This is a genomic window from Azospirillum sp. TSH58 (genome assembly GCF_003119115.1).
Classification (GTDB): domain Bacteria; phylum Pseudomonadota; class Alphaproteobacteria; order Azospirillales; family Azospirillaceae; genus Azospirillum.
Genome location: NZ_CP022369.1, coordinates 57,672 through 113,346, shown reverse-complemented (window position 1 = coordinate 113,346; position 55,675 = coordinate 57,672). Strand labels below are relative to the sequence as shown.

General features: G+C 71.5%; 50 protein-coding genes (2 of these 50 only partly in view). 28 read left to right on the top strand and 22 right to left on the bottom strand.

From position 1 onward, the window contains the following. The 3 genes in view from TSH58p_RS30825 to TSH58p_RS30815 are tightly spaced (at most 12 nt apart) and all read right to left on the bottom strand, a layout consistent with a single transcriptional unit that may run on beyond the window. On the bottom strand, window positions 1–925 hold the 5' portion of the coding sequence (locus TSH58p_RS30825) for an extracellular solute-binding protein (RefSeq protein ID WP_109069301.1). The gene continues 134 nt to the left of window position 1, outside the view; 925 of the gene's 1,059 nt are visible here — the first part of the coding sequence; its start codon is at window positions 923–925; its stop codon lies beyond the left edge, outside the window. Continuing rightward, a complete protein-coding gene (locus TSH58p_RS30820; RefSeq protein ID WP_109069300.1) occupies window positions 922–2,664 on the bottom strand; it encodes a hydantoinase B/oxoprolinase family protein in 1,743 nt (580 codons plus the stop codon). The genes TSH58p_RS30825 and TSH58p_RS30820 overlap by 4 nt, the downstream gene beginning before the upstream one ends. A gap of 12 nt (window positions 2,665–2,676) precedes the next feature. Then, entirely contained in the window at window positions 2,677–4,773 is a 2,097-nt protein-coding gene (locus tag TSH58p_RS30815) for a hydantoinase/oxoprolinase family protein (RefSeq protein WP_109469629.1), read from the bottom strand. 170 nt (window positions 4,774–4,943) lie between these two features. On the opposite strand from TSH58p_RS30815, the gene TSH58p_RS30810 reads away from it, so the two are divergent. Continuing rightward, entirely contained in the window at window positions 4,944–5,786 is an 843-nt protein-coding gene (locus TSH58p_RS30810; RefSeq protein ID WP_109067960.1) for a creatininase family protein, read from the top strand. 6 nt (window positions 5,787–5,792) lie between these two features. Here the strand turns inward: TSH58p_RS30810 and TSH58p_RS30805 are convergent, their stop codons facing one another. The 3 genes from TSH58p_RS30805 to TSH58p_RS30795 are packed head-to-tail and all read right to left on the bottom strand — an operon-like array spanning window position 5,793 to window position 10,548. After that, window positions 5,793–6,551, bottom strand: a complete 759-nt coding sequence (locus TSH58p_RS30805; protein ID WP_109067959.1) for an SDR family NAD(P)-dependent oxidoreductase — start codon at window positions 6,549–6,551, stop codon at window positions 5,793–5,795. After that, window positions 6,548–8,875: a molybdopterin-dependent oxidoreductase gene (locus tag TSH58p_RS30800; protein ID WP_109067958.1), complete on the bottom strand. Its 2,328-nt coding sequence runs from the start codon at window positions 8,873–8,875 to the stop codon at window positions 6,548–6,550. Before TSH58p_RS30800 ends, TSH58p_RS30805 begins: the two co-directional genes overlap by 4 nt. A gap of 26 nt (window positions 8,876–8,901) precedes the next feature. Beyond that, entirely contained in the window at window positions 8,902–10,548 is a 1,647-nt protein-coding gene (locus TSH58p_RS30795) for an ABC transporter substrate-binding protein (protein WP_109067957.1), read from the bottom strand. A gap of 365 nt (window positions 10,549–10,913) precedes the next feature. Between TSH58p_RS30795 and TSH58p_RS33460 the strand changes: the two genes are divergently transcribed. The 10 genes from TSH58p_RS33460 to TSH58p_RS30750 all read left to right on the top strand — a co-directional run bounded on the left by TSH58p_RS33460 (window position 10,914) and on the right by TSH58p_RS30750 (window position 21,830). After that, window positions 10,914–11,102: a hypothetical protein gene (locus TSH58p_RS33460; RefSeq protein ID WP_146205809.1), complete on the top strand. Its 189-nt coding sequence runs from the start codon at window positions 10,914–10,916 to the stop codon at window positions 11,100–11,102. A 70-nt stretch (window positions 11,103–11,172) separates the two neighbouring features. Beyond that, on the top strand, window positions 11,173–12,300 hold the full coding sequence (locus TSH58p_RS30790; protein WP_109469628.1) for an isopenicillin N synthase family oxygenase: 1,128 nt from the start codon (window positions 11,173–11,175) through the stop codon (window positions 12,298–12,300). Continuing rightward, window positions 12,297–13,592, top strand: a complete 1,296-nt coding sequence (locus tag TSH58p_RS30785) for an O-acetylhomoserine aminocarboxypropyltransferase/cysteine synthase family protein (RefSeq protein ID WP_109067955.1) — start codon at window positions 12,297–12,299, stop codon at window positions 13,590–13,592. Before TSH58p_RS30790 ends, TSH58p_RS30785 begins: the two co-directional genes overlap by 4 nt. Window positions 13,593–13,821: 229 nt before the next feature. Further along, a complete protein-coding gene (locus tag TSH58p_RS30780; protein ID WP_109067954.1) occupies window positions 13,822–15,504 on the top strand; it encodes an FAD-binding protein in 1,683 nt (560 codons plus the stop codon). Beyond that, complete coding sequence (locus tag TSH58p_RS30775) at window positions 15,501–15,839, top strand: ferredoxin family protein (protein WP_109067953.1); 339 nt, start codon at window positions 15,501–15,503, stop codon at window positions 15,837–15,839. The genes TSH58p_RS30780 and TSH58p_RS30775 overlap by 4 nt, the downstream gene beginning before the upstream one ends. 34 nt (window positions 15,840–15,873) lie before the next feature. Further along, window positions 15,874–16,920, top strand: a complete 1,047-nt coding sequence (locus TSH58p_RS30770; RefSeq protein WP_199230011.1) for an ABC transporter substrate-binding protein — start codon at window positions 15,874–15,876, stop codon at window positions 16,918–16,920. 26 nt (window positions 16,921–16,946) lie between these two features. Further along, window positions 16,947–17,795, top strand: coding sequence for an ABC transporter ATP-binding protein (locus tag TSH58p_RS30765; protein WP_247873810.1), 849 nt, complete (start codon window positions 16,947–16,949; stop codon window positions 17,793–17,795). Continuing rightward, window positions 17,792–18,685 (top strand): ABC transporter permease, encoded by an 894-nt coding sequence (locus tag TSH58p_RS30760; RefSeq protein ID WP_199230010.1) that lies wholly within the window; start codon window positions 17,792–17,794, stop codon window positions 18,683–18,685. The genes TSH58p_RS30765 and TSH58p_RS30760 overlap by 4 nt, the downstream gene beginning before the upstream one ends. Before the next feature lie 8 nt (window positions 18,686–18,693). Continuing rightward, window positions 18,694–20,361 (top strand): amidohydrolase, encoded by a 1,668-nt coding sequence (locus TSH58p_RS30755; protein WP_199230009.1) that lies wholly within the window; start codon window positions 18,694–18,696, stop codon window positions 20,359–20,361. Further along, complete coding sequence (locus TSH58p_RS30750) at window positions 20,358–21,830, top strand: FAD/NAD(P)-binding protein (RefSeq protein WP_109067951.1); 1,473 nt, start codon at window positions 20,358–20,360, stop codon at window positions 21,828–21,830. Before TSH58p_RS30755 ends, TSH58p_RS30750 begins: the two co-directional genes overlap by 4 nt. A gap of 25 nt (window positions 21,831–21,855) precedes the next feature. Here the strand turns inward: TSH58p_RS30750 and TSH58p_RS30745 are convergent, their stop codons facing one another. The 4 genes from TSH58p_RS30745 to TSH58p_RS30730 are packed head-to-tail and all read right to left on the bottom strand — an operon-like array spanning window position 21,856 to window position 25,800. Next, entirely contained in the window at window positions 21,856–22,512 is a 657-nt protein-coding gene (locus TSH58p_RS30745) for a methionine ABC transporter permease (protein WP_109067950.1), read from the bottom strand. Then, complete coding sequence (locus tag TSH58p_RS30740; RefSeq protein WP_109067949.1) at window positions 22,493–23,599, bottom strand: methionine ABC transporter ATP-binding protein; 1,107 nt, start codon at window positions 23,597–23,599, stop codon at window positions 22,493–22,495. The genes TSH58p_RS30745 and TSH58p_RS30740 overlap by 20 nt, the downstream gene beginning before the upstream one ends. Before the next feature lie 52 nt (window positions 23,600–23,651). Then, window positions 23,652–24,491, bottom strand: a complete 840-nt coding sequence (locus TSH58p_RS30735; protein ID WP_109067948.1) for a MetQ/NlpA family lipoprotein — start codon at window positions 24,489–24,491, stop codon at window positions 23,652–23,654. A gap of 52 nt (window positions 24,492–24,543) precedes the next feature. Further along, window positions 24,544–25,800 (bottom strand): PLP-dependent aspartate aminotransferase family protein, encoded by a 1,257-nt coding sequence (locus TSH58p_RS30730; protein ID WP_109067947.1) that lies wholly within the window; start codon window positions 25,798–25,800, stop codon window positions 24,544–24,546. Window positions 25,801–25,922: 122 nt separating this feature from the next. Here TSH58p_RS30730 and TSH58p_RS30725 point away from each other — a divergent pair, with 122 nt between their 5' ends. The 3 genes from TSH58p_RS30725 (at window position 25,923) to groL (ending at window position 29,220) form a co-directional block, all read left to right on the top strand. Next, window positions 25,923–27,089, top strand: coding sequence for an aminotransferase (locus TSH58p_RS30725; protein ID WP_109067946.1), 1,167 nt, complete (start codon window positions 25,923–25,925; stop codon window positions 27,087–27,089). A 137-nt stretch (window positions 27,090–27,226) separates the two neighbouring features. Further along, a complete protein-coding gene (locus TSH58p_RS30720; RefSeq protein ID WP_109067945.1) occupies window positions 27,227–27,520 on the top strand; it encodes a co-chaperone GroES in 294 nt (97 codons plus the stop codon). Window positions 27,521–27,588: 68 nt separating this feature from the next. Further along, window positions 27,589–29,220: a chaperonin GroEL gene (gene groL / locus TSH58p_RS30715; protein ID WP_109067944.1), complete on the top strand. Its 1,632-nt coding sequence runs from the start codon at window positions 27,589–27,591 to the stop codon at window positions 29,218–29,220. A gap of 266 nt (window positions 29,221–29,486) precedes the next feature. On the opposite strand, the gene cysE is transcribed toward groL, so the two are convergent. From cysE to TSH58p_RS30700, 3 genes are read right to left on the bottom strand one after another with little or no spacing between them, the layout of a single operon-like run. After that, window positions 29,487–30,359: a serine O-acetyltransferase gene (gene cysE, locus TSH58p_RS30710; protein ID WP_109067943.1), complete on the bottom strand. Its 873-nt coding sequence runs from the start codon at window positions 30,357–30,359 to the stop codon at window positions 29,487–29,489. Between the two features lie 17 nt (window positions 30,360–30,376). Then, window positions 30,377–32,269, bottom strand: coding sequence for a family 2A encapsulin nanocompartment cargo protein cysteine desulfurase (locus tag TSH58p_RS30705; RefSeq protein ID WP_247873809.1), 1,893 nt, complete (start codon window positions 32,267–32,269; stop codon window positions 30,377–30,379). Further along, window positions 32,256–33,185 carry a family 2A encapsulin nanocompartment shell protein gene (locus TSH58p_RS30700; protein WP_014242416.1) on the bottom strand — a complete coding sequence of 310 codons (930 nt, stop codon included), beginning with the start codon at window positions 33,183–33,185 and terminating at the stop codon, window positions 32,256–32,258. Before TSH58p_RS30700 ends, TSH58p_RS30705 begins: the two co-directional genes overlap by 14 nt. 612 nt (window positions 33,186–33,797) lie before the next feature. Between TSH58p_RS30700 and TSH58p_RS30695 the strand changes: the two genes are divergently transcribed. From TSH58p_RS30695 to TSH58p_RS30665, 7 genes are all read left to right on the top strand, one after another. Further along, a complete protein-coding gene (locus TSH58p_RS30695) occupies window positions 33,798–34,397 on the top strand; it encodes a helix-turn-helix domain-containing protein (protein ID WP_109067941.1) in 600 nt (199 codons plus the stop codon). A gap of 159 nt (window positions 34,398–34,556) precedes the next feature. Beyond that, window positions 34,557–35,561, top strand: coding sequence for a thiamine pyrophosphate-dependent dehydrogenase E1 component subunit alpha (locus tag TSH58p_RS30690; RefSeq protein ID WP_109067940.1), 1,005 nt, complete (start codon window positions 34,557–34,559; stop codon window positions 35,559–35,561). Continuing rightward, complete coding sequence (locus TSH58p_RS30685) at window positions 35,558–36,541, top strand: alpha-ketoacid dehydrogenase subunit beta (RefSeq protein ID WP_109067939.1); 984 nt, start codon at window positions 35,558–35,560, stop codon at window positions 36,539–36,541. The genes TSH58p_RS30690 and TSH58p_RS30685 overlap by 4 nt, the downstream gene beginning before the upstream one ends. Before the next feature lie 29 nt (window positions 36,542–36,570). Next, a complete protein-coding gene (locus TSH58p_RS30680; RefSeq protein ID WP_109067938.1) occupies window positions 36,571–37,611 on the top strand; it encodes a DctP family TRAP transporter solute-binding subunit in 1,041 nt (346 codons plus the stop codon). Window positions 37,612–37,619: 8 nt separating this feature from the next. Next, window positions 37,620–38,144, top strand: a complete 525-nt coding sequence (locus TSH58p_RS30675) for a TRAP transporter small permease (RefSeq protein ID WP_109067937.1) — start codon at window positions 37,620–37,622, stop codon at window positions 38,142–38,144. Next, window positions 38,141–39,430, top strand: coding sequence for a TRAP transporter large permease (locus tag TSH58p_RS30670; protein WP_109067936.1), 1,290 nt, complete (start codon window positions 38,141–38,143; stop codon window positions 39,428–39,430). Before TSH58p_RS30675 ends, TSH58p_RS30670 begins: the two co-directional genes overlap by 4 nt. Window positions 39,431–39,440: 10 nt before the next feature. Next, window positions 39,441–40,244: an SDR family NAD(P)-dependent oxidoreductase gene (locus TSH58p_RS30665; protein WP_109067935.1), complete on the top strand. Its 804-nt coding sequence runs from the start codon at window positions 39,441–39,443 to the stop codon at window positions 40,242–40,244. A 14-nt stretch (window positions 40,245–40,258) separates the two neighbouring features. Here TSH58p_RS30665 and TSH58p_RS30660 read toward each other — a convergent pair whose 3' ends face one another. From TSH58p_RS30660 to TSH58p_RS30620, 9 genes are read right to left on the bottom strand one after another with little or no spacing between them, the layout of a single operon-like run. After that, complete coding sequence (locus tag TSH58p_RS30660) at window positions 40,259–41,038, bottom strand: MetQ/NlpA family ABC transporter substrate-binding protein (RefSeq protein WP_109067934.1); 780 nt, start codon at window positions 41,036–41,038, stop codon at window positions 40,259–40,261. A gap of 50 nt (window positions 41,039–41,088) precedes the next feature. Next, entirely contained in the window at window positions 41,089–41,940 is an 852-nt protein-coding gene (locus TSH58p_RS30655) for a CoA ester lyase (protein ID WP_109067933.1), read from the bottom strand. Further along, window positions 41,937–43,421: an FAD/NAD(P)-binding protein gene (locus TSH58p_RS30650; protein WP_109067932.1), complete on the bottom strand. Its 1,485-nt coding sequence runs from the start codon at window positions 43,419–43,421 to the stop codon at window positions 41,937–41,939. Before TSH58p_RS30650 ends, TSH58p_RS30655 begins: the two co-directional genes overlap by 4 nt. Then, entirely contained in the window at window positions 43,418–43,873 is a 456-nt protein-coding gene (locus TSH58p_RS30645; RefSeq protein ID WP_109067931.1) for a hypothetical protein, read from the bottom strand. The genes TSH58p_RS30650 and TSH58p_RS30645 overlap by 4 nt, the downstream gene beginning before the upstream one ends. A gap of 22 nt (window positions 43,874–43,895) precedes the next feature. After that, the gene (locus TSH58p_RS30640) at window positions 43,896–44,879 is read right to left on the bottom strand and encodes a dipeptidase (protein ID WP_109067930.1); all 984 of its coding nucleotides are present in this window, start codon (window positions 44,877–44,879) and stop codon (window positions 43,896–43,898) included. Beyond that, complete coding sequence (locus tag TSH58p_RS30635) at window positions 44,876–45,514, bottom strand: sarcosine oxidase subunit gamma (RefSeq protein ID WP_109067929.1); 639 nt, start codon at window positions 45,512–45,514, stop codon at window positions 44,876–44,878. The genes TSH58p_RS30640 and TSH58p_RS30635 overlap by 4 nt, the downstream gene beginning before the upstream one ends. Further along, window positions 45,507–48,497: a sarcosine oxidase subunit alpha family protein gene (locus TSH58p_RS30630; RefSeq protein ID WP_109067928.1), complete on the bottom strand. Its 2,991-nt coding sequence runs from the start codon at window positions 48,495–48,497 to the stop codon at window positions 45,507–45,509. The genes TSH58p_RS30635 and TSH58p_RS30630 overlap by 8 nt, the downstream gene beginning before the upstream one ends. After that, window positions 48,494–48,775, bottom strand: coding sequence for a sarcosine oxidase subunit delta (locus TSH58p_RS30625; RefSeq protein WP_109067927.1), 282 nt, complete (start codon window positions 48,773–48,775; stop codon window positions 48,494–48,496). The genes TSH58p_RS30630 and TSH58p_RS30625 overlap by 4 nt, the downstream gene beginning before the upstream one ends. 20 nt (window positions 48,776–48,795) lie before the next feature. After that, window positions 48,796–50,046, bottom strand: a complete 1,251-nt coding sequence (locus tag TSH58p_RS30620) for a sarcosine oxidase subunit beta family protein (RefSeq protein ID WP_109067926.1) — start codon at window positions 50,044–50,046, stop codon at window positions 48,796–48,798. A gap of 153 nt (window positions 50,047–50,199) precedes the next feature. Between TSH58p_RS30620 and TSH58p_RS30615 the strand changes: the two genes are divergently transcribed. The 7 genes in view from TSH58p_RS30615 to TSH58p_RS30585 are tightly spaced (at most 21 nt apart) and all read left to right on the top strand, a layout consistent with a single transcriptional unit that may run on beyond the window. Further along, window positions 50,200–51,099, top strand: a complete 900-nt coding sequence (locus tag TSH58p_RS30615) for a branched-chain amino acid ABC transporter permease (RefSeq protein WP_199230008.1) — start codon at window positions 50,200–50,202, stop codon at window positions 51,097–51,099. Further along, window positions 51,096–51,971, top strand: a complete 876-nt coding sequence (locus TSH58p_RS30610) for a branched-chain amino acid ABC transporter permease (RefSeq protein ID WP_109067925.1) — start codon at window positions 51,096–51,098, stop codon at window positions 51,969–51,971. The genes TSH58p_RS30615 and TSH58p_RS30610 overlap by 4 nt, the downstream gene beginning before the upstream one ends. Beyond that, the gene (locus tag TSH58p_RS30605) at window positions 51,968–52,738 is read left to right on the top strand and encodes an ABC transporter ATP-binding protein (protein ID WP_109067924.1); all 771 of its coding nucleotides are present in this window, start codon (window positions 51,968–51,970) and stop codon (window positions 52,736–52,738) included. The genes TSH58p_RS30610 and TSH58p_RS30605 overlap by 4 nt, the downstream gene beginning before the upstream one ends. A 6-nt stretch (window positions 52,739–52,744) precedes the next feature. Continuing rightward, a complete protein-coding gene (locus TSH58p_RS30600) occupies window positions 52,745–53,461 on the top strand; it encodes an ABC transporter ATP-binding protein (RefSeq protein ID WP_109067923.1) in 717 nt (238 codons plus the stop codon). Window positions 53,462–53,477: 16 nt separating this feature from the next. Then, on the top strand, window positions 53,478–54,596 hold the full coding sequence (locus TSH58p_RS30595; protein ID WP_109067922.1) for an ABC transporter substrate-binding protein: 1,119 nt from the start codon (window positions 53,478–53,480) through the stop codon (window positions 54,594–54,596). A gap of 21 nt (window positions 54,597–54,617) precedes the next feature. Next, window positions 54,618–54,983: a (2Fe-2S)-binding protein gene (locus TSH58p_RS34620; RefSeq protein WP_109067921.1), complete on the top strand. Its 366-nt coding sequence runs from the start codon at window positions 54,618–54,620 to the stop codon at window positions 54,981–54,983. Then, window positions 54,980–55,675, top strand: partial view of an NAD(P)/FAD-dependent oxidoreductase gene (locus tag TSH58p_RS30585; protein WP_109067920.1) — the 5' end (the start) only. 729 nt of this gene lie beyond the right edge of the window; 696 of the gene's 1,425 nt are visible here — the first part of the coding sequence; its start codon is at window positions 54,980–54,982; its stop codon lies off the right edge, out of view. The genes TSH58p_RS34620 and TSH58p_RS30585 overlap by 4 nt, the downstream gene beginning before the upstream one ends.

Below are 55,675 nucleotides of genomic sequence, written 5' to 3'. Positions count from 1 at the left end.
CCACTACCGCCCGGCGGTTCATCGGCGACAGGAACAGCCGGTCGGCGACCGCCCCCTGCGCCTGCGCCCCCAGCGCGTAGTCGATGAACAGCCGCGCCGCCTCGCGCTGCGGCGCGCCCTGGACGAGGTTGATGCTGTGCTTGATCGCCACCGAGCCCTCCGCCGGCACCAGCGAGGCGATGCGGCCCGGCGACTGGCGGGCGTAGAGCTGGGCGCGGCCGTTCCAGCCGAGCCCCAGCGCCGCCGTGCCGTTGACGATGAAGGCGTAGGCGTCGGGCTTCGGATCGAAGGACAGCACGTTGGGGGCGAGGTCGCCGACCAGCGCGATCCCCTTCTCAACGCCCTGCCGGTAGTCGTCCTGCCCGGCCAGCCGGTTGGCGATCAGCACCAGCGCCACGCCGGCCAGGTCCGGCACGCCGGCGAAGGCGATGCGGCGCCGGTTCTCCTCCCGCCACAGGTCGCGCCAGGAGGTCGGGGCGGGGCTCACCCGGTCCGGCGCGTGGAGCAGCACCAGATGGTCGGCGCTGGCCGCCGGCCCGGCGACCCCCGGCAGGAAGGCGCCGGGGTCGAGGTCGGCCAGCGACGGCAGGGAATCGCGGGGGATCGGTTCGAACAGCCCCTCCGCGCTCGCCGCCTTCGCCGAGATCATGTCGAGCAGCACCACGTCGGTCTGCGGCGCGTTGCGCTGGGCGCGCAGGGTGCCCAGCGTCTCCGCCGAGTTGCGCAGCCCGACATACTCCACGGCGATGCCGGGATGGGCGGCCTTGAAGGGCTCGACCACCGCGGCGCGGTAGTTCTCCTGGAACACGCCGCTGAAGGAGGCCAGCGTGACGGTCCGCTCCTGCGCGGCGGCGGAGCGGACGAAGGGGGCGGCCAGCGCCAGCCCGGCAAGACCGCGCGTCACCGCGCGGCGCGTGATGGTCATGATCGGAACCCTCCGGTGGACGTGGATTCGGCGTGGCCGTAGTCGGCCAGGGCGGCGGCGGGGGTGATCCGGCCGTCGGCGAGGTCGCGGGCGACGCGCTCCGTCCGGCGCCGTTCCGGCGGGCCGTAGCCGCCGGCGCCCGGCGTCTCGATGCGCAGGGAGCGCCCGGCGGCCAGCGGGTGGTTGACGATCTTCGGCGGGGCCGCCGTCTCCTCCAGCCGGCCATGGTCCAGAACGACCCGGCTCAGCCCGCCGGGCCGCCCTCCCTCCAGCCCCGCCGGGCCGCGGCGGGCGCCGTCCAGCCGGGCGTGGCAGACCACCCGGTCGTCCAGCGAGCGGATCTGCCGGGCGATGCCCATGCCGCCGCGGAATTCCCCGGCGCCGCCGCTGTCGGGCACCAGCGCGTACTCCTCGACCAGCAGCGGGTATTCGCGCTCCAGCGCCTCCGCCGGCAGGTTGGAGGTGTTGGTGACGTGGACGTGGGTGCCGTCGGTGCCGTCGGCGTCGGGCTGCGCCCCGGCCCCGCCGCCCACCGTCTCGATGTAGACGAAGCGGTGGCCGCCGCGCCGGGCCGGGCCGGAGAAGACGATGGTGGACATCACGTCGTTGCCCGAGGCCACCCGCCGCTCCGGCGGCAGGAAACGGCAGAAGGCGCCGACCACGGCCCCGGCGACCCGCTGCGCCGTGTTGGCCCGCGACCCGACGGCGGCGGGGAAGCGCGGGTTGGTGATGGTGCCCTCCGGCGCGGTGATGCCGATCGCCTCGACCATGCCCTGGTTGGGCATCAGCTCGGGGTCGAGCATCGCCTTGACGGCGTAGTAGACGCTGGCCTCCAGCGCGTTGCGCGGCATGTTGAAGCTGCCGCGCGCCTCGGGGCCGGAGCCGGTGAAATCCACCGTCAGCCGCTCCCCCCGGATGGTCACGGTGGCCCGCACCGGCACCGGGTCGCCGCCGTAGCCGTCGTCGTCCAGCCAGGTGGTGAAGCTGCCCTGGTTGTCGCCGGTCTCGGCGATGCGGCGGCGCAGGCGGCGCGCGGTGTAGGCCAGCAGATCGTCGATCGCCCGCTCCACCGCCGCCATTCCCATCCGCCCGGCCAGCTCGGTCATCAGCGCCGCCCCGCGGTCGTTGGTGGCGATCTGGACCTTGAGGTCGAGCACCCGCTCCTCGAAGTCGCGGGTGTTGTGGGCGATCATCTCCAGCAGGTCGGTGTCGATCTCGCCGCCGCGCCGGATGCGCAGGACCGGCAGGCGGATGCCCTCCTCGAACACGCTGCGCGCGGTGTGGGAGGTCGATCCCGGCACGCTGCCGCCGACGTCGGAATGGTGGCCGCAGTTGGCGGCAAGGAAGCGCACCCGGCCCTCGACGAAGACCGGCGTCACGATGCCGATGTCCGGCGCGTGGGTGCCGCCGGCCAGATAGGCGTCGTTGCCGATGAAGGCGTCGCCGGGCCGCATCGCCTCCAGCGGGTAGCGCGCCAGCACTGCCCGCACGCCGCCGGCCAGCGAGCCGAGATGCAGCGGGACGTGCGACGCCTGGGCGATCAGCCGCCCGGCGGCGTCGAACATCGCCACCGAGCAGTCCTTGCGCTCCTTGATGTTGGTGGAGAAGGAGGAGCGGATCAGCGTGTGTCCCATCTCCTCCACGATGGACAGCAGCCGGTTGGAGAAGACCTCCATGGCGATGGGGTCCGGGGCGATGGGGTCGGGGGCGATGTGTGTGGGGGAGGCTGAATCGGGCATGGCGGTCCGGGGTCAGACGGCGGCGGGAATGGCGATGACGAGGGTGCCCAGCGGATCGACCCGCAGGCTCTGGCCCGGCAGCACCAGGGTGGTGGCGCTCATCTCCTCCACGACGCAGGGGCCGGCCAGGGAGAAGCCGGCGGGCAGGCTGGCGCGGTCGTAGACCGGCGTGTCGACCCAGCCCGCCGCCGGGCCGGCATAGACCGGGCGGCGGGCGCGCGGGGCGGGGACGGCGGTGCCGGAGGGCGGCGGCGACAGGGCGCTCTTCTCCACCCGACCGACCGCCTGGAGGCGCAGGTTCACCGCCTCCACCGCCCGTCCGGCCACATCGTAGCCATGGGTGCGCCGGTGGACGGCGCGGAAGCGCTCCGCGAAGCCCTCCGGTCCGAGCGAGTCCAGATCGTCGGCGGGCACCGGGATCTCGAAGTTCTGCCCCTCGTAGCGGGCCTCGACGCTGCGATGGAAGGCGCGGTCGGCGGGCGCGATCCCCTCGCGGTCGAGCCAGCCGGACGCCTCCTCCCGCAGCTCCGCGAACAGCGCGTTCAGGGTGGGCCAGGAGGAAGCGTCGACCCGTTCCATGGCGCTGCGCACGAAATCCATGCCGATGTCCGACAGCAGGATGCCACGGGCGCACAGCGTGCCCGGCTCCGGCGGGACCAGCACGGTGCGGATGCCGCAGTCGGCGGCCAGCTCCGCCGCGTGCAGCGGGCCGGCGCCGCCGTAGGCGAACAGGGCGAAGCGGCGGGCGTCGTGCCCGCGCTCGGTGGAGATGGAGCGGATGGCCCGCCCCATGGCGGCGTTGGCGATGCGCAGGATGCCGTGCGCCGCCTCCTCCGGCGTCAGACCCAGCGGCTCGGCGACGCGGCGGCGGATGGCGGCGCGGGCGGCCTCGGCGTCCACCGCCAGCCGCCCGCCGAGCAGAGCGGCGGGGTCGAGCCGCCCCAGGCAGAGGTTGGCGTCGGTGATGGTCGGCTCCGTGCCGCCGCGGCCGTAGGCGGCGGGACCGGGAGCGGCCCCGGCGCTGTCCGGGCCGACCTTCAGCGCGCCGGCCGCGTCGATGCGCGCGATGCTGCCGCCGCCGGCCCCGATGACGTGGATGTCCACCATCGGCGTCTTCACCGGATAGCCGGCGACCAGCCGCTCGGAGGTGAACAGGGGCCGCCCCCCGTCGATCAGCGAGACGTCGGTGGAGGTGCCGCCCACGTCGAAGGTGACGAGGTCGGGGAAACCGGCCAGCCGCCCGATCTCCGCGCTGCCGATCACCCCGGCGGCGGGACCGGACAGGCAGGTGCGCACGGGGCGCTCGCGCACCGCGGCGGGGGACATCAGCCCGCCGTTGGAATGGACGGTCTGCGGCTCCGCCGCGATGCCCAGCCGCCGCGCCGACGCGAGGAAGCGGTCGAGATAGCCGCCCATGCGCGGCCCCACCGCCGCGTTCAGCACGGTGGTGGACAGCCGCTCGTACTCCCGGAATTCCGGAAGCACGTCGTACGACAGGCTGACATAGACGCCGGGCAGCGCCCGCTCCAGGATCGCCCGCGCCCGCCGCTCGTGGTCGGGGAAGCGGTAGCTGTGCAGGAAGCAGACGGCCACCGCCTCCACCCCCGCCGCGGCGAAACGGCGGGCGGCCTCCTCCACCCCCGCCTCGTCCAGCGGGACGATCACCGCGCCGTCGGCGCCGACCCGCTCCGCCACCTCGATGCGGTCGGCGCGCGGCACCAGCGGCGGCGGACGGGTGACCCGGTGGTCGTAGAGGTGCGGGCGGGTCTGCCGCCCGATCTCCAGCGCGTCGCGGAAGCCGCGGGTGGTCAGCAGCCCGGTGCGGGCGCCCTTGCGCTCGATGATCAGGTTGGTGGCGACCGTCGTGCCGTGGCCGAGCCGGACAACCCCCACCGCGTCGGCCCCGTGCGGGGCGAGCAGCCGTGACAGCCCCTCCTCGATGGCGAGCGAGGGATCGTGGGGGGTCGAGGGCAGCTTGAAGCTGTGGACGCGGCGCGTCGCCCGGTCCTGGAGCACGAAGTCGGTGAAGGTTCCGCCAACGTCGAAGCCGATATCGAAGCCGGGCCGGCTGTCGGTCGGGGCGGTCTCGGCGGGTCGGGAGGAGGGCATTTTTGAATTTGCACAGCGAATTTGATATCTGCTTCATAGCGTGGGCGCCGAAAAAATATCTGTCAAGTAGGGAATCGAATTTAAAATCACAAAACCCGTTGACAGGGGTGGGGTGCGGATTCGAGGATTTGAAATCCTTATTCATTGAGCGAATAGAAAGGCGGCCCGGCATGGCGCAGGAGCGCGGGACCGGTCAGGCGATCGGGGTGGAAACGGACAAGAGGCGGCTCGCCGAGCTGACGGCGGAGGAGGCGCGGACGGTCTTCGCGCGCCGGCCGGTCGTGCTGCTGCCGCTGGGCAGCCACGAGGACCAGGGACCGCACGCCCCGATGGGCGACCATCTGGCCGCCGGCGCCATCGCCGACCGCGTGGCGGCGCGGGCGACGGCGCGCGGGGTGGAGACCTACGTGGCGCCGACGCTGCCGTTCGGCGGCGGCAACTTCTTCGCCACCACGGTGGGCGGCATCGCCTTGTCCCAGACGACGATGCGGGCGGTGCTGGAGGACATCTTCGCCAGCCTCGTGGACCAGGGGATCGACCGGCTGATCGTCCTGAACGGCCATGGCGGCAACGTGGAGCCGGTCAACGACGTGACCCGGACCCTCTACCGCCGCCGCAAGGTGCTGGTGCCCAGCCTGTATCTCTGGCGCATCGGCTACGCCCTGCTGCCGGAGATCCTGGGACCGGAGACGGCGAAGCGCGCCAGCGGGCATGGGGCGGACCCGCTGACCAGCGTCTACTGGCATCTCTTCCCGGACCTTGTCCGGCCGGACCTCGTGCCCGAGCCGATCGCTCCCGGCCGGGTTCTCGATCTGCCGATGGCCGGTTTCGGCACCGTGTCCTTCGAGGGGGCGGAGGTGTCGGTTCCCGTCGCCGTGGACGAGATCTCGCCGAACGCCGTGCTGCACGGCGATGCCCGGCTGAGTTCGCCGGAGACCGGGGCCGCCCTGATGGATCGGCTGGTGGAGCGGGTGACCCGCTTCACGGAGCATTTCGCCGCGCGGGTGCCCTGACGCCCCCTATTTGTTGGTCATCAGGCCGGCGCTGCCGAAACCGCCGTCCACGTTCAGGACATGGCCGTGCACATAGCGGCTCTCGTCGGAGCACAGGAAGACGGCCGCCGCGCCGATGTCCTCCGGATGGCCGTAACGCCCCATGGGGATCAGCCGGCTGTAGGCGGCGCGGGTCTCGGCGTCGTGGGCGTGGCGGACCATCTCCGTCTCGATCGGGCCGGGGGCGATGGCGTTCACGGAGATGCCATGCTCGGCCAGTTCCACCGCCATGACCTTGGTCAGCAGCTCGAGCCCGGCCTTCGACGCCCCATAGGCCGCCCGCCCGCGCCCGCCGCGCTGTCCGGAGGGGGAGGTGACGTTGACGATCCGTCCCCCGCCGTGCCCGGCCATCACGCGGGCGGCGGCCTGGGCCACCAGGAAGGCGCCGGTCAGGTTCACCGCGATGGTGCGGTTCCAGTCCTCCAGCCGCACATCCAGAAAGGGCGTGCTGCTGCCGATGCCCGCGTTGTTGACGAGGATGTCGAGGCGGCCGTAGCGGTCCGTGACGGCGTGGATGGACGCCGCGACCGACTCCGCGTCGGCCACGTTCAGCGCCAGCGCCAGCCCGTTCCGATGGTCGAGCGTCTCCACCGCCGCGCGGGCGCCGTCCCCGTCGATGTCGGCGACCACCGGCACCGCCCCTTCCGCCGTCAGGGCGCGGGCGATGGCGAGGCCAATGCCCCGCGCCCCGCCGGTGACCAGGGCGATCCTGTCCTTCAGCCTCATGCGCGCTCTCCGGATTGATCCGTTCCGTCCCGCGCCGCGAAGCGCGGAGGATCGAAGGCGGTGACGGGCGGGACCGCGCCGTGCCAGCGCTCGACCTCCACGGCGGCGCTCTGCGCCGCGCAGCCCTGGGAGAGGCCGGAGGCACCGACGTCCGGCGTCACCAGATTGGGATTCCCGTGCTTGTCCGCGCTGCCGTCGCGGCCGGGGTCGAGCGGGTCGTACCAGGCGCCGGTGGCGATCTGAACCACCCCGGCCCGGATGCCCCAGCTGAGGACGGCGCCCGCCAGGAAGGCGCCCCGCCCGTTGAACACCCGCACCACGTCGCCGTCGGCGATGCCGCGGGCGGCGGCGTCCCGCGGGTTGATGAGGATCGGCTCCCGCCCGGCGATCTTCGAGGCCCGGCTGACCGTTCCGTGGTCGTACTGGCTGTGCAGCCGGGTCCGCGGCTGGTTCGACAGCAGATGCAGGGGATGCGCCGCCGACGGGCGCAGGTCGGCCGGCGGGTCCAGCCAGACCGGGTGGCCGGGGCAGTCGGGAATCCCGAACCCCGCGATGGTGGCGCTGGCGATCTCGATCCGTCCCGACGGGGTGGACAGCGGAGAGCGCTCCGGGTCCGCGCGGAAGGCCTTCAGGAACACCTTCTCCGGTGCGGGCGGGATTTCGAACAGCCCGTCCTCCCAGAAACGGTCGAAGGGCGGCAGTTCCACCCCGGCCCGTTCGGCGCGCCCGCGGGACTCCTCGTAGAGGTGGCGCAGCCAGTCCTCCACGCTGCGCTTGTCCGTGTAGGCGTCCTCCACACCCAGCCGTTCGGCCAGGGCGGAGAAGATGGCGTAATCGTCGCGCGCCTCGCCGACCGGCGGAACCGCGCGCTTCATGGCGATCAGGAAGCGGTCGCCCGCCGAGCCGCCGATGTCGTCCCGCTCCAGCGGTGTGGTGGCGGGAAGCACGATGTCGGCGAACTTCGCCTGGGCGGTCCAGAAAGGGTCCTGCACCACGACCGTCTCGGGGCGGCGCCACGCCCGGATCAGGCGGTTGAGGTCCTGGTGGTGGTGGAAGGCGTTGCCGCCCGCCCAATAGACCAGCCGGATGTCGGGATAGTCCACCCACCGCCCGTCGTAGGCGCAGCCGCCGCCGGGATTCAGCAGCAGGTCGGCGATGCGCGCCACCGGGATGAAGGCGGACACCGGATTCGTTCCCTGCGGCAGCCGCGGCCCGGAAAAGACGCGCCGGTCCGATCCGTGGCCGTTCAGGGTGCCGTAGCCGACGCCGAGCCCGCCGCCCGGCGTGCCGATCTGGCCGAGCAGGGCCGCCAGCGCCACCGCCGCCCAGAAAGGCTGCTCGCCATGGACGGCCCGCTGCAGCGACCAGGCGACGTTCACCGTCGTGCGGTGCCACGCCATGCGGCGCGCCAGATCCCGGATGGACCCGGCCGGAAGGCCGGTGATCGCCGCGGCCCATCCGGCGTCCTTCGGCTGGCCGTCCGCTTCCCCCAGCAGGTAGCGGCGGAAGGGCTCGAAGCCCACCGTGCAGCGGTCGAGGAAGTCCGGGTCGTGCAGCCCCTCCGTCACCAGCGTGTGGCTCAGCGCCAGCATCAGCGCCGCGTCGGTGCCCGGCCGGATGGCCAGCCATTCCGCCTCCGGCACGTCCTCCAGATCCTGGCGGACCGGGCTGACGTTGACGAAGCGCACCCCCGCGGCGCGCAGGCGGCGCAGCGCCGGCCGCAGGATGTGGTCGCTCGCCCCTCCGGAGCCGACCTGCGCGTTCTTCGCCGGCAGGCCGCCGAAGGCGACGAACAGCTCGCCGTGCCGTTCCAGGCTGCTCCAGGCCGTCTGGGCGGGCAGCAGGTCGTCGATGGTGCCCAGGATGTGCGGCAGCAGCACGCGCGCCGCCCCCAGGGAATAGCTGTCGCGGTGGGTGACGCAGCCCCCCACCGTGTTCATGAAGCGGTGGATATGGCTCTGCGCGTGGTGGAACCGGCCGGCGCTGCCCCAGCCGTAGGAGCCGCCGTAGATCGCCGTGTTGCCGTGGATGCGGCGGACCCGCTCCAACTCCCCGGCCACGAGGTCGAGCGCCTCGTCCCACGGCACCTCGACGAAGGGTTCCCGTCCGCGCCCCTCTCGTGAATCCGGGCGTGAATCCGGGCTGGCGCGCAGCCAGCCGGCGCGCACCGCCGGGCGGCGGATGCGGCTGGAGGCGGTGATTCCCTCCACCATGGAGCGGCCGATCGGCGACGGATCGGTGTCCCATGGCGCGGGGTCGAGCGCGGTGAGCCGGCCGCGCTCGACGCGCGGCCGGTAGACGCCCCAATGGGTGGCGGTGAGCATTGTTGCCTTCGCGTTCGGGGGGCGCGTCAGTTCGTCGGGCTCTTGTCGAACCAGGCGTTCTTCAGAGAGCCGTAGACCTGGTCGGCGGTGGTCACCACGTCCTTCAGGCTGGCGGCGTGGACCGTGAAGAAGCGCAGCTCGGCCAGAGGGATCGACGGCAGGTCGGTCTGCACGATCTGCTGGAACTCCTTGAAGGTGGCGATGCGGTCCTGCTGGTCGGCCTGCACCTTCGCCCGCGCGATCAGCGCGTCCAGCGCCGGGTTGCGGTAGCCGCTGCCGTTGGTCCAGGGCGTGCCCTTGCCGATCCATTCCGACGCGTAGGCGCGCGTCACGCCGACCTGGGGGTCGGAGAAGGCGGCCAGCCAGACGCCGTTGATGTCGAAATCGCGGTCGCCGTAGATGCGCTTCAGATAGGCGGCGGTGTCCTGGCTGCGGATGGTCACCTCGATGCCGACGCGCTTCAGCGCCTGCTTGATGTATTCGCCGGTGCGCTTGTAATCGTCGCCGTAGGGCAGGAAATCCTCATGCAGCGCAAAGCGCACGCCGTCGGCGCCGCGCTTGAAGCCGGCGTCGTCGAGCAGGGCCTCGGCCTTCTTCGGGTCGAAGTCGTACTGCGGGACGGTGGCGTCGTGGAAGGCGGCCAGGGTCGAGGGCACCGGACTGATGGCGGGCTTGGCGAAGCCGTACCAGACGATGGTGGCGATCGCCTTGCGGTCGATGGCGTGGGCGATGGCCCGGCGCACCCGCAGGTCCTTGAGATACGCGTTGTCCAGGTTCAGGTCGAGGAACATCCAGGGCGACAGCCATTCGTAGCCGCGCGTCTCGATCTTCAGATTGGGCAGCTTGCCGAGCCGTTCGGCGTCCCGGAGGGGAACCGGGCTGAAGACGGCGTACTGGACGTCGCCCTTCTCCAGGGCGGCGGCGCGGGCGGTGGCGTCCGGGATGACCTTGAAGACGATGCGGTCCAGATAGGGTTTCCCGGCGTCCCAGTAATTCGGGTTGCGCTCCAGGATGATGTGGTCGCCCCGGACCCATTCCTTGAAGACGAAGGCGCCGGTGCCGACGGGTTTCAGGTTGTGCGGGTTGTTGACGATGTCGGTGCCTTCGTAGAGATGCCGGGGCAGCACCTGGGCGCCGTTGGCGTTGACCGCGCTGAGGATGGCGAGCGAGGGTTCGCTGAGGCGCAGGATCACCGTGTGGTCGTCCGGCGTGTCCACCTGGGTGACGCGGCCGAAGATGGCCTGATTGCGCGGGTGGATGGTCTTCCAGACATTCTCCAGCGTCCACTTCACGTCGGCGGCGGTGAAGGGATGGCCGTCGTGCCACGTCACGCCCTTGCGCAGGAAGAAGGTGATCGACAGGCCATCCGGCGCCACCTCCCAGCGTTCGGCCAGCGACGGCTTCGGGTTCAGGTCGAGGTCGTAATCGACCAGACCGTCGAAGATGTTGCCGGCGAGCACGCTGTTGGGCAGCGCGAAGTTGATGGCGGCGGACAAGGCCACCGGTTCCGGCTGAACAACGGCGGTCAGCGTGCCGCCGCGTTGCGGGGTGGCGGTCTGAGCGTCGGCCTGTGACGCGCCGCCCAGCAGCGCCAGCAGACCGGCGGCGATCAGCGCGCGGGCGCCCCGCGCACGGGGAAGCGAGGGGGCGGAGGGGGTGTGAGAGGTCGTCATCCGGGATTCCTGCGATCCGGTGGATCCGGATCGGCGGCGCCGTCCGAATTCACATCATTTTTTGGTCTTAAAACCCTATATATCTAGTATCATAGTGGAGTATTTGGCGGGTCAAGTGTGTATCATCGTATGCAGGCTTTTTTGCAGGCAGGGCTCTTTCCGCGCCGCCCCCGCGCGGGCCAACAAGCGGCGCTTCGACAAGAAACAACACAATGCCGAAGTCAAATATGTGATTTACGGTGCCATAAACCCATAAATTATGTAGACAATGAGCGGCCGACGGGCAATGATGGCTGGGAACCACGGCTTCCGCGGGGTGTCGGCACCCCGGTGACGCCGCCCCGCCATTGCCCTGGAAAGACGTCATGGCCAACCCCCCGACGGCCCGCCCGGCCTCCGCTTCCGCAGCGTCCGACCCTGGAACGGTCTGGGTTCCGCTTCCCGAAGCCATGGGGATCTGTGCCGGGGCGGAGTGTCAGGCTTTCCACGCTCCGGCCGGCGGACTCTGGGCGCAGATGCGCGGCGCTTGGCTGAAGGCCCGCCGCACCGGCTGAGCGCACCGTTCCCGAATCCACGGCCCCCGATCCTTCCGTTCGCCGCACGCAGGCGGGCGTTCCCGAACGCATGCCCGCAAAGGAGACCCTTGTGACCACGACCTCCTCTCCGGCCGACCGGCCGCCGCTGCCGATTCTCGATCTCGCGCGCCTGGACGGCGGCGCCGCCGATCGCACCCTGTTCCTCTCGGACCTGCGCGCGGCCATTCGCCGCTTCGGCGCCTTCTACGTGACCGGACACGGCGTCGATGCGGCCTTCCTCGACGCGGTCTTCGACCTGTCGCGCGCTTTCTTCACGCTGCCGGAGCGCGACAAGCTGTCCATCGAGATGGTCAACTCGCCCCATTTCCGCGGCTACACCCGCGCCGGCTGGGAGCGGACCCGCGGCCGCGCCGACTGGCGCGAGCAGCTGGACGTCGGGTCCGAGCGGGAGGCCCTGCCCTGGGGGCCGGGGTCGCCGCCCTGGGTCCGCCTGCAGGGTCCCAACCAATGGCCGGACGCCCTGCCGGGCCTGCGCCCGGCGGTGCTGCGCCTGCAGGAGGAGCTGACGGCGCTGTCGCGGCGCCTGCTGTCGGCCGTGGCGGTCGCCCTGCGCCTGCCGGAGGACGCCTTTGCGCCGATCCTCACCGACCGGCCGACCCAGCTCATCAAGCTGATCCGCTATCCGGGTCATGACGCCATCGCGCCCGACGATGGCGCATCCGACGACGGAGAGGGGCAGGGCGTCGGGCCGCACAAGGACAGCGGCCTGCTGACCCTGGTTCTCCAGCACCGCCAGAGCGGCTTGCAGGCTGAGACGGACGGGGGCTGGGCCGATGTCCCGCCGGTTCCCGGCACCTTCGTCGTCAACGCCGGCGAACTGCTGGAACTGGCGACCAACGGCTACTTCCGCGCCGCGGTGCATCGGGTGGTGACGCCGCCGGCGGGGGTGGACCGGCTGTCGACCGCCTTCTTCCTGGGGGCCGGGCTGGACGTCCGCGTGCCGGTGCTGCCGCTGCCGGACGATCTGGCCGCCGAGGCGCGGGGGCCGGAGCAGGACCCGCTGAATCCCCTGTTCGCGTCGGTCGGCGAGAACACGTTGAAAAGCCGCCTGCGCTCCCACCCCGACGTGGCGCAGCGCCATTACGCCGATCTCGTCGGCCCCCCGCCTGACCGCCATCCAACCTCCGAATCTCCGAAGAGGGAGCACACCCGATGACCGACCGTTCGCCGCGTTTCGAAACCCTGGCCATCCATGGCGGCGCCTTCCGTGCCGATCCCGTCACCGGGTCCGTCGCGGTGCCGATCCACCAGACGACCTCCTACCAGTTCCAGGACACCGCCCACGCCCAGCGCCTGTTCGCGCTTGAGGAACTGGGCAACATCTACAGCCGCGTCACCAACCCGACGGTCGATGCGCTGGAGCAGCGGCTCGCCGTCCTGGAGGGCGGGGCGGCGGCGGTGGCGGTCGCGTCCGGCCAGGCGGCCTCCTTCTATTCGGTGCTGAATCTGGCGCAGGCCGGCGACAACATCGTCACCTCGACCGACCTCTACGGCGGCACCTGGAACCTGTTCGCCAACACGCTGAAGCAGGTCGGCATCGAGGCGCGCTTCGTCGATCCGGCCGACCCGGAGAATTTCCGCCGCGCCACCGACGACCGCACCCGCGCCTACTACGCCGAGACGCTGCCGAACCCGAAGCTGAACGTCTTCCCGATCCGCGAGGTCGCCGACATCGGCCGGGAACTCGGCGTGCCGCTGATCGTGGACAACACGGCGGCCCCGCTGACCGTGCGGCCCTTCGAGCATGGCGCGGCGGTGACGCTCTATTCGGCGACCAAATACATCGGCGGGCACGGCACCACCATCGGCGGCGTCCTGATCGACGGCGGCACCTTCCCGTGGGAGGCCCACGCCGCCCGCTTCCCGCTGCTGACCCAGCCCGACCCCAGCTATCACGGCGCCATCTGGACGGAGGCGGCCAAGCCGCTCGGCCCCATCGCCTACGCGCTGCGCGCCCGCGTCACCCTGCTGCGCGACATCGGCGCGGCGCTCAGCCCGCAGTCGGCCTTCCAGCTGATCCAGGGGCTGGAGACGCTGCCCCTGCGCATCCGCCAGCACAACGCCAACGCCATCCTCGTGGCGAATTACCTGAAGGCGCACGCGAAGGTGACGTCGGTCATCTTCCCCGGCCTTCAGGAGGGCGAGGCCCGGCGCCGGGCGGACGCCTACCTGAAGGGCGGCTATGGCGGGCTGGTCGGATTCGAGCTGGCCGGCGGTGCGGAGGCGGGACGGCGGTTCATCGACGCGCTGAAGCTGTTCTACCACGTCGCCAACATCGGCGACGCGCGGTCGCTCGCCATCCATCCGGCCACCACCACCCATTCCCAGCTGTCCGCGGACGACCAGCGCGCCAGCGGCGTGACGCCCGGCTACGTCCGCCTGTCCATCGGCATCGAGCATCCGGACGACATCATCGCCGACCTGGAGCAGGCGCTGGCGGAGGCGTGAGGATCGCCGTCCGATAAACCACAGAACGCGCGGATCACGGCCGGCACCGTCCCTTCATCGGGGCGTGCCGGCCGGAATTTTTACAGGCCCACATATTTCTGTATGCATTTTATCACTACTATGTAAGTATACTTATTAACGCATACAGCAAATAACAACAGTAAAATACCCGTTCCGGACCCGCCGCAGACTCTCAGTCCGCATGACCGATCAGCCCCGGAGGTTCCCGATGGCCAACGCGCCCGGCGCTCCCGCCAATCCATCCGCGTCTTCCCTCGAACTCGACGCCCACCTTGAGGCCCACCTTGAGGCCCACCTTGAGGCCCACCTTGAGGCTGACGTCCTCGTTCTGGGCGGCGGTCCCGCCGGCACCTGGGCGGCCATCGCCGCCGCGACCGCCGGCGCCCGCACCGTCCTGGCCGACAAGGGCTTCTGCGGCACGTCCGGCGCCACCGCGGCGTCGGGAACCACGCTGTGGTACGTCGACCCCGACCCGGCCAAGCGGGCGGCGGCCAAGGCGGCGCGCGAGGGGCTCGGCGGCCATCTGGCCGATCACGGCTGGATGGACCGCGTGCTCGACCGCACCCACGCGGCGGTCGGCCAGCTCGCCGACTGGGGCTATCCCTTTCCGCGCGACGCCGACGGGCGGGACCGCCGCGTGTCGGTGCAGGGGCCGGAATACATGCGGCTGATGCGCCGCCGGGTGAAGCAGGCCGGCGTGACCATCCTCGACCATTGCCCGGCGCTGGAGCTGCTGGTCGATGACGGCGGCGCCGTGGCCGGCGCGGCCGGTGTGCGGCGGCAGAAGGGAGGCGGCTGGACCGTCCGAGCGAAGGCGGTGGTCATCGCCACCGGCGGCTGCGCCTTCCTCAGCAAGGCGCTCGGCTGCAACGTGCTGACCGGCGACGGGCTGCTGATGGCGGCGGAGGCCGGGGCCGACCTGTCGGGCATGGAATTCTCCAACGCCTACGCCATCGCCCCGGCCTTCGGGTCGGTGACCAAGACATTGCTTTATCAGTGGGCCAGCTTCACGCGGGCGGACGGCGAGGTCATTCCGGGCGCCGCCTCCAAGGGGGGCCGTTCGGTCATCGCGCGGGTCCTGGCGACCGAGCCGGTCTACGCCCGCCTCGACCGGGCCGAGCCGGAACTGTGGGCGGCGATGCGCCAGGCCCAGCCGAACTTCTTCCTGCCCTTCGACCGTGTCGGCATCGACCCCTTCACCCAGCGCTTCCCGGTGACGCTGCGGCTGGAGGGCACCGTGCGCGGCACCGGCGGCCTGCGGCTGGTGAACGAGCGCTGCGCCACCGCCGTGCCCGGCCTGTTCGCCGCGGGGGACGCCGCGACGCGCGAACCGATCTGCGGCGGCTTCACCGGCGGCGGCAGCCACAACGCCGCCTGGGCGATGTCGAGCGGCCATTGGGCCGGGCAGGGGGCCGCCGACCACGCCCGCGCCCTGGGGAACGGGGCCCGCAACCTGCGGCGGGCCGGCGGTGCCGGGTTGCGCGAGGGGCGGGGCAGGGCGATCGACGCCGCGGCGCTGACCCGCGCCGTGCAGGCCGAGGTCTTCCCCTACCACATCAACTATTTCCGCACGGAGGAGGGGCTGACCGGCGCGCTCGACCGGCTGGACCGGCTGTGGAGCGACGCCGCCGGAGCCGCGCCCTCCCCGGCCGACGGCTCCCTGCGTGTGCGGGAGGCTGCGGCGATGCTGGCGACCGCCCGCTGGATGTACCGCTCGGCGTTGGCGCGCACGGAATCGCGCGGCATGCACCGCCGCCTCGACCACGCCGCCCTCGATCCGGCGCAGCGCCATCTGCTGACGGTCGGGGGGCTGGACGAGGTCCATGTCTCCGCCCGTCCGGCGCCGCTCCATCCAGATCCGTCCGGGGCGAAGCGGGAGTTGGCGGCATGATCGAGCTGATCAGCCCGACCCGCTGCACCGGCTGCAACATCTGCGTCTCCATCTGCCCGATGGACGTGTTCCAGGCGGCGAGCGGGCAAGCCAAGGGGGCCGCCCCCGCCATCGCCCGGCAGTCCGACTGCCAGACCTGCTTCCTGTGCGAAGCCCATTGCCCCGACGACGCCCTCTACGTCGCCCCCGACGCAGAGACGGTGACCGGGATCGCCGAAGAGGCGGTGGCCGCCGCCGGCCTGTTCGGCAGCTACCGCCGCGCCATCGGCTGGAGCACGGGCCATCGCGACAACCGTTCCGCCGACCAGACCTTCCGGCTGCTGGCGCCCCATTGAGCGCCCGGCCGCATCCGACAGGAGTCCTCAGATCATGACCGTGTTCGATCCCTCCGGTATGCGCATGACTCGCCGCCGCCTGCTGGCGGGTGCTGCCGTCTCCGCCACCGCATTCGCCGCCGCGCCGCTGTGGGCCGGCCCCGCGCGCGCCGCGGCGGCCAAGGCGACGCTCGCCTATGGCAGCACCGGCTACACCTGGGCGGTGCCCTTCGTCGCCGAGGCCGCCGGCACCTGGGCCGAGGCCGGCTTCGCGCTGAACACCATGGAGTTCGAGAGCGGGCGCGATTCGATGCAGGCGCTGCTCGCCGGCTCCGCCGATTTCTCCGCCTCGACCGACACGCCGGTGGTGTTCGCGGTGCTGCAGGGGCTGCGCCCGCTGATCCTGGTGAATTACAGCCGCTATTCGCGCGACATGAAGATCGTCGTGCGCAAGGACGCCGGCATCGATCCGGCCAGGCCGGCCAGCCTGAAGGGCCGCCGCATCGCCACCCGCGTCGGCACGTCAGGCCAGTACATGCTGGCGAAGTATCTGGAGTTCGCCGGGCTGGCGCAAAGCGACGTCGAGGTCGTCGACCTCACCCCGAACAACATGACCTCCGCCCTGGTGCGCGGCGACATCGACGGCTTCGCCTGGAGCAGCCAGTCGGCCGTGGTGGCGGAGCGCCAGTCGGGCGGCAAGACCGCGGTGATGACCCAGGACGGGCTGGAGAAATTCTTCCAGAGCCATCAGCTTCTGCTGACCACCGAAAAGGTGGTGAAGGAGAAGCCGGAGCTGGTCGCCGGCGCCATCAAGGCGCTGCAGGCGGCGGAGCGGCGGATTCACGCCGACGGCGGCTGGGCCGACCTGATCGCGCGGCGCATCCACACCCCGCCGAAGGAGATCCTGGAGGCGACGTCCGAATTCACCTTCAAGATCGCCTTCGACGACCGCTTCCTCGACGATCTGGTGGCGGAGGCGGAATGGGCCATCGCCGCCGGCCTCGCCAGGCGTCCGGCCGGCGACCTGCGCGCCCTGTTCCGCGGCCTGATCGTCGACTCGCCGCTGAAGTCGGTGGCGCCCGACCGGGTCACCCTGACATGAGGAGGGGGGACATGAGGAGGGGGGACATGAGGACGGGGGACATGAGCGGGCCGCTGATCGATTTCGATCGCGTGTCGCAGATCTACGCGGCCCGCGACGGGTCGCCGGTCTGGGCGCTGCGCGACGTGTCGCTGACGGTGGAGGCCGGGGAGTTCGTCTGCCTGATCGGCCCCTCCGGCTGCGGCAAGTCCACGCTGATCCACCTGCTCGCCGGCTTCCTGACGCCGACCTCGGGGGACGTGCGCTTCCGCGGCCGGCCGCTGGCCGGGCCGGGGCCGGAGCGCGGCGTGGTGTTCCAGGAATACGCCCTGTTCGCCTGGATGACCGCGCGGCAGAACGTCGAGTTCGGCCTGCGCATGCAGCGCGTCTCCGCCCCCATCCGGCGCCGCCGGGCGCTGGAGGCGCTGGACCGGGTCGGACTGCGCCACGCCGCCGACCGCTACCCGCACGAGCTGTCGGGCGGCATGCGCCAGCGCGTCGCCGTCGCCCGCGCCCTGGTGGTCGAGCCGGAGGTGGTGCTGATGGACGAACCCTTCGCCGCCGTCGACGCCATGACCCGCACCACGCTGCAGGAGGACCTGCTGCGGCTGTGGCGGGAGACGGGAGTGTCGGTCCTGTTCGTCACCCACAACATCGACGAGGCGGTCTTCCTCGCCCAGCGGGTGGTGGTGATGGGGGCCGGGCCGGGCGTCATCCGCGAGGATCTGACGGTCGATCTGCCCTACCCGCGCGACCGCGGGTCGGCGGACTTCGGCCGGGAATACGCCCGCATCGCCGCGGCGCTGGCCCGCGGCAGCCGGACGGCCGGCGGGGTCGATGGTGGGACCGATGGCAGGCCCGATGGCGGGACCGATGGCGAACGGAGGGCCGCGTGACCGCGACGACGGAAGGCATGACCGGCACTCGCCACGCCACCCCCCGGCGCCCGGCGGCGGACGCGCCGTCCGACGCCGCCGCCTTCGCCGAGGCGTTCCGCCGCGACCACCGCCGCGGCCGGCGGCGGGCGGCGTGGCTGCGCGCCCTGCTGAACGTGACGGGCATCCTGCTGTTCCTGGCGGTCTGGGAGGCGGTGCCGCGGCTCGGCACCTGGGTCAACCCGGTGCTGCTGCCGCCGCCGTCGGTGGTGTTCGACACGTTTGTCCCGATGCTGCTGTCCGGCGAGATTCCGGCCAACATCCTGGTCAGCCTGCGCCGGGCGGCGCTCGGCTTCGCCATTGCGACGGCGACCGGCGTGACCGCCGGGCTGCTGACCGCGCGCATCGGCCTGCTGCACCATGTCAGCGAGCCGATCCTGCACGGCTTCCGCTCCGTCCCCTCCATCGCGCTGGTGCCGCTGTCGGTGCTGTGGTTCGGCATCGGGGAAGGGTCGAAGGTGGCGCTGGTCGCCTGGGGCAGCTTCTTCCCGATCTGGATCACCACCTTCATCGGCGTGCGCGACGTGCCGGCGGCCTATCTGCGCTCCGCCGCCTGTCTGGGGGCGGGACGGCTGGCGACGCTGCTGCTGGTGGTTCTGCCGGCGGCGCTGCCGATGATCCTGGCGGGCTTGCGGCAGGGCATCGCCGTCTCGCTGATCCTGCTGGTCGCCGCCGAACTGTCGGGCGCGCGGGAGGGCATCGCCTACATGATGTCCACCGGGCACCAGATGTTCCGGGTCGACATCATGCTGATCGGGCTGGTGCTGCTCGGCACCTTCGGCTTCATCGCCGACCGCCTGTTCGTGGCGCTGATCCGCCGCCTGTTCCCCTGGTACACCACCGCCTCCTGAGGCCGACGATGAGCGAACCGACCCTGATCCTGCGCAACGCGCGGGCCATCACCTTCGATCTGGCAAGGCCGCGCGCCGACGCGGTGGCGCTGGCCGGCGACCGCATCCTCGCCGTCGGCGGGGAGGAGGTGGCCGGCCTCGCCACCGCCGCCACCGAGGTGATCGACCTCGGCGGGGCGACGCTGATCCCCGGCTTCAACGACGCCCACGCCCATATGGAGCGCGAGGGGCTGAAGCGCCTGCGCCCCTCGCTGGCCGGCGCGCGCAGCGTCGGCGACATCCTGGAGCGGGTGCGGGCGGCGGCGGCACAGACGCCGCCCGGCCAGTGGATCGTCACCATGCCGATCGGCACGCCGCCCTATTTCTTCGACGGCGCCGCCACCCTGGCCGAAGGGCGGCCGCCGGACCGGCACGAGCTGGACCGCGCCGCGCCGGATCATCCCGTCTACATCCCCGGCCTGTTCGGCAACTGGGGCAAGCCGCCGGGGCACAGCGTCCTGAACAGCCGGGCGCTGGCGTTGAACGGCATCACGGCGGCGACCGCGCCGACCTGCTCCGGCGTCGAGATCCTGAAGGACGCCGACGGCGAGCCGACCGGCGTCATCGTCGAGCGCAACAGCCGCCCGACCGTCGAGTTCGACCTGCTGCCGGCGGTGCCGCGGTTCGGCTTCGCCGAACGGCTGGAGGGGGTGCGGCTGTCCCAGCGGCTCTACAACGCCCAGGGCACCACCAGCGTCTATGAGGGGCACGGCTCGGCGCCGGAGACCATCTCGGTCTACCGCCGCCTGTGGGAGCTGGGGGAGCTGACGGTGCGGGTCGGGCTGGTGGTCAGCCCGAGCTGGGCCGACATCGCCGAGGCGCGCCGCGCCATGCGCGACTGGCTGGCCCACGCGCGCGGCGCTGGGCTGGGCGACCCCTGGCTCAAGCTGTCGGGCGTCCACATCGCCTATGGCGGCGATCCGGCGGTGGCCTGCTGCGCCCGCGCCAACCTGCCCGACACCGGCTGGTCGGGCTTCGTCGAGCAGGCGCTGACGCCCGCCGACTTCCGCGAGGCCTGCTTCCTGGCGGCCGAGCACGATCTGCGCCTGCACACCATCGTCAGCGACAAGCTGCACGAGGTGGTGCCGGTGCTCGAAGCGGTGAACGAGCGCCACAGGCTGTCCGGGCGGCGCTGGGTGATTGAACACATCGGCCGCGCCCGGCTGGCCGATCTGGAGGCGCTGAAGCGGCTCGACGTGCTGGTGACGACGATCCCGACCTATTTCCTGTGGAAGGGCGGAGCCGCCTATCTCGACGAGCCGGACGGCGGCGATCTGGTGGTGCCGCACGCCCACCTGCTGCGGCTGGGCATCCCGACCGCCATCGCCACCGACAACATCCCGTACGACCCCTTCTTCACCCTGTGGACGGTCTGCAACCGGCGCGAACGGACCAGCGGCCGGGTGATCGGCCCCGACCAGCGGCTGGACGCCGAAACGGCCCTGCGCCTGTTCACCGTGGCCGGCGCCGCCCTGACCTTCGACGAGGGGTGGAAGGGGCCGCTGCGTCCCGGCTTCGCCGCCGACCTCGCCGTGCTGTCGGAGGATCCCACCGCCATCGACCCGGACCGGCTGCGCGACCTGCGTTGCCGCCTGACCGTGGCCGGCGGGCGGATCGTCCATCGCGAGGGGGTATGAGCGGGCCGGCCCCCTTGCGGATCGTCATCGTCGGCGCCGGTGTCTCGGGCAGCGGCGTGGCGGCCGGGCTGGTGCGCGCCGGTGCCGCGGACGGCTTTTGCGCCCGGGTAGAGCTCGTGGACCCGCGGCCGTCGCTCGGCGCCGGCTTGACCTACGCCCCCGGCGGCGATCCGCGCCATCGGGTGAACGTCCCCTCCATCCGCATGACGGCGGCGACCGGCCGGACCGGGGAGGAGGGTGCGGAGGAGGATTTCCATCGCTGGTGCCTGGAGCGCGGCGTGCTGGAGGCCGATCCGGCGGGCTGGTCGGAGGGGCTTCACTACCCCGCGCGGTCGGAATTCGGGCGCTACCTCGACGAACGGCTGCGGTCGCTCTTCGCGGCGCCCGGGCCGGTGCGGGTGACCCACCGCCGCGACCGGGCGGTCGCCGCCCATCGCCGCGGGACGGCCGATGGAACGGGCTTCGTCGTGGAGCTGGCCGGTGGCACGGCGACGGAGGCCGACGCGCTCGTCCTGTGCACCGGAAACCCGCCCCCCGAACTGCCGGGCGTGCTGGCGGCGCTGGGCGGGCACCCGCGGGTCGTCGCCGATCCCTGGGCGCCGGGCGCCCTCGACGGCGTCGCGCGGGACGACCGGGTGCTCATCGTCGGCACCGGCCTGACCATGGGCGACGTCGTGGCGACGCTGGTCGGCCGCGGCCAACGCGGACCGCTGACCGCGGTGTCGCGCCACGGGCTGGTGCCGCGCCCGCGCCCGCCCCAGGCCACGTCCTGGACCGATTTCACCGCCAAACCGTCCACCCGTGTCCGCGACCTGCTGCGCCGCGTGCGCGCCGCGGTCGCCGCCGCCCGGCGGGTGGGCCGGCCCTGGACCGACGTGCTGGAAAGCGTGCGTCTCCAGAACGGAGTCCTGTGGTCCGCCCTGCCCCTCGACGAGCGGCGGCGGTTCCAGCGCCATCTTCGGGTCTGGTGGGACGTCCACCGCTTCCAGGCGGCCCCGCAGGTCGCCCGTCTGGTGGAGGACGCGCAGGCGGACGGGCGCCTCACCGTGCTGGCCGGCCGGCTGGTCGCGGCGAGCGCCGGGGAGAGCGGGTCCGGTGACGGACTGTGGGTCGTCCACCGGCCGCGTGGCGGGGATGGCCTGGTCGGGCGGAGCTACGATGCCCTGGTGAACTGCACCGGCGCCGGGCACGGCGCTGCCTTCGGCCGCAACGCGCTGCTGGCCGGCTTGGCCGCCCAGGGGCTGATCCGGCCGGACCGGCTCGGTCTGGGTGTCGAGGTCGATGACCGCGGCCGGGCGCTCGACACCGCCGGGCGGCCGGTTCCCGGCCTGTTCGTCGTCGGGCCGCCGACCCGCGGCAGCCTGGGCGAGGTGGTCGGCGCGTCGGAAATCGCCCCTCACGCGCTGGCCGTCGCCGAGGCTCTGACCGGCAAGCGGTGGCGGGAGCAGGAGGCCGCCAGGAGCTTCTGAGCGGTGGTCAAAGCTGCCGCCGTCCTCAACGGCGATGGTCGACCCGCCGCGACAGCCACTCGCCGCCGAACTGCACCGACGTCACCAGCACGATCAGGATCACGATGATCTCGAACAGCACCTGGGTCTCGTAGCGTTCGTAACCGTAACGGATGGCGAGGTCGCCCAAGCCCCCGGCGCCGACCGCGCCGGCCATGGCCGAGGCGTTGATCATGGCGATCACGCAGACCGTCATGCCGCCGATCAGGCCGGGCAGCGCCTCGGGCAGGATCACGTGGCGGACGATGTGCCAGCGGCGGAAGCCCATGGCGTGGGCCGCCTCGATCAGCCCGTGGTCGACCTCGTTCAGGCTGACCTGGGCGACGCGGGTGTAGAAGGCGATCAGGTGGATGCTGAGCGGCACGATCGCCGCCCAGATGCCGAGCGTCGTGCCGACGAGCAGCCGGGTGAAGGGCAGCAACGCCACCAGCAGGATGATGAAGGGAATCGCCCGGAAGACGTTGACCACCACCGACAGGCCCTTGTTGAAGCGCGGCCGCGGGTAGAGGCCGCCGGGGGCGGTGGCGACCAGAAGCAGGGCCAGGGTCAGGCCGCTGGCGATGGCGATGGTGACGGACACGCCGACCATCGTCAGGGTCTCGCCGAAAGCGCGCAGATAGCGGTCAAACATCGTCGGCGACATAGCCGAGAACCTTCCAGGAATCGGGGGAGAAGCGGGAACCGGCGGCCGAGCGCATCGTCGCCACCGGAACGGCGATCAGAAGATCGCCCTGGGCATGGCCCTGGATGCGGTCGATGCCGCCGTGCAGCAGCTTGGCGTCGGGGGCGAGCGCCAGCAGACTGGCCAGCGCGATGCCCTCCGGGTGGCTCTCGCCGGTGAAGCGCAGCGACAGCACCGCCTGCCCGCCGCCATGCTTCGGCGGGTCCGGCTGCAGCCGGCGGGCGATGTCGTCGGGCAGCCCCTGCCGCAGCGGGCGCAGCAGGGCGCGGGTGGCGTCCCCCTGCGGCGTGCCGAACACCGACCAGACCGGTCCATGCTCGACCCGGTGACCGCGGTCCAGCACCAGCACCTCGTCGCAGATCGCCCGGATCACCGCCATGTCGTGGGTGATCAGCACGATGGTCAGCCCCAGCTTGGCGTTGATGTCGCGCAGCAGGGCGAGGATGGCGTGGGTGGTCTCGGGATCGAGCGCCGAGGTCGCCTCGTCGCACAGCAGGATTTCCGGCCGGTGGACCAGCGCCCGGGCGATGCCGACACGCTGCTTCTGCCCGCCCGACAGCTTGGACGGATGGACGTCGGCCTTGTCGGCCAGCCCGACCAGATCCAGCAGCTCGTCCACCCGCGCGCGGACCTCGGCCGCACCGATGCCGGCAACCTTCAGCGGCAGGCCGACATTCTCCCGCACCGTCTTGGCCGACAGCAGATTGAAATGCTGGAAGATCATGCCGATGCGGCGGCGCAGGCGGACGAGATCCTCCTCGTCCAGCCCGCCGACGTCGATGCCGTCGACCAGCACCCGCCCCCCGCTCGGCCGTTCCAGCATGTTGATCGCCCGCAGCAGGGTCGACTTGCCGGCGCCGGAGCGGCCGATGATGCCGAAGACGCCGCCGCGCGGGATGGCGAAGGACACCGCGTGCAGCGCCTCCACCCCGCCGGGATAGGTCTTGCGCACGCCGTCGAACAGGATGTGGGGCGAGGACGGGTCGCTTGCGGCGGTCGGGACCGGATCGGCGGCCACCCTGCGCGCGGCGGCGCGTTTCCACAGCATCGCGGTTGTTACCTTTCCTGTCGGAGGGAGCGGGTCATGCGATGACCGCCCCTCAGAAAGCGGGGATCAGGATGCCCGCCAGCTCTTTCTCGATGTGGGCGCGGACCTCGGGGGACTGGAAGGACTCGACCAGCGGCTTGACCCAGGGCACATCCTTGTCCTGCTCGCGCACCACGATGACGTTGACGTTGGGGTTGTTGTCGCGCTTCTCCTGGGCGATGCCGTCGCGCGCGGCGTTCAACCCGACCTGCGAGCCGAAGCTGGAGATGATCGCCGCGGCGTCCAGGTCCTGGTAGGAGCGCGCGAGCACCACCGATTTCACCTCGACGATCTCCAGCTTGCGCGGGTTCTCGGCGAGGTCGGCCAGGGTGGCGGTCTGGTTGAAGGCGTCGAAGCCGTCGCGCAGGCGCAGCAGCCCTTCGTCGCGCAGCACGATCAGGGCGCGGCTTTCGTTGCTGGGATCGTCGGGGACGCCGACCTTCGCGCCGTTGGGCAGATCCTTCAACGACTTGTATTTCTTGGAATAGAAGGCGATGGGCGACAGGTAGGTGTTGCCGACGACGGCCAGCTTGTAGCCCCGCTGGGCGATCTGGTCGCGCAGGAAGGGGATGTGCTGGAAGGCGTTGGCCTGCAGGTCGCCGGTGTTCAGCGCCTCGTTGGGGCTGAGGGTGCCGGCCATCACCACCGGCTCGATCTCCAGCCCGCGCGTCCTGGCGACCTTGGTGACGATCTCCCAGATCGGCTCGCTGATGCCGCCGCGGATGCCGACCTTCAGATGGACGGGATCCGCGGCCCAGCCCGTGCCGGCGGAGAGAACGGTGCCCAGCGCGATGCCCAGCACGGCACCGTTGGACAGGGCGCGCGCGACGCGCCCGAAAAGACGACCCATCATGGTGCAGCTTGCTCCGGATTCTTCGTTGGTCGGATGGTTGTCTCGGACGCGGTCAGGCGCCGGTCGGCTCATCGGAAGGGGGCGTTCGGGGGCGGCGCGTCTGGGTCACGGCGTCGAGCGCCTGGAGGATGTCCTCGCGGATGTCCGGCAGGTTCTCCAACCCGATGGACAGGCGGATCAGCCCGTCGCCGATGCCGTGGCGGGCGCGCTCCTCCGCGCTGTAGGTGGCGTGGGTCATGCTGGCCGGATGCTGCACCAGGGTCTCCGCGTCGCCCAGGCTGACCGCGCGGGTGGCCAGGACCAGCCGGTTCATGAAGCGGATGCCGGCCTCCAGCCCGCCGTCGAGTTCGCACGAGACCAGCCCGCCGAAACCGCTCATCTGGCGGCGGGCGACGGCGTGGCCGGGGGAGCCGGGCAGGCCGGGGTAATCGACACGGCGCACCGCGGGATGGGCGGCGAGCAGGGCGGCCACGGCGGCGGCCGACGCGCTGTGCCGCTCCACGCGCAGTTCGAGCGTCTTCAGGCCGCGCAGCAGCAAGAAGGCGGTCAGCGGCGCGACGGTGGCACCGGTCAGGTAGCGCAAGCCGTTGCCGCGGATGCGGTCGATGATCGCCTTCGGTCCTACCACCACGCCGGCGATCAGGTCGCCGTGACCGCCGAGGAACTTGGTCGCCGAATGGACCACCAGATCGGCGCCATGCTCGATCGGCCGTTGCAGGACCGGGGTGGCGAAGGTGTTGTCGACCATCACCAGGGCGCCGGCCGCATGGGCCTGCGCGCTGACTGCAGCGATGTCGATGACCCGCAGGTTCGGGTTGGCCGGCGTCTCGAAATAGACCAGCGCCGGGCGCAGGGCCAGGGCGCGGGCGAGATCGTCGGGGTCGGTGAAGTCGGCGACCTCCACCCGGATGCCGAAGCGGGTCAGCCCGCGGGTGAACAGGGCGTAGCTGTTGCCGTAGAGGGTGTGGTCGATCACCACGCGATCGCCGGCCGACAGCAGCGTCCACAGCGTGGCGGAGATCGCCGCCATCCCCGACGCGACGGCCAGACCTGCCTCCGCCCCCTCCAGGTCGGCGATTCGGGCCTCCAGCACCGCCTGGGTCGGGTTCTTGGTGCGGCCGTAGATGTAGCCGTCCTTCTCGCCACGGAACAGCGCGGCACCGTCCTCAACCGTTTCGAAGGCGTAGGTCGAGGTCATGAAGACCGGCGGGGTCAGCGCGCCCTGCGCGCTCGCCGGCTCATAGCCGAGATGGATGGCGCGGGTGGACAGACCGCTCCACCGGCCGCGGTTCGACGGATGATCGCTCATGGATGGATATCCGAAGCCTGTGCAGTTTCGTTTGTTAAATTCCTCTATAAACAGACTTGCACGATAGGAAAATAAGAGCAACTGTGAAATCGGCATTTTTTCTCTGGAAAAGGCGATGAGAAATGGTGAATTCGGTGTTCCGCGGCACGCGCACGTCGGTGTTCGAGACGATGTCGCGGCTGGCTGCCGAGCATGGCGCGATCAATCTCGGGCAGGGATTCCCCGAAGGGATCGAGGCGACGGAGGTGATCGAGGCGGCGGGGCGGGCTCTGCGCGACGGTCCCCACCAGTATCCGCCGACCCTGGGCCTGCCGGCCCTGCGCCAAGCGGTGGCCGAGGCGAACCGCCGCTTCTGGAACATCGACGCCGATTGGGCCACCGAGGTGCTGGTCACCTCCGGCGCGACCGAAGCGCTGGCCGACTGCTTCTTCGGTCTGCTGGAGCCGGGCGACGAGGTGCTGGTCTTCCAGCCGGCCTATGATTGCTACGGCGTCCTGCTGCGCCGCGCCGGTGCGGTTCCGGTGCCGATCCGGCTGGAGCCGCCGCATTGGGAGCTGCCGCGCCAGCGCATCCTCGACGCCATCACGCCGCGGACGCGGGCGATCCTGCTGAACACGCCGATGAACCCGAACGGCAAGATCTTCAGCCTGGACGAGCTGGGTTTCCTGGCCGGGCTTCTGGAGCGGCACGACCTGATCGCGATCTGCGACGAGGTCTACGAGCATCTGACGTTCGACGGACGCGCCCATGTCCCGCTCTACACGCTGCCCGAAGCCCAGGGCCGCTGCCTGCGCATCGGTTCGGCGGGCAAGACCTTCTCGGTCACCGGCTGGAAGGTCGGCTACGTCACCGCGCCCGCGGCTCTGCTGGAGCCGGTCGCCCACGCCCACCAGTATCTGACCTTCGCCACGCCGCCCCATCTCCAGGCCGCGGTCGCTTTCGGGCTTGGGCTGGAGGACTCCTATTTCCACGGCCTGCAGGCGACCTTGCAGCACAATCGCGACCAACTCGCCGACGGGCTGCGTGAACTCGGCTTCAGCGTGCTCGATTGCGGCGCCACCTATTTCCTGTGTGTGGAGATCGGCGGACTCGACCGCGATGGCGATGATTTCGCCTTCTGCCGCCGTCTGGTTGCCGAATCCGGTGTCGCCGCGGTGCCGGTCAGCAGCTTCTACGCGGAGCGCGACATGACCTCGCTGATCCGCCTGTGCTTCGCCAAGCGGCTGCCGCTGCTGCATGACGCGCTGGAGCGGCTCGCCGACTGGCGGAACCGCGGCGGAGGAACCTGACAGCCAATTAAACAAATTAAGCGAGTTATATAAAAAACTTAAACACTATCTTTACAGTAGGAATAAAGGATGATTATGCTCTGCCCATAGGGTGATTGCGGATCACCGCGAACGATCCGAATGAGGAGACATCAGACATGCCGTTCCGTCCGTTGCACGACCGCGTCGTCGTCCGCCGTGTGGCGCAGGAGGAGAAGTCGAAGGGCGGGATCATCATCCCCGACACCGCCAAGGAGAAGCCGCAGGAGGCCGAGGTGATCGCCGTCGGTCCCGGCGTGCGCGACGACCAGGGCCGCGTCCACCCGCTCGACGTGAAGGTCGGCGACCGCGTGGTCTTCGGCAAATGGTCGGGCACCGAGATCAAGGTGCAGGGCGAGGATCTGCTGGTCATCAAGGAAGCCGACATCGTCGGCGTGGTCGAGCCCGCCTGACGGCGGGCCGTCCGACCGCCTCCGCGCGAACCCACCCGAAAAAAGACTTCGACAATAGGGACATCACCATGGCCGCCAAGGACGTCAAGTTTTCCGCCGAGGCCCGCGACCGCATCCTGCGCGGCGTCGACACCCTCGCCAACGCCGTGAAGGTCACGCTGGGCCCCAAGGGCCGCAACGTCGTGATCGAGAAATCCTTCGGCGCCCCCCGCATCACCAAGGACGGCGTCTCGGTCGCCAAGGAGATCGAGCTGGCCGACCGGTTCGAGAATCTCGGCGCCCAGCTGGTGCGCGAGGTCGCGTCGAAGACCGCCGATCTGGCCGGCGACGGCACCACCACCGCCACCGTGCTTGCCCAGGCCATCGTCCGCGAGGGCGCCAAGGCCGTCGCCGCCGGGCTGAACCCGCTGGACCTCAAGCGCGGCATCGACCGCGCGGTCGCCGCGGTGATCGCCGACATCCGGGCGCGGGCCAAGACCATCTCCACCAACGACGAGGTGGCGCAGGTCGGCACCATCTCCGCCAACGGCGAGAGCGCCATCGGCGCGATCATCGCCGAGGCGGTGGCCAAGGTCGGCAACGACGGCGTCATCACCGTGGAGGAGGCCAAGAGCCTCGAAACCGAGCTGAACGTGGTCGAAGGGCTGCAGTTCGACCGCGGCTATCTCTCGCCCTACTTCGTCACCAACGCCGAAAAGCTGGTGGCCGATCTCGACAACCCCTTCATCCTGATCCACGACAAGAAGCTGTCCAGCCTGCAGCCGCTGCTGCCGGTTCTGGAGGCCGTCGTGCAGTCCTCCCGCCCGCTGCTGATCATCGCCGAGGACGTCGAGGGCGAGGCGCTGGCGACCCTGGTGGTCAACAAGCTGCGGGGCGGCCTGAAGATCGCGGCGGTCAAGGCGCCGGGCTTCGGCGACCGCCGCAAGGCGATCCTGGAGGACATCGCCATCCTCACCAACGGTCAGGTGATCAGCGAGGATATTGGCGTCAAGCTGGAGAACGTCTCGCTGGCCGATCTCGGCACCGCCAAGCGGGTGGTGATCGCCAAGGACGAGACGACGGTGATCGACGGCGCCGGCGGCCGCGAGGCGATCGACGCCCGCATCGCGCAGATCCGCGCCCAGATCGACGAGACCACCTCCGACTACGACCGCGAGAAGCTGCAGGAGCGTCTCGCCAAGCTGTCGGGCGGCGTCGCGGTGATCCGTGTCGGCGGCTCGACCGAGGTCGAGGTGAAGGAGCGCAAGGACCGCGTCGACGACGCCGTCCACGCCACCCGCGCCGCCATCGCCGAGGGCATCGTTCCCGGCGGCGGCGTGACCCTGCTCTACGCCGGCCGGGCCATCGACGCGGTGGTGCCGGTCAACGACGACGAGCGTGTCGGCATCGACATCGTCCGCCGCGCCTTGCAGGCCCCGGTGCGCCAGATCGCCGAGAACGCCGGCGCCGACGGGTCGGTCATCGTCGGCAAGCTGCTGGAGGGCAACGACACCGCCTTCGGCTACGACGCGCAGACCGGCACCTTCACCGACCTTCTGAAGGCCGGCATCATCGACCCGGCCAAGGTCGTGCGCATCGCCTTGCAGGACGCGGCATCGGTCGCCGGCCTGCTGATCACCACCGAGGCGCTGATCGTCGAGCGTCCGGAACCGAAGTCTCCGGCGGCACCCGCCGGGGCCGGCGGCGGTTACGATTTCTGATCGGAACCGTCAGGGGACCGGCGGGCGTGGCGACCGATGTCCTTGCGGCGCCCCGCCCCGCCGGAGCCCGTCCTCCCGTGCCTGAAACCGCCGCCCGCCCGCGGGTCCACGCCCCGACGGCGGGCGGCGGTCTTTTTCCGGTGCGCCCCGTCATACGGTTGGAAAATGATCACTTCCATCATTTTTCAACCGTGAAACCCGTCAGATCAACGCGTTAGCGTTGATTGAGAGGGTGATGCCGACGGCGCCTTCAGGTGCCGTTGGTATCAGATCGTGTATTCGGGTTCGGGCAGGCTCATGTCCATCTCCACCGCCGGGGCCTGACCGGAGGTCGACCAGCCGACGACGCGGGCGGGAACGCCGGCCACCGTCGCGCCGGGCGGCACCGGTTTCAGAACGACGCTGCCGGCGCCGACCTTGGCGTGGCGCCCCACCTCGATGTTGCCCAGCACCTTGGCCCCGGCGGCCAGAAGCACGCCGTCGCGCACCTTGGGATGGCGGTCGCCGTGCTCCTTGCCGGTGCCGCCCAGCGTGACGCCCTGCAGGATCGACACGTCGTCGCCGACCACGGCGGTCTCGCCGATCACCACCCCCGTCCCATGGTCGATCAGCACGCCGCGCCCGATGGAGACGGCGGGATGGATGTCCACCGCGAACACCTCCGACACCCGGCTTTGCAGGAAATGGGCGAGGTCGCGGCGCCCCTGCGCCCACAGCCAGTGGGCGACGCGGTGCCATTGCAGCGCGTGGAAACCCTTGAAGTAGAGGAAGGGCGTCAGAAGGCCGTCCGCGGCCGGATCGCGGGTCACGATGGCCGTCAGGTCGGCGACCGCCGCCGCGACGATGGCGGGATCGCCGGCATGGGCCTGCTCGGTGATGTCGGCCAGCCGCTCGGCCGGGATGTACCAGTCGCCCAGCTTGCGCGCCAGATGCGCGCCGAGCGCGGAGGCGAAGCCGTCGTGCGACAGCACGGCGATGTGGATGAAGCTGCGCAGCAGCGGATCGCCATCCGCCGCGGCCTCCGCCTCGGCGCGCAGACGCGCCCACAGGGCCGCCCGCTCCCGGTCGGAGTCCGTCTCGAATCCACCAAGGTTGGCGGGGGTCTGGGCGAAGCGGGCGGGGGTGACGATGCGGCCCATGGGGCGTTTCCTTCCGGTCAGTGGCCGCGCCGGACCAGCGTGTGGCGGATGCGGTGCAGGGCGGCGGTCAGCGCGTCGAGGTCCTCGCAGGTGTTGTAGAAGGCCAGGGACGGACGCACCGTGCTCTCCACCCCGAAGCGCCGCAGGATCGGCTGCGCGCAATGATGGCCGGAGCGCACCGCGATGCCCTCCCGGTCCAGCGCCCTGCCCACCTCCTCCGTCCGGCAGCCGTCGAGAACGAAGGAGAGGACGCCGGCCTTCTCGCGCGCCGTGCCGATCAGCCGCAGGCCGGGAACCGTCGACAGGCCGGCGGTGGCGTACTCCAGCAGGGAATGCTCGTAGGCGGCGATGACCGGCATGCCGATGCGGTCGAGATAGTCGATGGCCGCGCCCAGCCCCACCGCGTCGGCGATGTTGCCGGTCCCGGCCTCGAACCGCATCGGGGCGGGCTGGTAGACGGTCTTCTCGAAGGTCACGTCGGCGATCATGTTGCCGCCGCCCTGCCAGGTCCGCATGCCCTCCAGCACCTCCCGCCGGCCGTAGAGCAGGCCGATGCCGGTCGGGCCGAACATCTTGTGGCCGGACAGCACGAAGAAGTCGCAGCCCAGCGCCTGCACGTTCACCGGCATGTGCGACACCGCCTGCGCGCCGTCCACCAGCGTGACCGCCCCGGCGGAGCGCGCCATCGCGACCATCTCCGCCGCCGGGGTCACCGTGCCGAGCGCGTTGGACACCAGCGTGAGCGACACCAGACGGGTGCGCGTGTTCAGCAGCCGGGCGTACTCGTCCAGCCGGATCTGGCCGTCCTCGTCCACCGGGACCACCCGCAGCCGCGCCCCGGTCTCGGCGCAGAGCTGCTGCCACGGCACGATGTTGGCGTGATGCTCCAGCCAGGTGACGACGATCTCGTCGCCCTCGCGGATGTGCTGGCGGCCCCACGCCTTGGCGACGAGGTTGATCGCCTCGGTCGCGCCGCGGACGAAGACGATCTCGCTCGTGTCGGCGGCCCCGACGAAGCGGCGGGCCTTCTCGCGCGCCTCCTCATAGGCGTCGGTGGCGCGGGCGGCCAGCGCGTGGGCGGCGCGGTGGATGTTGGAGTTCTCTTCCGCGTAGAAGCGGGCGAGCCGGTCGATCACCGCCTGCGGCTTCTGCGTGGTGGCCGCGTTGTCCAGCCAGATCAGCGGCTTGCCATGCACCGTCTGGTTCAGGATCGGGAAGTCGCGGCGCGCGGCGCGCGGGTCGAAGGCCGGGCTGGCGGGCAGCGGCAGATCCGGCACCTGTTCCGCGCGCAGCTGCACCGACAGGGCGCCGACCTCCACCAGAAGACCGGGGGCCGCGGGAACGGCGGAAGGGGCGGCGGCGGGCAGGGCGGCGGCGGGGGATGTGGCGCCGTGACCGGCCGCCGCGTCGCGCCCGCCGTCGAGGAAGTAGGGCGCGCCGGAGGGCCGGGGCGGAGCGCCCGCGACCGGCCCCGCGACCGGCCCCGCTACCGGCGTTGAGGGAACCGTGGCCGCGCCCGGCAGCGGCGGGACCAGCGACAGGGCGCCGCCCAGCGAATGCAGGATCGACCCCAGCCCGCCGTCACCGGTTGCCGGCGGCACGGCGGGCGCCGTGGGCCGCAGCGAGGGGGCGGGGGAGAAGGACGGGTTGGCCGCCAGACCCGGCTGCGGCACCGCGGGCAGCGGTCCCGGCGCCTGCGCCGCCGACAGCCCGGACGGCGGGGCCACGGCGGGCGCCGGGCCGGAGGGAAGGGCTTGGAAGAACTGGTTCGCGAGGCGGGCGATCAGGCCGACATCCGGCCCGGCGCCCGGCCCGGCATCCAGTCCGGTGTCCGGCAAGCCGGACTCCGGCCCGCCGAACCCCGCCGCCGGTGGCGGCAGGGTCAGGGCGGCGGCGTCAGGCGTAGTCATAGTAGTTGCCGACATGGACATCCTCCAGCACGCCGATGGCATCCTCGGTCAGGATCGCGGCCGAGCAGTAGAGCGAGATCAGGTACGAGGCGATGGCCTTGCGGTTGATCCCCATGAAGCGGACCGACAGGCTGGGCGCCACCTCGCCGGGGACACCGGGCTGGAACAGGCCGATCACGCCCTGCTTCGCCTCGCCGGTGCGCAGCAGGAGGATGCTGGTGCGGCCTTCGGGCGTGACGTGCAGCTTGTCGCTGGGGATCAGCGGCAGGCCGCGCCAGGTCAGGAAGGGCGAGCCGTGCAGGGTGACCGTGGGCGGCGGGACGCCGCGGCGGGTGCATTCGCGCCCGAAGGCGGCGATGGCGCGCGGGTGGGCCAGGAAGAAGGCGGGCTCCTTCCACACCTTGGCGATCAGCTCGTCCAGGTCGTCGGGGGTGGGCTGGCCCTTGCGCGTCTTGATGCGCTGGCCGGGGGCGGCGTTGGTCAGCAGGCCGTATTCGGCGTTGTTGATCAGCTCGCTCTCCTGGCGCTCCTTCACCTTCTCGATCAGCAGGCGGAGCTGCTCCTGGATCTGGTCGATCGGATGGCTGTAGAGGTCGGAGACGCGGGTCTGCACGTCGAGAACGGTGGTGACCGCGTTCAGCGAATATTCCCGCGGGTTCTCGTCATAGGGGACGAAGGTCTCCGGCAGGTCGGCGTCGTTGCGCGGGCTGCACTCCACCTCGGTCCGCACCTGCCCCTGGGGATCGACGACCCGGTTCAGGCGGTAGATGCCGGCCTCCACCGGGGTCCAGGGCAGGAAGGACACCAGCCAGCGCGGCGTTATGCCCGACCACTGCGCCCGTGTCTTCGTGGCGTTGGCAAGCTGGCGGGCCGCCTGCTCGTTCAATGTTCGGCGCAGCTCGGTGTCTTCGGACATGAAATCGGCTCCTTTGGAAAGGCGGCGGGAGGAAAACGGCAGCCGGCGCCATGCACCGACTCCGGGGAATCGGCGGTTTGCGGACGCGGGAATGAATGGTCGATGGGCGGGAACGGACACCCGGCTCGGCGATACGGCCTATGGGATGGCGCCGGCCCGCCGAAGGTGGATATGACCATGCATGGCTTTCGCCACAGCCTCAAGCATTGGCCACGGCGCGGGCGTCGATTGGTCCGCTATAACAGACAAGCCTCCGCTGGATTGGGCGAAGAACCGATCAAAGAAGTTCCGGCCGATCATCCGGTGGGCCGGATGGTTATTTCCTATTTTTTCAATAGATATTGCAGGCGGTCATCTCCGTTTCCGGTGGCGGACCGTTCCTTCATATCCGTGAGTCCTTCGGGCAATTGGCTGAAACCCTCGCACGATCCGCGGTATTTCTCACGAGCGGGAATTCGCCGACAGGGCATTCACCCTCCGGTAAGCACGCACGGAATGTGTTGTACAATGAGGCGGCGCAATTGAAGTCTGTTAAATCTATTTGAATAGTAGGCAATGCGCGTTATTCTCCCCTCGTCGCAGGGCATGGCCTGCGCAATGAGGGAAAGAGCCGTGAGCGCCGCGAACGACGACTACGCCCCCAGCACGCCGGACTCGGCGATTCCCGCCGCTCTTGGCCGCAATCTGAGACGGTTGCGCACCCGCCAGGGGCTGTCTCTGGAGCGGTTGGCCCGACTGTCCGGCGTCAGCCGGGCGATGCTGGGACAGATCGAGCTGGGACGGAGCGCCCCTACCATCACCGTGCTGTGGAAGATCGCCCGCGCCCTGGACGTGACGTTGACGGCGCTGACCCGGCTGGACGGGCGGGGCGATGTGCTTCTGATGCGGGAGGATCAGGCGCGCAGCTTCGTCTCGCCGGACGGGCTGGTGCGGTCGCGGTCCCTCGCGCCGCCGGGGGAGGGGCGGGGGGCCGACTTCCTCGAAATCCGCCTGCGGCCGGGGGGCTGTGAGACCGGCGGCGGCGTCTCCTCCGGCGCCAGCATCAATCTGGTGGTGGCGGAGGGGGCCGTGGAGCTGTGCGTCGGCAAGGGATCGCACCGTCTCGCGGCCGGCGACGCCGTCCTGTTCGAGGCGGAACGGACCTACCAGTGCCGCAACGCCGACGATGTGGACGCCCGGCTGTTTCTGGTCCTCTCGCACGGAGAAGGCTGAGGGCGGCAGCCCGGACCGTGGGTGCCCCTGTCCTTATTTTACATATTCATGAACGAATTATCCTTAGGTTTGCCAAGAATCTTCTGGAAATGCATATGCGGGTGTGAATAAACTCAACTTACCTAGTATAGAAATAGATAATCAAGGCACGGACATCCCATGGCTCTACCGAGTTCGCCCTCGGACGCCGCTGCACCCGATGCAGAGCGGCTCCTGGGGCTGTACGCCACGATGCAGCGGATTCGCGTCTTCGAAACGCTGGCCGACGAGGCCCACAAAGCCGGGCAGGTGGCGGGTTACATCCATCTGTCCATCGGGCAGGAGGCCATCGCCGCCGCGGTCGGGGCGAACCTGCGCGAGGACGACGTGCTGACCAGCACGCACCGCGGCCACGGCCACACCATCGCCAAGGGCGCCGACCCGCTGGCCATGTTCCGCGAGCTGTGCGGACGCGCGGGCGGCACCTGCGGCGGCAAGGGTGGGTCGATGCACATCGCCGACTTCTCGGTCGGCATGCTGGGCGCCAACGGCGTCGTGGCCGCCGGCCTGCCCATCGCGGTCGGCGCCGCCCACGCCATCGCGCTGAAGGGCGAGGACCGGATCGCCGTCTGCTTCTTCGGCGACGGCGCCACCAACCGCGGCCCCTTCCTGGAGGCGTTGAACTGGGCCGCCGCCTTCCGGCTGCCGGTGCTGTTCGTCTGCGAGGACAACGGCTATGGCGCCACCACCCGCACCGGCAGCGTGTCGGCGGGTGGCGGCCCCGGCGTTCGGGCGGAAAGCCTGGGCATCCCGGTCACCGTGGTGGACGGCAACGACCTGGCGGCGGTGGACGCGGCGGCGGCAGCCCTCGTCCGCATCGTGCGCGGCGGCGGCGGGCCGCAGTTCCTGCACGCCCGCACCTACCGTTTCCGCGGCCACACCTCCAGCGACCCGGCGGCCTACCGCGACCCGGCGGAGGTGCAGGCGCAGCTCGACACCAACGACCCGATCCGCCGCGCCGCCGCCACGCTGGCCGGACTCGGCGTGACGCCGGACGCGCTGGAGCGTGTCGAGCGCCACGAGCGCGAGACGCTGGCCGCCGCCCTCGCCGCGGCCCTGGACAGCCCCTGGCCGGACCTCCGCACCGCCTTCACCGACGTACAGGACATCGGAGCGCCGCAATGAGCCGCCTGACCTACCGCGAGGCGGCGCGCCTCGCCCTTGCCCATGAGCTGGCCGCCGATCCCGCCGTCTGGACCCTCGGCGAGGACATCGGCCGGGGCGGCGTGTTCGGCCAGTACCAGGGGCTGCAGGCCGAATTCGGCCCGGCCCGCGTCGTCGACACGCCGATCTCCGAAGCCGCCATCATGGGCGGCGCGGTCGGCGCCGCGCTGCTCGGCACCCGTCCGGTGGTGGAGATGCGCTTCTCCGACTTCGCGCTCTGCGCGGTGGACGAGCTGGTCAACCAGGCGGCCAAGGCGCGCTACATGTTCGGCGGGCAGGCCCGCGTGCCGCTGGTGGTGCGCCAGCCGGTCGGGCTGTGGAGCAACTCCGCCGCCCAGCATTCACAGTCGCTGGAGTCCTGGTACATCCACATCCCCGGCCTCGTCGTTCTGGCCCCGGCGACCCCCGCCGACAATTACGGGCTGCTGCGCGCCGCCATCCGCTCCGACGATCCGGTGGTCCATCTGGAGCACAAGGACCTGTGGCCCGCGGAGGGCGAGGTGCCGCTGGACGGCGACTGGGAGGTGCCGATCGGCGTCGCCCGCCGCGTGCGCGAGGGCCGCGACGTGACCGTCGTCACCTGGTCCGGCGGTGTCCGCATCGCCGAGGAGGCCGCGGCCCTGGCCGAGGCGCAGGGGGTGTCGCTCGACATCCTCGACCTGCGCAGCCTGTGGCCGTGGGACCGCGGCGCGGTGCTCGATTCCGTGGCCCGCACCGGGCGGCTTCTGGTGGTGCACGAGGCGGTCGAGGTCGCCGGCTTCGGCGCGGAAATCGCGGCGACCGTGGCCGACGCGCTGTTCGGCGCGCTGAAGGCGCCGGTGCGCCGGCTGGGCGCCCCGCGCATCCCCGTTCCCTATTCCCCGGCGCTGGAGCCGGCGAGCCGGATCACCGCCCCGGCGGTCGCCGCCGCCGCGGCCGGGCTGGTCTCCTGGCGCTCCTGACCCCATTCCCTCCTTCGGAGTTCCTGTTCATGCTGACGAGAACGCGCCCCCTGCTGGCCGCAGCGCTGACCCTGTTCGGCGCGCTGGCCGCCACCGTCACCGCTCCCGCCGGAGCGGCCGAGTACAAGAGCGAATACAAGCTGTCGGTGGTCGGCAGCCGCCCCATCCCCATCGCGGAGGGCGCCTACCGCTGGGCCGAGCTGGTCACCGAGAAGACCAGGGGCCGCATCACCGTGAAGGTCTATCCCGGCTCCAGCCTCGTCGGCGGGGACAACACGCGGGAGTTCACCGGGCTGCGCCAGGGCTCCATCGACCTGCTGGTGAACTCCACCATCAACCTGTCGCCGACGGTGAAGGAGGCCAACCTCTTCTCGCTGCCCTTCCTGTTCCCGGACAGCAAGGCGTTCGACGCGGTCGCCCAGGGCGAGCCGGGCAAGGCCCTGTTCGGCATCCTCGAATCCAAGCAGGTCGTGCCGCTGGCCATCGGCGAGAACGGCTTCCGCGCCCTGTCCAACTCGAAGAAGCCGGTGCGTGCGCCCGACGACCTCAAGGGGCTGAAGGTCCGCGTCGTCGGCTCGCCCATCTTCAACGACATCTTCACCGCGCTGGGCGCCAACCCGACCCAGATGACCTTCGCCGACCTGCAGCCGGCCCTGTCCACCGGCGCCGTGGACGGGCAGGAGAATCCGGTCAGCCTGTTCCTCGCCGCCAAGCTCTACGGCCTGAACCAGAAGCATCTGACGCTGTGGAACTACATCGCCGACGCCGGGCTGTTCATCGCCAACAAGGAGGTGTGGGAGAGCTGGACGCCGGAGGACCGCGCGCTCGTCCGCGAGGCCGCGGTGCAGGCCGCCGCCGAGTTCACCGCCCTGTCGCGCCAGGGCCTGACCGCCGAGGACCGCTCCGCCCTGACCGCCCTGGCCTCCCACGGGGTGCAGGTGGTGACGACGGAGCAGACCGACGTCGAGGCCTTCCGCAAGGCGACCCGCCCGGTCTACGAGAAATGGACGCAGACGGTCGGCGCCGATCTCGTGCGCAAGGCCGAGGAGGCCGTGGCGAAGAGCCGCTGAGAACCGCGATGGCCGAACCCAACCCCGAATCTGGCGCGGACACGCCCCGCGTCCCCCTGGCAATCGAGGAGGCGCTGGCCGCCGCCGCGATCGCGGTGATGGGGCTGATCACCTTCGCCAACGTGGTGACGCGCTACACCACCAACGTCTCGCTGGCCTTCACGGAGGAATACGCCATCGTCCTGATGGTGGCGATGACCCTGCTGGGCGCCTCGGTGGCGGTGGCGCGCGACCATCACATCCGCATCGGCTTTCTGATCGACCGGTTCGGGCCGCGCGGGCGGCTGCGGGCGGAGCTGCTGGCGCTCGGCGTCACGGCGCTGGTGTTCGGCGCGCTGGTCGTGCTGGGCACGCTGATGACCATCGACGAGTACCGGTTCGAGATTTCCTCGCCCGGTCTCGGCGTGCCGCAATGGCTCTACACGCTGTGGCTTCCGCTGCTGTCGGCGGTGGTCACCCTGCGGGCGCTCGGGCGGGCGGTGCGGGTGGTCCGGCGGCCGGAGATTCTGCGGGCGGGGGGCGGCGAGCCATGACCGCGCTGCTGCTGTTCGCCGGCTTCTTCCTGCTGCTGTTCCTCGGCGTGCCCATCGGGGCGGGGCTGGCGTTCGCCGGAGCCGCCGCCATCGCGCTGGAGGGGTCGGGCTTCCTGTCGCTCTCCACCACGGTCTACACCGGGGTGGCGAAATACCCGCTGCTCGCCATTCCGATGTTCGTCCTGACCGGGCTGATCTTCGAGCGGTCGGGGGTGGCGGCGCGGCTGGTCGCCTTCGCCCTGGCGGTGGTCGGCAAGCGGCAGGGCGCGCTGCCGGCGGTCGCCATCGTCGTGGCGATGTTCATGGGCGGCATCTCCGGCTCCGGTCCGGCGACCTCCGCCGCGGTCGGCGCCGTGATGACCGCGGCCATGCTGAAGGAGGGCTATCCCCGCGCCTTCACCGCCAGCGTCATCGGCGCCGCGGCGGCGACGGACATCCTGATCCCGCCCTCCATCGCCTTCATCGTCTACAGCATCCTGGTGCCGCAGGCGTCGGTTCCGGCGCTGTTCGCCGCCGGGATCGTGCCGGGCATCCTGGCCGGGCTGGCGCTGATCGTCCCGGCCGTCTGGCTGTCGCGCCGCCACGGCTTCGGCGAGACGGCGCGGGAGGGCGAGACCCGGCCGCCGCTCTGGCCCGCCTTCCGCGAGGCGGTGTGGGGTCTGATGGCGCCGGTGGTCATCCTCGGCGGCCTGCGCGGCGGGCTGTTCACCCCGACCGAGGCGGCGGTGGTCGCCGCGGCCTACGGGCTGTTCGTCGGCTTCTTCGTCTACCGCACCCTGACCCTGCGCGACCTCCACGGCCTGCTGGTGGAGGCGGCGGAGGTGTCGGGGGTGATCCTGACCGTGGTGGCGCTGGCCGGCGTCTTCGCCTGGGCGACCGCGACGCTCGGCATCATCGACCCGGTGGCGCGGGGCATCCTGGGGCTGGGCATCGGCGAATACGGCGTGCTGGCGCTGCTGATCGGCGTGCTGGTGGTGATCGGGATGTTCCTGGACGGGGTGTCAACCTTCCTGATCCTGCTGCCGATCCTGGTGCCCATCGCCAACCACTTCCATTGGGATCTGGTGTGGTTCGGCGTGATCCTGACCATGAAGCTGGCCATCGGCCAGTTCACCCCGCCGATGGCCGTCAACCTGATGGTCACCTGCAAGATCGCCGGAACCACGATGGAGGCGACGGTGCGCTGGGTCGGCTGGCTGATCGTCGCGATGTTCGTGGCGCTCGCCCTGGTCGCCGCCCTGCCGCAGCTCGCCCTGTGGATCCCCCACACGCTGGGTTACGAGTGAGAGTCCCATCATGAGCGAAGCGAAGGCCGGGCGTCTGGCCGGCAAGGTGGCCCTGGTGTTCGGTGCCGGTTCCTCCGCCCCCGGCTGGGGCAACGGCAAGGCGACGGCGGTCGCCTACGCCCGCGAGGGCGCCCGCGTGGTCGCCGTGGACAAGGTGGCGGACGCGGCGGAGGAAACCGCCGCCCTGATCGCCGCGGAAGGATTCGCGGCGCTGGCCGTCACCGCCGACGTGACGAAAGGGCCGGAGGTCGCGGCGGCGGTCGAGCGGACGCTCGCCGCCCACGGCCGCATCGACATCCTGCACAACAACGTCGGCATCACCGAGCCCGGCGGGCCGGTGGAGACCAGCGAGGAGAGCTGGCGCCGGGTGCTCGACACCGACCTGACCGGCGTCTTCCTGACCTGTAAGCACGTTCTGCCGGTGATGGTGGCGCAGCGGTCGGGGGCGATTGTCAACATCTCCTCCATCGCCGCGATCCGCTGGGCCTACCCCTACATCGGCTACGCGGCGGCGAAGGCCGGGGTCAACCAGTTCACCGTCGCGGTGGCCCGCCAGCACGCCCGCGACGGCATCCGCGCCAACGCGATCCTGCCCGGCCTGATCGACACGCCGATGGCGCGCAGCCAGATCGCCGCCCATTACAAGGACGCCGAGGAGATGCGCCGGGCGCGCGACGCGCTGTGCCCGCTGGGCTTCCAGGGCAGCGCCTGGGACATCGCCGCGGCGTCGGTCTTCCTGGCCTCGGACGAGGCGCGCTACATCACCGGCGTGTGCCTGCCGGTGGACGGCGGGCTCAGCCTCGGCATCGGCTGAGCCCATTTCCGTTTTTACCAGCCGGGGACGGCGGCGCCGTTGAACTTGGTCTGGATGAACTCCTTGACCACCGGCGACTGGTAGGCGGCGACCAGCTTCTTCACCCAGGGCTGGTCGGCGTCCTTCTTGCGCACGACGATCTCGCAGGTGTACTGCGACTGCGGGCTTTCCAGGATCAGCGAATCCTTCACCGGGTTCAGCTTCGCCTCCAGCGCGTAGTTGGTGTTGACGGCCGACGCGTCCACATCGTCCAGCGAATGGACGAGCTGCGGCGATTCCAGCTCCACGATCTTCAGCTTTTTGGGGTTCTCGACGATGTCGAGCGGGGTGGCCTTGATGCCCGCCCCCGGCTTCAGCGTGATCAGCCCGGCGCTTTCCAGCAGCAGGAGCGAGCGGGCGCCGTTGCTGGGATCGTTGGGGATGGAGATGGAAGCGCCCACCGGCAGGTCGGCCACCGTCTTGTGCCGCTTGGAATAGACGGCGATGGGGAACAGCGTCGTCTTGCCGACCGGCACGATGTCGTAGCCGCGGGCGTCGATCTGCGCCTTCAGGAAGGGCAGATGCTGGTAGGAGTTGGCCTCCAGGTCGCCGGCCGCCAGCGCGGCGTTCGGCTGGATGTATTCGGTGAACTCGACGATCCGGATGTCCAGCCCGTCCTTGGCGGCGTTGGCCTTGACGACCTCCAGGATCTGGGCGTGCGGGCCGGAGGTGGCGCCGACCTTGATGGTCTGGGCGTGGGCCGGGGCGGCCAGGGCGACCAGCAGGCCGGTGGCGGCGAGAATGAGGCGCTTCATGATGAATGCGGTCTTTCCGGTGGGATGAATGCGGGTTGGGCGGCCGAGGGTCAGGCGGCGGCGCCGGCGGTGAGGAGGATGCGCTCCATCTCGCGGACCACCGGCTTCTCGATCAGCTTGCCGTCCACCACGACGAGGCCGGTCGTGCTCTCCTGGAAGGCGGCGATGATGCGGCGGGCGTGGGCCACCTCCTCCACCGTCGGCGTGAAGGCGGCGTGGATGGTCGCCAGATGGCCGGGATGGATCAGCGCCTTGCCGGTGAAGCCCAGCGCGGCGGCGCGGCGGGCCTCCGTTTCCAGCCCGGCGGCGTCCTCCAGGTCGAGGAAGGGCACGTCCAGCACGGCGACGCCGGCCCGCGCCGCCGCGTGCACGATGCGCGAGCGGGCGTAGAGCAGGGCGTCCCAGGTCGGGCGGACGCGCAGCTCCGCCGACAGGTCGACGGCGCCGATGAACAGTGCGACGATGGAGGGATCGGCCTCGGCGATCTCGGCCACCCGCTCCAGCCCCTCCGCCGTCTCGATGATGACGTAGAGGGCGACCGGCTCGGGGCGCGAGCGCAGCAGGTCGGCGACGATCCGCACCTCGTCCGCGGAGCGCACCTTGGGCAGCACCAGCGCGTCGGGCAGGGTCTCCAGCTTCAGGATGGCGTCGATGTCGGCGATGCCTTCCGGGGAGCGGATGCTGTTGATGCGCAAGGCCTTTTCCGCCCGCGCGGCGCGCTGCCCGTGATAGGCGGGCAGGGAGAGGGCGCGCGCTTCGTCCTTGCGGTCGGGAGCGACGGCGTCCTCCAGGTCGATGCACACCACGTCCGCACCCGTCTCCAGCGCCTTGGCGAAGCGGTCGGGGCGCAGGCCGGGCACGAACAGGAAGCTGCGGCGGCGGACGGATCGAAGGTCGGTCATGTCGGTGTTTCCGTGTCTCGGAATGAGGATGAATCGACCGGCGGGCTCCACAGCGCGTGGGCGTATTCCTCGCCGGTCAGGTCGGGGGTGTCGAAGGAGCGCAGGCGCGCCAGATGCGCCGCGCGGTCGGCGAGCCACAGGTCGCGCCCGATGGCGGAAACGAGGCGGGGAACGCCGTGCCTCAGGCTGGCGATCTCCCCGACCGCGCGCCCGTGGCTGACGACGCCGCCGTAGGTGAAATTGTGGATGTCCTTCAGGAAGGGCGCCGTGCCGGGCGCCTTCTCCACGAACTCGAAGCCCGGCCCCAGGTAGGGGTTGGCGGCCAGCCCCTCGTCCTCCTCGCCGGGCGGCGGGGTGTAGCGGTCGCGCCAGAGGGCGACGGCGTCGGCGACGCCGGCCAGTTCCGGACGGCGCCCGAGGTCGGCACGGTAGCCGGTGCCGGCGATCACATAATCGAAGCGGTGGCGCCCGTCGCCGGCCTCCACCTCGACGGTCCCCCCGGCGTCGCGCGCCGTGGTCCAGCCGGCGGCCAGATGCAGGTGGAAGGTGGGAAAGCGCGTGGCGCGGCGCACCGTGTCCGGCATCGGGCCGGGCGCGTTGGCGAAGAAGCGCCGCATCAGGCTCCAGCGGTCGGCGTCCGGCAGCTCGTGGAAATGGTCGAGCGCGCCGGCGTAGGACAGGCCCTTGACCGTGGTGACACGTGTCAGGTCGGCGTTGCGGCAGAACAGATGAACGGCGGCGGCGCCTTGCTCCAGCGCGGTGGCGGCGGTGTCGAAGGCCGAGGAGGCCGCCCCCAGCACGCCGATCACCTTTCCGTCGAGCGCCGCGAAATCGATGGCATCGTCGGTGTGGGCGTAAAGGCTCCGCGGCAGGTTGTCGGCGATGACAGGGGGAACGAAGGGGCCGCCGCTGCCGTCCATCCCGGTCGCCAGCACCAGCTTGCGCGCGGTCTCGGTCCGAGCCTCGCCATCCCGCTCCAGACGCAGACGGAAGCCGCGCGGCGCCGTCGCGTCCAGCGGCTCGATGCGGGTCAGGCGGGTGCGGTTGCGCACGGCGATCCCGGTCGCGCGCCGGTACCAGCGCACATAGTCCGCCCACACCGTGCGCGGGATGCGCCCGAGGACGGCGTAGGCGTCCGCCCCGAACGCCGCCTCGTACCAGGATCGGAAGGTCAGGCCGGGCAGGCCGAGTTCCGGGCCGGGCAGGGTCTTCACCGACCGCAGGGTCTGCATGCGGGCGGTGGTTTCCCACACGCCCTCGCGGCCTTCCTCCGCGGCGTCGATGACGGTGATGTTGGTGATGCCCGCCCGGCGCAACGCGAAGGCGACGGCCAGCCCGCTCTGCCCGGCGCCGACGACAACCACGTCATGGTCGATGCCGGGGGTGGGCGGCACCCAGTTCCCGCCGGTGTCGCCCAGCCGGTCCAGAGCGTGCGCCACATCCGCGGCCAGCGCGTCCACGGCGGCGGCGTCGATGGTCATTCCTGTTCTCCCTTAGAGGCCGCGTCCGGAACCGGCTCGATCCACATGCGCACCTTCACCGCGCCGAAGCCGCCGACCGCCGGGCCGGGGTCGGTGCAATGGGCGCCCGGCAGGGTCAGGGACACCGCCCCTTCCCGACCGAAGCGGTCGAAGGCGATGCCGACGCGCTGCGCCAGCATCCCCATCAGGAAGACGCAGACCGGCCCGGTCGTCTGCGCCGGGTCGAGGTGCGCGCCCTGCATGACGTAGCGCTGGCCGACGCGGACCCCGGCCATGCAGCGCTCGGCCTCCACGACCTGCGCGACCACCTGATGGCGGGCGCAGCCCTCGAAGAAGCCCTTGGAGTCCTCCAGCATCGCCGCGACGGCGGGGCGCTCGGCCTCCGGCGTGTCGGCGATGAAGGCGTCGGGAACCTTGCGGCCGAAGAAGTCGGCGGCTGTCTTGCGGTCCATGATCGGATGTTCCCCCGTCGCCTCAGCGGCCCGCCGGGTCGCGCCAGACCTCGCCGAACAGGCGCAGCCAGTTGCCGCCCAGCAGCTTGGCGATGCGCGGCTCCGGCCAGCGGCGGCGCTCCATGGCGGCGGTCAGGTTGGGGAAGCCGTCCAGCCGCTCGAATCCCGGCGGGTTGCGCACCTCCCCGACCTCCAGCAGGCGGCGCCCGGTGCCCTTGTCGAGCGTGAAGTAGCGGATGCCGTCCGCGTCCACGTCCTGGGTGAAGTCGGTGCCGATGGCGACGTGATCCTCGCCGCACAGATTCACGGTGTGCTCGATGGCGTCCAGGTAATCGTCGATGGTGCTGTCGTTGCCGCGCGGCATGAAGGGCGGGAACATGGTCACGCCGACCACGCCGCCGCGCTCCGCGATGAAGCGCAGCTCCGCGTCGGTCTTGTTGCGCGGGTGGTCCTTCAGCGCCTTGGGCGCGCAGTGGGTGTAGGCGACCGGCTGGCGGGAGGCGAGGATCGCCTCCTCCGCGGTGCGCGACCCGACATGGCTGAGGTCGATCAGGATGCCGACGCGGTTCAGCTCCGCCACCAGATCGCGCCCGAAGTCGGTCAGCCCGCCGTCGCGGCTCTCCAGGCAACCCGATCCGACCGAATTGGCCGTGTGGTAGGTGAGCTGCACGACCCTCAAGCCCAGCTCGTGGAACAGCGCCACGTAGGGCAGATGGTCGCCGAAGCCGGTGGAGTTCTGCCAGCCGAGAATCACCCCGACCCGCCCCGTCTCCTTGGCGCGGGCGATGTCCTCCACCCGGTGCACCGGGGCCAGCAGGTCGGCGTGCTCGCGCAGCCGGACCTTCCATTGGGCGACGGCGTGCAGCGACGGCTCCAGCCCCTCCCAGACGGAGCAGGTGCAGTTGGCGGCGGCGATTCCGCCCCGCTGCATGCTCTCGAACACCGAACGGCTCCAGCGGGAAACGATCAGGCCGTCGATGACGGTCAGCGACTCGTGCAGGCTCATCGGGGGAAACTCTCGTCGTTCGAAGGGTGGTCGAGCGCGGCGTCGGCCAGCCAGGACCACAGGTGCCCGGCCCAGGGCCGCTCGACGTGAAGGCGGAAGACCGGTCCGTTCCCGCTGTCCTCCGCCCGTTGCAGCAGGACGCCGATGCGCCCGAGCCGGGTGCGCGTCGCCCGGCCCGCCGGGAAGGCGGTGGGGTGCAGGTCGAGAGCGGCGCCGCCGGCCAGAATCTCGCGGGCGCGCGGGCCGGACAGTTCGAGGTCCGGCAGGCCGTCCCCCACCTCCGCCGCGGCCAGCCCGGCGCGCAGCAGGGCGGGGGCGAGGCTGCCCAGCCCGATGCAAGACCTGCTGGCCGGCCCGATGCCCAGCACCAGCCATTCGTCGGGGCCGAGCCACAGGACGTTGGCGACGGGGGACCGCGCGGGGGTGCCCGGCTGGTCCGGCGGGGCGACGCCCAGCACGCTCTCGGCGGCGGCGCTCCACGCGGGTGTGAGGCGCACGCGCAGCAGGGTCTTGGGCCGGTGGCCGGGATCGCGCAGGCGGATGACGCCGGGACGTTCGAAGAGGCCATCCGGCGCCACCTCCGCGAAGGCGCTGCGCGGCGTTGGGCGCCCGGCTTTCGTCAGGTCGTCAGGCATGGAGGCGGTGTCCTTCCGGATCGTAGAATCGCGGCTCGGTCACGGTGGCGCGGACGAAGTCCCCGTCGCCGTCCACCGTCACCGTCCGGCCGATCCGCTCCCGCCCGTCGCGCAGCAGAGCCAGCGCGATGGAGCGGCCGAGCGCGGGGCTGGCGTAGGAGGAGGTGACGGTCCCCAGCTTCGGCACCGGCGGGCGCCGGTCGGTGGTCTCCACGATGCAGGCGCCTTCCGGCAGCACCGCCGCCGGGTTCTCCGTCAGCAGCCCGACGAGCTGGAGCCGGCCCGGCCCGGCGAGATGGCTGCGCCGCATCCCGCGCTTGCCCACGAAGTCCGGCTTGCCGTCGGCGACCAGGGCGGACAGGCCGATGTCATGCGGGGTCTGCGAGCCGTCGGTGTCCTGGCCCAGGATGACGTAGCCCTTCTCCGCGCGCAGGATGTGCACGGCCTCCAGCCCGAAGGGCGCGATGCCGAAGCCCCGTCCGGCCTCCAGCAGCGCGTCCCACAGGGCGGGGCCATGGCCGGCGGGCACGTTGACCTCGTAGGACAGCTCCCCGGTGAAGCTGACCCGGAAGACCCGCGCCGGCAGGCCGGCGACATGGCCCTCGCGCACCGCCATGTGGGGGAAGGCGGCGGCGGACAGGTCGATGTCCGTGCCGGCGCTGCCCAGAACGGCGCGGGCGTTGGGTCCGGCGACGGTGACGCTGGCCCATTGGGCGGTGACGGGGATCACCGCCACGTCGAGATCCGGCCAATCGCACTGGAGCCATTCCTCCAGCCAGTCGTGGATGGCGCGGGCGCCGCCGCTGGTGGTGCTGACCAGATAGCGGTTCTCGCCCAGCCGCGCGGTCACCCCGTCGTCGAGGATCGTCCCGTCGTCGCGCAGCATCAGGCCATAGCGCGCCGCTCCCACCGGCAGCGAGCGCCAGCGGTTGGCGTAGACGCGCTCCAGAAGCTCCACCGCGTCCGGCCCGTGCAGCTCGATCTTGCCCAGCGTGGAGCTGTCGAACAGCCCGGCGGCCCGGCGGACGGTCAGCGCCTCGCGGGCGATGGCGGCGGCGCGCTCCTCGCCGGGGCGGGGGAACAGGGCGGGACGGCGCCAGGACCCGGCGTTCTGGAACTCCGCCCCGGCGGCGGCGTGCCGGGAATCGATGGGGGTGACGGCCACCGGCTCGTACAGCGCGCCGACGTCCCGCCCGGCCAGCGCGCCGAAGGGCACCGGCACATAGGGTGGGCGGTAGGTCGTCGTCCCCACCGCGTCGATGGGCTCGCCGCGCTCCTCCGCCAGGATGCCCAGGGCGAGCAGGTTGCCGGTGCGCCCCTGGTCCGGCCCCATGCCGGCGGTGGTGTAGCGCTTCAGATGCTCGACGGAGCGGTAGCCCTCGCGGACGGCCAGCTCCACATCCGCCACCGTCACGTCGTTGTGCAGATCGACGAAGCGCCGCGCCCGCCGCGATTTGACCGGGACGCGCCACAGGGCACGCGGCGCCAGGGGCGGCGTCGGGCTGGCCGACAGGGCGGCTGACGGGGCGCCCGGCACGTGTCCGGCGCGCTCCGCGGCGTCCCGCCCGGCTTCCGTCCCCTCGACCAGGGCGGCGGCGAGATCGAAGGTGCCGTTGGCCGCACCGGCGACTCGCCACGGCCCCTCGCAGGGAATGGGACGCAGGGCGGCGGTCTCCGCGTCGTAGCGCAGCCGCCCGCCGACATGGGCGTGCAGGTGGACGGTGGGCGACCAGCCGCCGGACTGGGCCAGCAGGTCGCAGGCGACGTCCTGCTCCGTGCCCGGCAGCAGGGCACCGCCGTCGTCGGTCATGTGCGCCAGGGTCACGCCGCGCACCGCGCCGCGTCCCCGCACGGCGGCGACCGCATGGCCGGTCAGCAGGGGAATGCCGCGCTCGCGCAACGCCTCCGCCCATGGGCCGGACACCGCCGTCCGCAGGTCGGCCACCGCCGCCACCGCGACGCCGGCCTCGTCCAGGTCCAATGCGGTGCGCAAGGCGCTGTCGTTGTTGGTGAAGACCACCGCCCGCCGTCCCGGCGCCACGGCGTAGCGGTTCAGGTAGGTGCGCACGGCGCCGGCCAGCATCACCCCCGGACGGTCGTTGTCGGCGAAGGCCAGCGGCCGTTCCAGCGCGCCGGTCGCCAGCACGATCCGCTTGGCGCGGACCTTCCACAGCCGGGCGCGCGGGCCTTCGGTGTCGGGTGCCGTACGCTCCAGAACGCTGAGGAATCCGTGGTCGTGCTGCCCCAGCGCCGTAGCGCGGGTGAGCACCACAACGTCCGGCAGGGCGGCGAGCCGCGCCCGCACCGCCTCAACCCATTCCAGCGCCGGACGCCCGGCGATCTCCTCCCGCCCGCCGAGCAGGCTGCCGCCCAACCGGTGGTCGGAGTCGACCAGCAGCACGCGCGCCCCGGCCTCCGCGGCGGCCAGCGCGGCGGCCAGACCGGCGGGGCCGCCGCCGACCACCGCCACATCGGCGTGGTGCCAGCGTTTGGCGTAGCGGCTGGGATCCGGCTCCTCCGGCGCATGGGCGACGCCGGCGAGGCGGCGGATGACCCGCTCGTAGAGCGGCCACAGCGCGGCGGGCGCCTTGAAGGTCTTGTAGTAGAAACCGGCGGGCAGCAGCGGGGCCGCGAAATCCAACAGACCACCGATGTCGAAACGCACCGACGGCCAGCCGCCGAGCCCATGCGACACCAGTCCGGGCTGCAGCTCCACCGCCGTGGCGGCGGCCAGCGGCTCGACCAATGCGCCGGCCCCGGTTTCCACGAAGCCGTTGGGCTCCTCCACGCCGCTGCCCAGGATGCCGCGCGGACGGTGCAGCTTGAAGCTGCGCCCGACCACCCGCACGCCATTGGCCAGCAGGGCGGCGGCGAGGCTGTCGCCCGCGAACCCCTCGTAGGAGCGCCCGTCATGGACGAAGCGCACCGGCTGGCCGCGGTCGATCAGGCCGCCGCGCGGCAGACGGTGGGGCTGGCCGCTCATGGCGCGGACTCCGGACGGGACGCGCCCATCGGATAGACCGCGGTGATCTCGTGGGTCACCGTGTCGCGCAGCAGGTTGAACCAGCGCCGGCAGCCGTACAGATGATGCCAGCGCTCGGCCAGCACGCCCCGCGGGTTGGTGCGGACGTAGAGATACTCGGCGAAGGTCCGGTCGTCGGGCGCTTCGGCGACGGCGGGGCGGGCGACGTGGGATTCGCCGCCGCAGCGGAATTCACGCTCCTCGCGCGGGCCGCAATGGGGGCAGGGGATCAGCAGCATGGTTCACTCTCTCCCGTGCGTCAGTGCGAGACGCCGGCGGCGGCGGCTTCGTCGATGAGCCGTCCGGTGGCGAAGCGGTCCAGGCCGAAGGGAGCGGCCAGCGGGTGCGGCGCCCCCCGCGCGATGGTGGCGGCGAACACGTCGCCGGAGCCGGGGGTGGCCTTGAAGCCGCCGGTGCCCCAGCCGCAATTGATGAACAGCCCCTCCACCGGCAGCGGGCCGATGATCGGGCTGAGGTCCGGCGACACGTCCACCGTGCCGCCCCAGCCGCGCAGCACCCCGACCCGGCTGAAGGCGGGGAAGAGCTGCAGCAGGTTGGCGACGCAGTCCTCCAGGATCGGCAGGCTGCCGCGCTGGCTGTAGGAGCTGTAATTGTCGCGCGCCGCCCCGAAGACCAGCTCGCCCTTGTCGGATTGGCTGACGTAGCAGGACACCTGGTTGGACACGATCACGGTGTCGAGCACCGGCTTCAGCGGCTCCGACACGAAGGCTTGAAGCGTGTAGCTGCGGATCGGCAGGCGCAGCCCGGCCATCGCCGCCAGCACGCCGGAATGGCCGGCGACGGCGATCCCGACCTTGCCGGCGCGGATCAGGCCGCGCGTCGTCTCCACCCCGGTCACGCGTCCGTTCTCGATGCGCAGGCCGGTCACCGCGCAATTCTGCACGATGTCCACGCCGCGCCGGTCGGCGGCGCGGGCGAAGCCCCAGGCCACGGCGTCGTGCCGGGCGATGCCGCCGCGCCGCTGGATGGAGGCGCCGACCACCGGGAAGCGCGCCGTGGGCGACAGGTCGAGCGCCGGGGCCAGCCGGCGCAGCGCCGCCCGGTCCAGCATCTCCGAATCGATTCCGTTCAGCCGCATGACGCGGTCGCGCTGGCGCAGCGCCGTCAGCTCATGAGCGCTGTGGGCGAGGCTGACCACCCCGCGCTGGCTGAACATGACGTTGAAGTCGAGCTCCGCCGTCAGCCCCTCCCACAGCTTCAGGGAGTGCTCATAGAGGAAGGCGCTGTCGTCCAGCAGGTAGTTGGAGCGGACGATGGTGGTGTTGCGCGCGGTGTTGCCGCCGCCGATCCACCCCTTCTCCAGCACCGCCACGTTGGTCACCCCATAGCGGGAGGCGAGGTAGTGGGCGGTCGCCAGCCCATGCCCGCCGCCGCCCACGATCACCACGTCGTAGGCGGGCTTCGGAGCCGCGTCGCGCCAGGCCGGCGCCCAGCGGCGGTGCCCGGTCAGCGCGTTCCGGGCCAGGGAGAGGAGGGAGTAGCGGGTCATTTCCTATTTTCATACCGGAGTAATAGATAATAGGTAGACGACCTGCATTCGAATGTGTAGAAAAATCTGCATGACCGATGCGCGGTATCGTTTCCGTTCCACACGGAGACTCGTCGCATCAGGGCTGAAATCCACATCGACAAGGGGAAAAGCGTGGCTCTGGTCGCGCAGCAGATCGTCAACGGCATCGTCGTGGGCAGCACCTACGCGCTGTTCGCGCTGGGCTTCACGCTGATCTTCGGCGTGCTGCACGTGCTGAACCTCGCCCACGGGGCGGTGTTCATGTGGGGGGCCTTCACCGGCCTGTTCGCGGTCACGGCGCTCGGCCTGCCGCTGCCGGCGGCCTTCGCCGTCGCCATGCTGGCCGCCGGGCTGCTCAGCGTGCTGGTGGACGCGGTGGCCTTCCGGCCGCTCCGCCGCCGCGGCTCGCCGGAGTTCGCGGCGATCATCTCCAGCCTCGGCGTCGCGCAGATCCTGATGAGCGCGGCGCAGATCGCCTCGAACACCCAGGTGCAGCGCTTCCCCTTCGGCACCTTCCCGATCGTCTTCTATCAGGTGTTCGGGCTGCGGGTGTCGCTGCAGCAGATCGTCATCGTCGGCAGCGTCGCCGTGCTGGTGGCGGGGCTGCTGGCCTTCCTGTTCGCGACCAGCTTCGGCCGGCAGATCCGCGCCGTCGCCATCTCCGAACGCACGGCCAGCCTGCTCGGCGTCAACCCCGGCGCGGTGCACACCCTGACCTTCTTCCTGTGCGGCGCGCTGGCCGGGGCGGCGGGGGTGATCATCGGCATCGCCTTCAACTCCGTCCATTTCCTGATGGGCGAGCCCTATCTGCTGCGCGGCTTCGTGGTGATCGTGCTGGGCGGCCTGGGCAGCGTGGCGGGGGCGGTGGTCGGCGGGCTGCTGTTCGGGATGATCCAGACGCTGAGCGTCGCCTTCCTGTCCTCCGCCCTCAGCGACGCGATCCTGTTCGGGCTTCTCTTCGTCATCCTGCTGCTGCGGCCGAGCGGCTTCTTCGGGACCCTGCGCCGGGAAATCCGGGTGGTGCGGCAATGATCGACCTTCTTCTCGCCCAGCAGCCTCTGGCGGAGCTGATCCTGGTGAACGCCATCCTGGCCTACAGCCAGTACATCGCGCTGCGCGCCGGGGTCTTCTCGCTGGCGACGGCGGGGCTGGCCTCCATCGGCGCCTACACGGCGGCCGTGCTGACGGTGCGCTGGGGCGTGCCGATGCCGCTGGGGCTGGCCGCCGCCGCGCTGGCCGGGGCTGCCGCGGGCGGGCTTCTGGCCCTGCCGCTGGCCCGGCTGCGCGGCGTGTTCCAGGCCATCGCGACGCTCGCCTTCGTGCAGATCGTCCTGTCGCTGGCCCTCTACGCGGAGCCGCTGACCGGCGGCGCGATGGGCATGAACGGCCTGCCGCGCACCGTCCAGGGCTGGCACCTGCTGGGCGTCTTCGCGCTGGTCCTCTACCTCGTCTTCGCGCTGTCGCGCGGCGGGGTCGGGCGGGCCTTCGACACCATCCGCCAGGAGGAGACGGTGGCCGTCTCGCTCGGCATCCGGGTCGTCCGGTACCACCGGCTGGCCTTCGCGCTGTCCGGCGCCATCGCCGGGCTGGGCGGCGGGGTGATGGCCCACCGCAACTACAGCCTCGTGCCGGAGGATTTCGGCTTCCCGCTGCTGGTGTCGGTGCTGACCTTCGTGGTGCTGGGCGGGCGCGCGGCGGTGCTGGGGCCGCTGGCCGGGGCGGCGGTGCTGACCGCGCTGCCGGAGCTGGCGCGCCCGCTCGCCGATTACCGCCTCGCCGTCAACGGGCTGCTGATGGTGCTGTTCATCGTCTACCTGCCGCACGGCGTGGTGGACACCGTCCTCCTCCAGGCGCGCCGCCTGCGCCTCGCCGCGCGGCAGCGCGCGGGGGAGGTGCGGGCATGACCCCACCGATTCAAGAGGGTCTGGTCCTGGACGGGGTGACCCGCGCCTTCGGCGGCGTGGTGGCCGTGGACGACCTGTCGCTGACCGTCGAGCCGGGCCGCATCACCGGCCTGATCGGCCCCAACGGGGCGGGCAAGAGCACGGTGGTGAACCTGATCACCGGCCTCTTGCGCCTGACCGCCGGGCGCATCCGCCTGGGCGGCCGCGACATCACCGAGGCCGAGGCGCCGGAGGTGGCGCGCGCCGGCATCGCCCGCACCTTCCAGACCGTCCGCCTGCTGAAGGAGGCGAGCGTGCTGGACAACGTGGTCGCCGGCTTCCATCGGCACGAGCGCGCCGGCCTCGCCGCCGGTCTGCTCGGCCTGCCTTCGGCGTTGCGTGAGGGGCGGGAGCTGCGCCGCCGCGCCGCCGCCATCCTGGAGCGCTTCGGCATGGCCGGTTTCGCCGACCAGCCGGCGGGCAGCCTGTCCTACGGCCACCAGCGCCGCGTCGAGATGATGCGGGCGCTCGCCATGGAGCCGCGGCTCCTGCTGCTGGACGAGCCGGTGGCCGGCATGAACGACGTGGAGGCCGACGCGCTGGGCCGCATCGTCGCGGAGCTGGCGGGCGACGGGCTCGGCGTCCTGCTGATCGAGCACAACATGCGCTTCGTCCTGTCGCTCTGCGCCGAGATCCACGTCATCGACAGCGGGCGTCTGATCGCCAGCGGCACCCCGGCGGCGGTGCGCCGCGACCCGGCGGTGATCGCCGCCTATCTGGGGGCGTGACCGGCCATGCTGGAGATTCAGGATCTCGTCACCGCCTATGACGGCATCCGCGCCCTGCGCGGGGTCACCCTGACCGTTCCGGCGGGCGCCATGGTGGCGTTGATCGGCCCCAACGGTGCGGGCAAGAGCACGCTGCTCAACAGCGTCAGCGGCGTGGTGAATCCGCTATCCGGACGCATCCGCTTCGACGGTGCGGACATCGCCGGGCTGCCCGCCCACAGGGTGGCGCGGCGCGGCCTGCTCCAGGTGCCGGAGGGGCGCCAGATCCTCGGCCCGCTGTCGGTGGAGGAGAATCTTCGGCTCGGGCGGCTGGCCGCCGGGACGCGGGGGACCGCGGACATCGACGAGGTCTACGCCCTCTTCCCGATCCTGGCGGAGCGGCGCCGGCAGGAAGGCGGGTCGCTGTCAGGCGGGCAGCAGCAGATGCTCGCCATCGGGCGCGCGCTGATGGGCCGCCCGCGCCTGCTGATGCTGGACGAGCCGAGCCTCGGCCTGTCGCCGCTGATGGCCGCGCAGGTCTTCGCGGCGCTGGAGACCCTGCGCCGCTCCGGCCTGACCATTCTGCTGGTGGAGCAGAACGCGCGCCGCGCGCTCGACGCCACCGGCCACGCCTATGTGCTGGAGCAGGGGCGCGTCGTCCACCAGGGGCCGAGCGGCGACCTCGCCCGCGACCCCGCGGTGGCCAGCCATTACCTGCCCGGCGACGACCTTCCCGATTTCTAACAAAGGACCGTTCCCAATGAAGACCCTGCTCGGCGCCGCCGCCCTGTCGCTGGCCATTGCCGCCGCCCTCCAGCCCGCCCAGGCGCAGGAGGTGGTGATCGGCGTGCCCGTCGCTTCGACCGGCATCTTCTCCTTCGCCGCCGTTCCCGGCCGCAACGGCATCGAGACCGCGCTGGAGGAGCTGAACGCCTCGGGCGAGCTGGGCGGCCTGACGCTGAAGCTGCTGATCGAGGACACGGCCAGCGACAAGAACCAGGCGACCACGCTGGTCTCGCGCTTCGCCCAGTACGACAAGGCCGCGGTGATCCTCGGCCCGACCTCCAGCGTCGAGGCCTTCGCCGCCCTGCCGGTGGCGCAGGAGCAGGGCGTGCCGGTGGTCTCCACCGCGTCCGCCGACGTGACGCGGGTCGGCGACTGGATCTTCAAGTCGAACGCCACCCCCGCCACCATCATGCAGGCGCTGGGCGAGCAGGCCGCCGCCCGTCTGGCGCCGAAGACCGTCGCCTATGTCTTCAACCGCGACAACGACGCCTACATCGCCCAGAAGAACGGCGTGAAGGACCTGTTCGAGGCCAAGGGCATCAAGACCGTGGCGGAGGAGACCATCGTCGGCAGCGACACCGACTTCACGGCGCTGGCCACCAAGCTGGCCGCCCTGGACATCGACACGCTGCTGATCTCCACCACCGCCGAGACCAGCGCCAACATCATCATCCAGGCCAAGCAGGCCGGCCTGTCCGACAAGGTGCGCATCCTCGGCACGCCCAGCATGGCCTCGCAGCAGTTCCTGAAGGTCGGCGGTGCGGCGGTCGAGGGCACCATCTTCGTCGCCGACTATTTCCTGGAGAGCGCCAGCCCGCTGAACAAGACCTTCGTCGAGGCCTACCAGCGCAAGTTCAAGATCGCCCCGGACGTCTTCGCCGCCATCGGCTACAACCAGCTCAAGGTCGCCGCCGCCGCCATCAAGGCCGCCGGCCCGACCTACGACCGCGCCGCCATCCGCGCCGCGCTGCTGACGGTGAAGGACCTGCCGACCGTGCTGGGCGGCGGCAAGCTGACCATCAACGAGAACCGCACCCCCACCTACGGCGGCTTCGTGCTGACCGTGAAGGGCGGCGCCTTCACCCTGCTCTGAGCCGGACGCCGGGGCATCATCATGGATCGGGCCGCATCGTCCGCCTCCGCCACATCCTCCCGGCGCCCCGGCGTCCGGGAGGGGGAGGGCTTCACCATTCTCTTCGAAGACCGGTTCGGGACGCGCGCGATTCCGGCCTGGGCGGGAGAGAGCGTCGCCGCCGCTCTGCTCGCCGCCGGGGAGCGGGCGTGGCGCACCGCGGAGGACGGTTCCCCGCGCGGCCTGTTCTGCGGCATCGGCGTGTGCTGGGAGTGCCGCTGCATCATCGACGGGCGGCCCAACAGCCGCGCCTGCCAGACCGAAGCCCGTCCGGGCCTGTCCGTCCGCTGGCAGGTCGGGCCGGGGCTGCTGCCCGACGGCAGCGTTCCGGATGGAGGGGCGTCGTGAGCCGCGCGCGGGTGGTGGTGGTCGGCGCCGGGCCGGCGGGCATGATGGCGGCGGCGCAGGCCGCCCGGCTGGGCTGCGCGGTCGTGCTGGTGGACGAGGCGCCGCGCCCCGGCGGGCAGATCCACCGCCAGCCGCCGCCGTCGCTGGCGGGCGGCGCCGTCTCCGCCGCGGCCCGGCCGGAGGCGGAGCGCAAGCGCCGCCTGTTCGACCGCTTCGCCCGCCACGCCGGGGCCATCGACCATCGTCCGGGAACCTCGGTGACCGCCGTCTACGGCCTGGACCGGATCCTCATCGCCGACGAGACGAGCAGCCAACTGATCCGCGCCGACGCGCTGGTGGTGGCGACCGGCCTGCACGAGCGCGTGGTGCCGGTTCCCGGCTGGACCCTGCCGGGGGTGGTGACGGCGGGGGCGCTCCAGGCCCTGCTGAAGGGCGGGCGGGTGCGCGCGGGGGACCGGATCGCGGTCGCCGGGGCCGGGCCGCTGCCGCTGGTCGCGGCGGCGCAGATGGTCGAGGCCGGGGCGACGGTGCCGGTGGTGGCCTTGCTGCGCCCCCCATGGAGCCCGCTGTGGCCGGCTCTGCTGCGCGACCCGGCGGCGCTGTGGGCCGGGCGCGGCGTGCTGTGGGAGGGGTGGCGCTGGCTGTCCGTCCTGCGCCGCGCCGGGGTGCCGGTGCTGACCCGCCATGTCGCG

What these genes read in the sequence shown, in the direction of transcription:
- TSH58p_RS30770 (WP_199230011.1), top strand. Translation starts at nt 15,874, where the DNA reads ATGACCGTGTTCGATCCCTCCGGTATGCGCATGACTCGCCGCCGCCTG.
- TSH58p_RS30725 (WP_109067946.1), top strand. Translation starts at nt 25,923, where the DNA reads ATGGTGAATTCGGTGTTCCGCGGCACGCGCACGTCGGTGTTCGAGACG.
- TSH58p_RS30620 (WP_109067926.1), bottom strand. Translation starts at nt 50,046, where the DNA reads ATGACCCGCTACTCCCTCCTCTCCCTGGCCCGGAACGCGCTGACCGGG.
- TSH58p_RS30690 (WP_109067940.1), top strand. Translation starts at nt 34,557, where the DNA reads ATGGCTCTACCGAGTTCGCCCTCGGACGCCGCTGCACCCGATGCAGAG.
- TSH58p_RS30640 (WP_109067930.1), bottom strand. Translation starts at nt 44,879, where the DNA reads ATGAGCCTGCACGAGTCGCTGACCGTCATCGACGGCCTGATCGTTTCC.
- TSH58p_RS30805 (WP_109067959.1), bottom strand. Translation starts at nt 6,551, where the DNA reads ATGAGGCTGAAGGACAGGATCGCCCTGGTCACCGGCGGGGCGCGGGGC.
- groL (WP_109067944.1), top strand. Translation starts at nt 27,589, where the DNA reads ATGGCCGCCAAGGACGTCAAGTTTTCCGCCGAGGCCCGCGACCGCATC.
- TSH58p_RS30645 (WP_109067931.1), bottom strand. Translation starts at nt 43,873, where the DNA reads ATGGACCGCAAGACAGCCGCCGACTTCTTCGGCCGCAAGGTTCCCGAC.
- TSH58p_RS30775 (WP_109067953.1), top strand. Translation starts at nt 15,501, where the DNA reads ATGATCGAGCTGATCAGCCCGACCCGCTGCACCGGCTGCAACATCTGC.
- TSH58p_RS30635 (WP_109067929.1), bottom strand. Translation starts at nt 45,514, where the DNA reads ATGCCTGACGACCTGACGAAAGCCGGGCGCCCAACGCCGCGCAGCGCC.
- TSH58p_RS30600 (WP_109067923.1), top strand. Translation starts at nt 52,745, where the DNA reads ATGCTGGAGATTCAGGATCTCGTCACCGCCTATGACGGCATCCGCGCC.
- TSH58p_RS30755 (WP_199230009.1), top strand. Translation starts at nt 18,694, where the DNA reads ATGAGCGAACCGACCCTGATCCTGCGCAACGCGCGGGCCATCACCTTC.
- TSH58p_RS30785 (WP_109067955.1), top strand. Translation starts at nt 12,297, where the DNA reads ATGACCGACCGTTCGCCGCGTTTCGAAACCCTGGCCATCCATGGCGGC.
- cysE (WP_109067943.1), bottom strand. Translation starts at nt 30,359, where the DNA reads ATGGGCCGCATCGTCACCCCCGCCCGCTTCGCCCAGACCCCCGCCAAC.
- TSH58p_RS34620 (WP_109067921.1), top strand. Translation starts at nt 54,618, where the DNA reads ATGGATCGGGCCGCATCGTCCGCCTCCGCCACATCCTCCCGGCGCCCC.
- TSH58p_RS30705 (WP_247873809.1), bottom strand. Translation starts at nt 32,269, where the DNA reads ATGACTACGCCTGACGCCGCCGCCCTGACCCTGCCGCCACCGGCGGCG.
- TSH58p_RS30790 (WP_109469628.1), top strand. Translation starts at nt 11,173, where the DNA reads ATGCCCGCAAAGGAGACCCTTGTGACCACGACCTCCTCTCCGGCCGAC.
- TSH58p_RS30670 (WP_109067936.1), top strand. Translation starts at nt 38,141, where the DNA reads ATGACCGCGCTGCTGCTGTTCGCCGGCTTCTTCCTGCTGCTGTTCCTC.
- TSH58p_RS30745 (WP_109067950.1), bottom strand. Translation starts at nt 22,512, where the DNA reads ATGTCGCCGACGATGTTTGACCGCTATCTGCGCGCTTTCGGCGAGACC.
- TSH58p_RS30800 (WP_109067958.1), bottom strand. Translation starts at nt 8,875, where the DNA reads ATGCTCACCGCCACCCATTGGGGCGTCTACCGGCCGCGCGTCGAGCGC.
- TSH58p_RS30660 (WP_109067934.1), bottom strand. Translation starts at nt 41,038, where the DNA reads ATGAAGCGCCTCATTCTCGCCGCCACCGGCCTGCTGGTCGCCCTGGCC.
- TSH58p_RS30680 (WP_109067938.1), top strand. Translation starts at nt 36,571, where the DNA reads ATGCTGACGAGAACGCGCCCCCTGCTGGCCGCAGCGCTGACCCTGTTC.
- TSH58p_RS30765 (WP_247873810.1), top strand. Translation starts at nt 16,947, where the DNA reads ATGAGGACGGGGGACATGAGCGGGCCGCTGATCGATTTCGATCGCGTG.
- TSH58p_RS30665 (WP_109067935.1), top strand. Translation starts at nt 39,441, where the DNA reads ATGAGCGAAGCGAAGGCCGGGCGTCTGGCCGGCAAGGTGGCCCTGGTG.
- TSH58p_RS30730 (WP_109067947.1), bottom strand. Translation starts at nt 25,800, where the DNA reads ATGAGCGATCATCCGTCGAACCGCGGCCGGTGGAGCGGTCTGTCCACC.
- TSH58p_RS30815 (WP_109469629.1), bottom strand. Translation starts at nt 4,773, where the DNA reads ATGCCCTCCTCCCGACCCGCCGAGACCGCCCCGACCGACAGCCGGCCC.
- TSH58p_RS30700 (WP_014242416.1), bottom strand. Translation starts at nt 33,185, where the DNA reads ATGTCCGAAGACACCGAGCTGCGCCGAACATTGAACGAGCAGGCGGCC.
- TSH58p_RS30750 (WP_109067951.1), top strand. Translation starts at nt 20,358, where the DNA reads ATGAGCGGGCCGGCCCCCTTGCGGATCGTCATCGTCGGCGCCGGTGTC.
- TSH58p_RS30595 (WP_109067922.1), top strand. Translation starts at nt 53,478, where the DNA reads ATGAAGACCCTGCTCGGCGCCGCCGCCCTGTCGCTGGCCATTGCCGCC.
- TSH58p_RS30685 (WP_109067939.1), top strand. Translation starts at nt 35,558, where the DNA reads ATGAGCCGCCTGACCTACCGCGAGGCGGCGCGCCTCGCCCTTGCCCAT.
- TSH58p_RS30655 (WP_109067933.1), bottom strand. Translation starts at nt 41,940, where the DNA reads ATGACCGACCTTCGATCCGTCCGCCGCCGCAGCTTCCTGTTCGTGCCC.
- TSH58p_RS33460 (WP_146205809.1), top strand. Translation starts at nt 10,914, where the DNA reads ATGGCCAACCCCCCGACGGCCCGCCCGGCCTCCGCTTCCGCAGCGTCC.
- TSH58p_RS30810 (WP_109067960.1), top strand. Translation starts at nt 4,944, where the DNA reads ATGGCGCAGGAGCGCGGGACCGGTCAGGCGATCGGGGTGGAAACGGAC.
- TSH58p_RS30820 (WP_109069300.1), bottom strand. Translation starts at nt 2,664, where the DNA reads ATGCCCGATTCAGCCTCCCCCACACACATCGCCCCCGACCCCATCGCC.
- TSH58p_RS30605 (WP_109067924.1), top strand. Translation starts at nt 51,968, where the DNA reads ATGACCCCACCGATTCAAGAGGGTCTGGTCCTGGACGGGGTGACCCGC.
- TSH58p_RS30780 (WP_109067954.1), top strand. Translation starts at nt 13,822, where the DNA reads ATGGCCAACGCGCCCGGCGCTCCCGCCAATCCATCCGCGTCTTCCCTC.
- TSH58p_RS30610 (WP_109067925.1), top strand. Translation starts at nt 51,096, where the DNA reads ATGATCGACCTTCTTCTCGCCCAGCAGCCTCTGGCGGAGCTGATCCTG.
- TSH58p_RS30735 (WP_109067948.1), bottom strand. Translation starts at nt 24,491, where the DNA reads ATGATGGGTCGTCTTTTCGGGCGCGTCGCGCGCGCCCTGTCCAACGGT.
- TSH58p_RS30795 (WP_109067957.1), bottom strand. Translation starts at nt 10,548, where the DNA reads ATGACGACCTCTCACACCCCCTCCGCCCCCTCGCTTCCCCGTGCGCGG.
- TSH58p_RS30740 (WP_109067949.1), bottom strand. Translation starts at nt 23,599, where the DNA reads ATGCTGTGGAAACGCGCCGCCGCGCGCAGGGTGGCCGCCGATCCGGTC.
- TSH58p_RS30630 (WP_109067928.1), bottom strand. Translation starts at nt 48,497, where the DNA reads ATGAGCGGCCAGCCCCACCGTCTGCCGCGCGGCGGCCTGATCGACCGC.
- TSH58p_RS30625 (WP_109067927.1), bottom strand. Translation starts at nt 48,775, where the DNA reads ATGCTGCTGATCCCCTGCCCCCATTGCGGCCCGCGCGAGGAGCGTGAA.
- TSH58p_RS30720 (WP_109067945.1), top strand. Translation starts at nt 27,227, where the DNA reads ATGCCGTTCCGTCCGTTGCACGACCGCGTCGTCGTCCGCCGTGTGGCG.
- TSH58p_RS30675 (WP_109067937.1), top strand. Translation starts at nt 37,620, where the DNA reads ATGGCCGAACCCAACCCCGAATCTGGCGCGGACACGCCCCGCGTCCCC.
- TSH58p_RS30650 (WP_109067932.1), bottom strand. Translation starts at nt 43,421, where the DNA reads ATGACCATCGACGCCGCCGCCGTGGACGCGCTGGCCGCGGATGTGGCG.